The sequence below is a fragment of the Pantoea sp. S-LA4 genome (assembly GCF_054482835.1).
This window is the reverse complement of the sequence record NZ_JBTLRC010000002.1, coordinates 230,041-287,711: the sequence shown is the minus strand read 5'-3', so window position 1 is coordinate 287,711 and position 57,671 is coordinate 230,041. Positions and strand designations below refer to the sequence as shown.

At 57.2% G+C, this 57,671-nt stretch carries 42 protein-coding genes and 1 tRNA gene (2 of these 43 only partly in view); 21 read left to right on the top strand and 22 right to left on the bottom strand.

Features of this window, described 5'->3' with window-relative positions:
- From ACX3P5_RS02190 to ACX3P5_RS02180, 3 genes are all read right to left on the bottom strand, one after another.
- Positions 1-114, bottom strand: partial view of an N-6 DNA methylase gene (locus ACX3P5_RS02190; RefSeq protein WP_458968231.1) — the start only. The gene continues 1,476 nt to the left of window position 1, outside the view; only the first 114 of its 1,590 coding nucleotides appear in the window; it begins with the start codon at positions 112-114; its stop codon lies beyond the left edge, outside the window.
- Positions 115-186: 72 nt separating this feature from the next.
- Complete coding sequence (gene hsdR, locus ACX3P5_RS02185) at positions 187-3,696, bottom strand: type I restriction-modification system endonuclease (protein ID WP_458968230.1); 3,510 nt, start codon at positions 3,694-3,696, stop codon at positions 187-189.
- 375 nt (positions 3,697-4,071) lie between these two features.
- Positions 4,072-5,004 (bottom strand): COG2958 family protein, encoded by a 933-nt coding sequence (locus tag ACX3P5_RS02180; RefSeq protein WP_458968229.1) that lies wholly within the window; start codon positions 5,002-5,004, stop codon positions 4,072-4,074.
- 101 nt (positions 5,005-5,105) lie between these two features.
- Here ACX3P5_RS02180 and ACX3P5_RS02175 point away from each other — a divergent pair, with 101 nt between their 5' ends.
- From ACX3P5_RS02175 to ACX3P5_RS02160, 4 genes are all read left to right on the top strand, one after another.
- Complete coding sequence (locus tag ACX3P5_RS02175; protein ID WP_458968228.1) at positions 5,106-5,360, top strand: DUF4400 domain-containing protein; 255 nt, start codon at positions 5,106-5,108, stop codon at positions 5,358-5,360.
- Between the two features lie 178 nt (positions 5,361-5,538).
- The gene (locus ACX3P5_RS02170) at positions 5,539-6,312 is read left to right on the top strand and encodes a type IV toxin-antitoxin system AbiEi family antitoxin (protein ID WP_458968227.1); all 774 of its coding nucleotides are present in this window, start codon (positions 5,539-5,541) and stop codon (positions 6,310-6,312) included.
- Positions 6,305-7,222 carry a nucleotidyl transferase AbiEii/AbiGii toxin family protein gene (locus tag ACX3P5_RS02165; RefSeq protein ID WP_458968226.1) on the top strand — a complete coding sequence of 306 codons (918 nt, stop codon included), beginning with the start codon at positions 6,305-6,307 and terminating at the stop codon, positions 7,220-7,222. The genes ACX3P5_RS02170 and ACX3P5_RS02165 overlap by 8 nt, the downstream gene beginning before the upstream one ends.
- Positions 7,223-7,482: 260 nt before the next feature.
- Complete coding sequence (locus ACX3P5_RS02160) at positions 7,483-7,614, top strand: integrase core domain-containing protein (protein ID WP_458969166.1); 132 nt, start codon at positions 7,483-7,485, stop codon at positions 7,612-7,614.
- 256 nt (positions 7,615-7,870) lie between these two features.
- On the opposite strand, the gene ACX3P5_RS02155 is transcribed toward ACX3P5_RS02160, so the two are convergent.
- The 3 genes from ACX3P5_RS02155 to ACX3P5_RS02145 form a co-directional block, all read right to left on the bottom strand.
- A tRNA-Leu gene (locus ACX3P5_RS02155) sits at positions 7,871-7,955 on the bottom strand.
- Between the two features lie 433 nt (positions 7,956-8,388).
- On the bottom strand, positions 8,389-9,417 hold the full coding sequence (locus ACX3P5_RS02150) for a YsnF/AvaK domain-containing protein (protein WP_458968225.1): 1,029 nt from the start codon (positions 9,415-9,417) through the stop codon (positions 8,389-8,391).
- Positions 9,418-9,445: 28 nt separating this feature from the next.
- Positions 9,446-9,841 carry a DUF2382 domain-containing protein gene (locus tag ACX3P5_RS02145; RefSeq protein WP_458968224.1) on the bottom strand — a complete coding sequence of 132 codons (396 nt, stop codon included), beginning with the start codon at positions 9,839-9,841 and terminating at the stop codon, positions 9,446-9,448.
- Between the two features lie 560 nt (positions 9,842-10,401).
- Between ACX3P5_RS02145 and ACX3P5_RS02140 the strand changes: the two genes are divergently transcribed.
- The 3 genes from ACX3P5_RS02140 (at position 10,402) to ACX3P5_RS02130 (ending at position 12,405) form a co-directional block, all read left to right on the top strand.
- Positions 10,402-10,923, top strand: a complete 522-nt coding sequence (locus tag ACX3P5_RS02140; RefSeq protein WP_233985413.1) for a YjjA family protein — start codon at positions 10,402-10,404, stop codon at positions 10,921-10,923.
- Between the two features lie 156 nt (positions 10,924-11,079).
- A complete protein-coding gene (locus ACX3P5_RS02135) occupies positions 11,080-11,715 on the top strand; it encodes a hypothetical protein (RefSeq protein WP_233985414.1) in 636 nt (211 codons plus the stop codon).
- Positions 11,716-11,736: 21 nt separating this feature from the next.
- Positions 11,737-12,405 (top strand): MarC family NAAT transporter, encoded by a 669-nt coding sequence (locus tag ACX3P5_RS02130; RefSeq protein ID WP_233985415.1) that lies wholly within the window; start codon positions 11,737-11,739, stop codon positions 12,403-12,405.
- A gap of 58 nt (positions 12,406-12,463) precedes the next feature.
- On the opposite strand, the gene ACX3P5_RS02125 is transcribed toward ACX3P5_RS02130, so the two are convergent.
- The 3 genes from ACX3P5_RS02125 to ACX3P5_RS02115 are packed head-to-tail and all read right to left on the bottom strand — an operon-like array spanning position 12,464 to position 16,266.
- Positions 12,464-13,726: a c-type cytochrome gene (locus ACX3P5_RS02125; RefSeq protein ID WP_336755911.1), complete on the bottom strand. Its 1,263-nt coding sequence runs from the start codon at positions 13,724-13,726 to the stop codon at positions 12,464-12,466.
- Positions 13,727-13,730: 4 nt separating this feature from the next.
- Positions 13,731-15,500, bottom strand: coding sequence for a GMC family oxidoreductase (locus tag ACX3P5_RS02120; RefSeq protein WP_233985417.1), 1,770 nt, complete (start codon positions 15,498-15,500; stop codon positions 13,731-13,733).
- Between the two features lie 37 nt (positions 15,501-15,537).
- Complete coding sequence (locus ACX3P5_RS02115) at positions 15,538-16,266, bottom strand: gluconate 2-dehydrogenase subunit 3 family protein (RefSeq protein WP_233985418.1); 729 nt, start codon at positions 16,264-16,266, stop codon at positions 15,538-15,540.
- 703 nt (positions 16,267-16,969) lie between these two features.
- On the opposite strand from ACX3P5_RS02115, the gene ACX3P5_RS02110 reads away from it, so the two are divergent.
- The 3 genes from ACX3P5_RS02110 to ACX3P5_RS02100 all read left to right on the top strand — a co-directional run bounded on the left by ACX3P5_RS02110 (position 16,970) and on the right by ACX3P5_RS02100 (position 21,495).
- On the top strand, positions 16,970-18,541 hold the full coding sequence (locus ACX3P5_RS02110) for an ABC transporter substrate-binding protein (RefSeq protein ID WP_458968223.1): 1,572 nt from the start codon (positions 16,970-16,972) through the stop codon (positions 18,539-18,541).
- Between the two features lie 114 nt (positions 18,542-18,655).
- Positions 18,656-20,158, top strand: coding sequence for a helicase HerA-like C-terminal domain-containing protein (locus ACX3P5_RS02105; RefSeq protein WP_458968222.1), 1,503 nt, complete (start codon positions 18,656-18,658; stop codon positions 20,156-20,158).
- Positions 20,159-20,184: 26 nt separating this feature from the next.
- A complete protein-coding gene (locus tag ACX3P5_RS02100; RefSeq protein ID WP_233985421.1) occupies positions 20,185-21,495 on the top strand; it encodes a DUF445 domain-containing protein in 1,311 nt (436 codons plus the stop codon).
- A gap of 193 nt (positions 21,496-21,688) precedes the next feature.
- Here ACX3P5_RS02100 and lptG read toward each other — a convergent pair whose 3' ends face one another.
- On the bottom strand, positions 21,689-22,765 hold the full coding sequence (lptG, locus tag ACX3P5_RS02095) for an LPS export ABC transporter permease LptG (RefSeq protein WP_336755914.1): 1,077 nt from the start codon (positions 22,763-22,765) through the stop codon (positions 21,689-21,691).
- Positions 22,765-23,865 carry an LPS export ABC transporter permease LptF gene (gene lptF, locus ACX3P5_RS02090; protein WP_336755915.1) on the bottom strand — a complete coding sequence of 367 codons (1,101 nt, stop codon included), beginning with the start codon at positions 23,863-23,865 and terminating at the stop codon, positions 22,765-22,767. The genes lptG and lptF overlap by 1 nt, the downstream gene beginning before the upstream one ends.
- 268 nt (positions 23,866-24,133) lie before the next feature.
- On the opposite strand from lptF, the gene pepA reads away from it, so the two are divergent.
- The 4 genes from pepA to ACX3P5_RS02070 all read left to right on the top strand — a co-directional run bounded on the left by pepA (position 24,134) and on the right by ACX3P5_RS02070 (position 29,618).
- Entirely contained in the window at positions 24,134-25,645 is a 1,512-nt protein-coding gene (pepA, locus tag ACX3P5_RS02085) for a leucyl aminopeptidase (RefSeq protein WP_031375817.1), read from the top strand.
- A gap of 64 nt (positions 25,646-25,709) precedes the next feature.
- Positions 25,710-26,168: a DNA polymerase III subunit chi gene (locus tag ACX3P5_RS02080; protein ID WP_031375818.1), complete on the top strand. Its 459-nt coding sequence runs from the start codon at positions 25,710-25,712 to the stop codon at positions 26,166-26,168.
- Positions 26,169-26,173: 5 nt separating this feature from the next.
- Positions 26,174-29,029: a valine--tRNA ligase gene (locus ACX3P5_RS02075; RefSeq protein WP_458968221.1), complete on the top strand. Its 2,856-nt coding sequence runs from the start codon at positions 26,174-26,176 to the stop codon at positions 29,027-29,029.
- Between the two features lie 76 nt (positions 29,030-29,105).
- Positions 29,106-29,618: a GNAT family N-acetyltransferase gene (locus tag ACX3P5_RS02070; protein ID WP_458968220.1), complete on the top strand. Its 513-nt coding sequence runs from the start codon at positions 29,106-29,108 to the stop codon at positions 29,616-29,618.
- A gap of 54 nt (positions 29,619-29,672) precedes the next feature.
- On the opposite strand, the gene miaE is transcribed toward ACX3P5_RS02070, so the two are convergent.
- Together miaE and rraB are read right to left on the bottom strand one after the other, a co-directional pair.
- Positions 29,673-30,434 carry a tRNA isopentenyl-2-thiomethyl-A-37 hydroxylase MiaE gene (miaE, locus tag ACX3P5_RS02065; RefSeq protein WP_458968219.1) on the bottom strand — a complete coding sequence of 254 codons (762 nt, stop codon included), beginning with the start codon at positions 30,432-30,434 and terminating at the stop codon, positions 29,673-29,675.
- A 57-nt stretch (positions 30,435-30,491) separates the two neighbouring features.
- Positions 30,492-30,911 carry a ribonuclease E inhibitor RraB gene (gene rraB / locus ACX3P5_RS02060; protein ID WP_069728807.1) on the bottom strand — a complete coding sequence of 140 codons (420 nt, stop codon included), beginning with the start codon at positions 30,909-30,911 and terminating at the stop codon, positions 30,492-30,494.
- A gap of 160 nt (positions 30,912-31,071) precedes the next feature.
- On the opposite strand from rraB, the gene argF reads away from it, so the two are divergent.
- From argF to ridA, 4 genes are all read left to right on the top strand, one after another.
- Complete coding sequence (gene argF, locus ACX3P5_RS02055) at positions 31,072-32,079, top strand: ornithine carbamoyltransferase (protein ID WP_458968218.1); 1,008 nt, start codon at positions 31,072-31,074, stop codon at positions 32,077-32,079.
- A 300-nt stretch (positions 32,080-32,379) separates the two neighbouring features.
- Positions 32,380-33,315 (top strand): aspartate carbamoyltransferase, encoded by a 936-nt coding sequence (gene pyrB, locus ACX3P5_RS02050; RefSeq protein ID WP_233985431.1) that lies wholly within the window; start codon positions 32,380-32,382, stop codon positions 33,313-33,315.
- 12 nt (positions 33,316-33,327) lie between these two features.
- Positions 33,328-33,792, top strand: coding sequence for an aspartate carbamoyltransferase regulatory subunit (pyrI, locus tag ACX3P5_RS02045; protein WP_031375827.1), 465 nt, complete (start codon positions 33,328-33,330; stop codon positions 33,790-33,792).
- Positions 33,793-33,864: 72 nt separating this feature from the next.
- Positions 33,865-34,251, top strand: coding sequence for a 2-iminobutanoate/2-iminopropanoate deaminase (gene ridA / locus ACX3P5_RS02040; protein WP_458968217.1), 387 nt, complete (start codon positions 33,865-33,867; stop codon positions 34,249-34,251).
- A 56-nt stretch (positions 34,252-34,307) separates the two neighbouring features.
- Here the strand turns inward: ridA and lplT are convergent, their stop codons facing one another.
- From lplT to ACX3P5_RS02000, 8 genes are all read right to left on the bottom strand, one after another.
- Positions 34,308-35,498, bottom strand: coding sequence for a lysophospholipid transporter LplT (lplT, locus tag ACX3P5_RS02035; RefSeq protein ID WP_458968216.1), 1,191 nt, complete (start codon positions 35,496-35,498; stop codon positions 34,308-34,310).
- Positions 35,495-37,645 (bottom strand): bifunctional acyl-ACP--phospholipid O-acyltransferase/long-chain-fatty-acid--ACP ligase, encoded by a 2,151-nt coding sequence (gene aas, locus ACX3P5_RS02030; protein ID WP_458968215.1) that lies wholly within the window; start codon positions 37,643-37,645, stop codon positions 35,495-35,497. The genes lplT and aas overlap by 4 nt, the downstream gene beginning before the upstream one ends.
- 81 nt (positions 37,646-37,726) lie before the next feature.
- On the bottom strand, positions 37,727-39,115 hold the full coding sequence (locus tag ACX3P5_RS02025; RefSeq protein WP_233985435.1) for an efflux transporter outer membrane subunit: 1,389 nt from the start codon (positions 39,113-39,115) through the stop codon (positions 37,727-37,729).
- Positions 39,116-39,118: 3 nt separating this feature from the next.
- Positions 39,119-42,220 (bottom strand): multidrug efflux RND transporter permease subunit, encoded by a 3,102-nt coding sequence (locus tag ACX3P5_RS02020; protein WP_336755924.1) that lies wholly within the window; start codon positions 42,218-42,220, stop codon positions 39,119-39,121.
- Positions 42,217-45,405 (bottom strand): efflux RND transporter permease subunit, encoded by a 3,189-nt coding sequence (locus tag ACX3P5_RS02015; protein WP_458968214.1) that lies wholly within the window; start codon positions 45,403-45,405, stop codon positions 42,217-42,219. Before ACX3P5_RS02015 ends, ACX3P5_RS02020 begins: the two co-directional genes overlap by 4 nt.
- Positions 45,402-46,637 (bottom strand): efflux RND transporter periplasmic adaptor subunit, encoded by a 1,236-nt coding sequence (locus tag ACX3P5_RS02010; RefSeq protein ID WP_458968213.1) that lies wholly within the window; start codon positions 46,635-46,637, stop codon positions 45,402-45,404. The genes ACX3P5_RS02015 and ACX3P5_RS02010 overlap by 4 nt, the downstream gene beginning before the upstream one ends.
- 477 nt (positions 46,638-47,114) lie before the next feature.
- Positions 47,115-48,842 (bottom strand): penicillin-binding transpeptidase domain-containing protein, encoded by a 1,728-nt coding sequence (locus ACX3P5_RS02005; RefSeq protein WP_233985439.1) that lies wholly within the window; start codon positions 48,840-48,842, stop codon positions 47,115-47,117.
- A gap of 279 nt (positions 48,843-49,121) precedes the next feature.
- The gene (locus ACX3P5_RS02000; protein ID WP_293000249.1) at positions 49,122-51,395 is read right to left on the bottom strand and encodes a molybdopterin guanine dinucleotide-containing S/N-oxide reductase; all 2,274 of its coding nucleotides are present in this window, start codon (positions 51,393-51,395) and stop codon (positions 49,122-49,124) included.
- 192 nt (positions 51,396-51,587) lie between these two features.
- On the opposite strand from ACX3P5_RS02000, the gene galR reads away from it, so the two are divergent.
- A complete protein-coding gene (gene galR / locus ACX3P5_RS01995; RefSeq protein WP_094122292.1) occupies positions 51,588-52,592 on the top strand; it encodes an HTH-type transcriptional regulator GalR in 1,005 nt (334 codons plus the stop codon).
- Between the two features lie 30 nt (positions 52,593-52,622).
- On the opposite strand, the gene ACX3P5_RS01990 is transcribed toward galR, so the two are convergent.
- Entirely contained in the window at positions 52,623-55,022 is a 2,400-nt protein-coding gene (locus ACX3P5_RS01990) for a beta-N-acetylhexosaminidase (protein ID WP_458968212.1), read from the bottom strand.
- A 250-nt stretch (positions 55,023-55,272) separates the two neighbouring features.
- Here ACX3P5_RS01990 and nrdD point away from each other — a divergent pair, with 250 nt between their 5' ends.
- Complete coding sequence (gene nrdD, locus ACX3P5_RS01985) at positions 55,273-57,408, top strand: anaerobic ribonucleoside-triphosphate reductase (protein ID WP_458968211.1); 2,136 nt, start codon at positions 55,273-55,275, stop codon at positions 57,406-57,408.
- A protein-coding gene (gene nrdG / locus ACX3P5_RS01980) for an anaerobic ribonucleoside-triphosphate reductase-activating protein (RefSeq protein ID WP_233985444.1) crosses the window boundary here: on the top strand, positions 57,405-57,671 show its 5' portion. Its footprint extends 201 nt past the window's final position; 267 of the gene's 468 nt are visible here — the first part of the coding sequence; it begins with the start codon at positions 57,405-57,407; its stop codon lies off the right edge, out of view. The genes nrdD and nrdG overlap by 4 nt, the downstream gene beginning before the upstream one ends.

The window sequence follows — 57,671 nt, the reverse complement described above, 5'->3', positions numbered from 1 at the left end:
TTTCAAAAACAGCAGCGAGGCGAGTTCGTTAACGTAGTTTTGATAGGAGACGCCGCCATCGCGCAGGTTGTCGCACAGCTTCCACAGCTTCGCGACCAGATCGTTATTGTTCATAGAGTATTCCGTAAATAAACAGCGGCCCTATTCAGGGCCGCAGAAGAAGACATTGCCGGGGATGATAACGCGTTAAGCTGGCTCGTCCCAGATGTAATCGCTGAACTTATCGAGCAGATTGTCGAGATCATCATCGAAGGTTTTTTGCAGCATTGTCTTGCCGCCACGACGATGAAAATTGCCCGTTTTGAAGACGTCGTCGTCAAGCACCACCTTCTCTTTCAGTGCAGTAGCCAAACGATCGAGCCAGGTCAGTTGCTCACTGTTCCAGTCGTTTTCGCCTTTGATGCGCTCAAGCGCATGATCGACACGCTCATCGAACGGCTTCAGCGCATCACCTACCGCCGCACGGCGTATGTGACCAATTAATCGGGCGGCGATATCCTGATTGCGCGTCTCTTTCCACGCTTTGCGCAGGGTAGATTCCTCGAAGTGCTGGCGATCAAACCATTCCTGCAGTTCGACCAGCCCTTTGCGGGTGAGGTCTCGTGGACGATTGATCACCGCCTGTAAGGCTGGCTGCGCATTCGGAGAACGTTGCACCAGCGAATCAAAGGCTTCGAGAAAATCCTGCGGCGTATCGTAATCGCCATAGAGCGATTTTACGCTCACCACTTCATCGTCAATATCGAGGAAGATTGGCGCATCATTCAGGTTGTTGATGTCGGCTTTCAGCTTCTCCAGACGGGAAATAAAGCCTGGCAGTTTGTTGAAGACTTCGGCACTCCAGTGCGCTCCTTTATCCCGCAGGCATGAGGCAAAGCCATTAAAGTTAACGCCTGCCGCGTCCTGGCATAGCTCATCCAGACGACGCACCTGCTTATCTACTGTTTCGCTGCGGTCACGGTTAAACGTGGCAAGGCCGATAATACGCTGGAGCTTGGCCACCAGCTGTTCATGGCTGTGCTCAGCAAAGCTGCGGCCATCCGCCTCAATGGTTTTGTAGGTCTCGGAATCGGTGATTTCATTGACCAGCGTTTGCAGTTCGACCTGAGGACGGACAACCACCGGGCGCATGGTATCGACACTTTCCAGCGAGCTATAGATATCGACACAGTCGAAAATCTTAAAGCTGGTTTTCGCCACCGCCGGACACAGACGCGTCGCACGGCCTTTCATCTGCTCGTACAAAATGCGGCTGCGTACCTTACGCAGGAAAACGATATTACAGATCGATGGAATATCGACGCCGGTGGTCAGCAGATCGACGGTCACGACAATATTGGGCAGCCGCTCTTTGTTAAAGCGGGTGATCATGGTCTGCACTTTACGCGCGTCTTTATCAGCATCGCCGGTAATCTTGATAATTGCGTCGTGTTCCAGCTGCGGATACTTTTTCTTAAATGCGGTACGCAGCTCTTCCACCACCATATCGGCATGCGCATTGGTGACGCAGAACACCAGTGTTTTTTGTAGACCTGTGGGGTCGAGGTAGTTAGTGAGTTCGTTACAGACGGCGCGGTTAAACGCAGGAATAATCAGGTTGCGGTTAAAGTCGGCGACCTCAAAATCCTGTTCGTCTTCCAGGGTATCGTTAATCACTTCACCCTGCGAGCTGATGCGTTCTACCTGCTCACCCTGAGCAAGATAAACACCATCCTGTGCGTTGCGGGTCGTGATCTGAATCGGCGGATCCTGGTCGATCAGATAACCATCGATTACCGCAGTACGGTAGGTGTAGCGATAGACCGGATCACCGAAGATCTGCACCGTATGCAGAGCGGGCGTAGCGGTCAGCGCAACCTTGACTGCATCAAAATGGTCGAGGATACGGCGATAGGCAGAAACATAATCAAGCTGGCTGCGGAATTGTAACTCACCTTCGGTCTGCTCTTTATCGAGAATGTAGCCACGGTGTGCTTCGTCCACGACGATACAATCGTAACGGCCAACCGGCATCGGTTCATCCGATTGCAGGGTGCGTTTAACCAGCGACTGAACAGTGGCAACGTGAATTTTAGTGCTGTCTTCGGGGAATTTATCCGTCAGCCCTTTAATATCAAAGATGCTGTTAAAGGTGTCGCCGTTAATACGCGTATCGTCAAATGCACCAAGCGCCTGCTCACCGAGAGAACGGCGATCAACCAGGAAGAGAATGCGCTTAAAACGCTGAGACTGGATAAGGCGGAACATCAGGGCGATTGCGGTACGGGTTTTACCGGTACCGGTGGCCATCGCCAGCAGGATCTCTTGCTGTCCATTGACGATAGCATTTTCGACTGCCCGCACGGCATCTTCCTGATAGTAACGCAGGCCCAGCTCGCTCATCCCCGGATTATCAATAAACCACTGATTTTGTCTCTGCGGATCGCTGCCGAGCATGTCCAGCAGTTCTTCTGGACGATGCCACTCCGGCAATGCTTTGGACATATTAGTAGTATGACGGACGTCACGATACCAGATGCCGCTTTTGGTCTTCATTGCCGCGCGGTATTCGCGCCCGTTGGTGGAGTAGCAGAAGGGAATTTTAAAGCGCTGTTCGCCGCTGGTATCCTGCCAGCTGATTTCATACACCGGTACCGCTTCGTTCACGTCGTCGGGAGCGTACTCCTCCAGCAACGTATCGCGTAAGAATGCATTATCGAAGTATTTACTGTAGCGATAGGACTCATTGAGTCTGGCGGGAACGTCGATATTTTTACGCTTCGCTTCAATTACCGCGATAGGCTTGAGACCGACGAATAAAACATAGTCCGCAAAGCCCTGCTTACCCGTTTCATCTTTACCGGTGGGCCATTCAGCAATGGCTTTATTGACACCCGGCTCCGGGCGCGCGCCTTCAGAAAAGCGCAAAGCTTTGCTATCGGCCTGCCAGCCTGCTTTACGCAATTGTGCATCAATCAGGAAGCGGCTCTCTTCTTCACTGAGGTCAAGCGTACGCTTGATGGCCTGATCGGTGATCTCTTTTTGGTATGCCTTACGTTCCTGTTCGGTCTGTTTCGCCAGCTCCGCATTTTTCTCGGCTAACTGGGCTTCCAGCGCCGCAAGCCGTGCTCGCGTTTGTGCTTCGGTTTCCTGCTGCTTACCTTCCAGGATAGCGATATAGCCGTTAAGGCTAATCAGCTTCTGCTGCTGTAATTCCAGTTCTGACTGACTCTGCGCTTTTTCCCGTGCCTGCTGTTCAAGCTGCTGTTTCAGCGTCAGCACTTCCTGGTGATAAAGATTTTCGCCACGTTCCGGTAAAGCAAAAACAGGCACCGGAAAGTCATAATTTTTGGTGACCAGACGGTAGTACCAGACACCCAAACGGAAGCCGAGCCGCAGGCACATCTGGGCGTCATCAAGATCGTTATGGTATTCATGCACCGCCTGGTTACCAATACGGCGCAATTTGTGGAATACAGAAAGAATAGTGTCATCAACAAAGGCGATTTTGCCTAGCTCACGCAGAAGATCGTGCTGATTATCGCAAGGAGGAATGCCCAGAAGCAGACCAAGATGTTTGGCAGTCGCTTCGCCAAACATACGCATTTTTACCAGCGTGGTATTGGGATCATCTGGGTAATTGTTTTCCGCCGCGCAGGCGATAGCATAGGTGAAGTCGTTGATGCCTTTCAGGAACTCAAAATTGGATTTAGTCATCAGCAGTATCAATCCATCACTGTGCAGGCCTGTCCATACATTAGACCTGTAACTCTGTATCTTAACTTTTCATATTGTTTTGAACAATGACTAACATCACTGCAACACGCTAATTCTTACCGATTAGTCTAATGAAATCAGAATGCACGTTTTCCATTTAGCCATATTCAGCAAATCCAAGGCATGAAAGGGATTATCTACCAGATTTTAGCGCTGTATAGCGATTGTAGCTTTTTTTTTAAGAGCAGGTGGCGTCAGGTTTGCCATATTCTGCAAACCAGATGCAAAGCATGGACCTGTAGCAAATCAGAGTTATGCTCGAATCTCTCAATTGTATTTTTGATTTTTATACAGGTAATAACATCCTGAGCTGTGCTACCGGTTCCACAGCGCTTTATGTATTTTTCCTGTCTGGTGATAATCAGACACCAGATCAATAAACTCTTTAAAATCCTTGTTCTCTACAACCAGACGGTTGACAGATTGCCAGTCAATACTGGTTCGCTCCCGCGCCGGAATAAGAGTCTGACTATTACCGGGATCCTGCGGATTAAGCAGGATCACGCCAATGCCATGCAGTGCACATAGCATCTGAAGCTCTTTTTCAACACTACGTTGCTTATCTTCGTTTATTTCGGTCGCAACCAGATAGCCGAAATGAGCCCAGCTTGAATTGCTCACTGCCTGGAAGAAACACTCCCTGACATTGCTTCGGTTAAGCTGGCGTTTTACTTCAAATGACCACAAACGCGTCAAACGCCCTTCGCTATAGCGTACGCAGTTTTGCACAACGCTATCCCACCCCTTATCAAGGGGCTGTAAGGCAACGATGTCAGGGTAAAGCCAATGGTTTGCTCCAGGTCCTTTATTATTGCCTGAACGTTTCTCATCGATACGACGGCAAAGTAGTTCTTCTTCTTCAGAAAGGTATTCAATCAGAAGCGGATAAAGTGCATGCTCGGAAAAGCTTACTGTCTCAGCAGAGGGAGTCGGAGCGATATCAAAAGATGATTCTTGTTGCACACCATTATCAATTTCCTTACCCCAATAAAATAGCCTGGGTCGCGGCTTGTCACGAGTCATAACCTGAGGACACATCGCTTTAGCCTGAACAGTTCTGGTCCCACCTATTTCAGCTGCTATTTGACTTAAGAAATCTTCATCACTGGCAAAACGAGGATTTTGACGTTTACTGGCAAGCTCTGCGCTGTATCGATCGATGATCTTCTGGGCAAGCTGACGGGCTGTGAATTGTTCATCAGGATTGGCCTGAAGAACATTAATAATCATCTGCGGGCGACTCGTCATGGCTCCTGCCTTGATATAAGAATAAGAACACGGATTTTAAGATGTCACAGTGTAAAACTCCCTGATGCTCAAACCAAGACCTCAATACGTGGTCTTGTGGCTTGTTGCCCTTTCAACGGGGGAGCAGGTCAATTGTCGGGCTTATTGACGGACTGATATGTCGCGACTTACGGCTATTTGAGGCAGCTCCTGAGTCCAGGATTGTTTATCACTGCGCCAGACGTATGATTTCATGCAGCTTAATAGCAAGGGGATTGGTGTGGCTGGCGGTGCCGTTTTTTTGTACCAGAGAGTGTGTTTATATCAGCGGCGGCAGCGATTGGACTGATAGTATCCATTACAGACGGATCTTTTAAAAAAATACGTGTGATGCAATCATTCCCAGCCTGACTGAAACAAACAGTCCGGGATTTACCAGTGCGCTATCTACAACTATCGTTGGCAACATTTTTGCTGCGACAGACATTGTACATTGACTTTCCACTCGCCAGATAGTTTACTTTTTTTTATTATAGTTACACCCTGAGTGAATCTATGCCATCAAAAATAAACTGGCTATTGCAAAACACCTCTCCGGGAAGCGTGGTTTTGCAATCCTGGCTAACCCGGAACAACATATCGCCTTCTCTGGCCTTTAAATACGCGCAAAGCGGCTGGCTGAAAAAACTGCGGGCTGGCGTTTATGCGCGCGCAGGACGTGAACCGGACTGGAGTGATGCGCTATGGAGTCTGCAAAGCCAGCTTGAGGCGCCAGTGCATCTGGCCGGACTGAGCAGCCTCTCCTGGCAGGGCCGTTCCCATTACCTGCAACTTAAGCAGAGTCAATGCTGGCTTAGCGCTGAAACCAAAACGATATTACCCAAATGGTTTAAAGAATTTCCCGGCGTTGAATGGCTAATAGTATCAGCCCTGAAGCTTCCTCAACTGGATGAGAAGTTCCGAACCGAGCTTGACGTTAAAGGAAAAAAATTAACCGCCAGCGTACCAGAGCTGGCAGCCTATGAGCTGTTAAGCGCAGTTCCTCAGGAAATCTCATTTGAGCATGCTGCCGAGCTTTTTCAGGGACTGGTCAATCTCAATCCACGTAAAGTGGAGAAGCTACTTACGCTCAGCCAGTCCGTACAAACTAAGCGCCTTTATCTGTTTTTCGCCAGTTTCTATGAGCATGCATGGTTCAAACGTGTGGATACCAGCAAAATCGAACTGGGATCGGGCAACCGACAGGTCGTTGTTAATGGCAAGCTGGACACGCAATACCAGATTACTGTGCCTGAAAATTTTACCAGGAAGGGAATAAGGCATGGATAAAACCTCCCCCTACTACCGCCAGGTCGCCCTGCTGGTGCGAGCATTGCCCTATGTCGCTAACGAGACCTGTTTTGCACTGAAAGGGGGAACCGCGATCAACTTATTTATTCGCGATTTTCCCAGATTGTCCGTTGATATCGATCTGGCTTATATCCCACTGGAAAACAGAGAGGTCGCCTTACCCAGCGTGCGGGAAGCGCTAACCCGCATCGCCACTGAACTGGAAACACAAGCCGGAATCAGTGCAGTGCTGCAAACCCATAATCCCGATGAGATGCGTATCTTAGTCACTACGGACGACGCGCAAATCAAAATCGAAGTTTCACCTGTTGCCCGGGGGACATTGTATCTACCGCAAGAACACGATGTCGTAGAAGCCGTGGAGGAAGAGTTTGGTTTTGCCGCGATCCCGGTAGTCTCACTGCCTGATTTATATGGCGGAAAGCTATGTGCTGCGTTAGATCGCCAGCATCCCAGAGACTTCTACGACGTTAAAATGCTCTTAGATACACAAGGAATTGACCGTGCAATATTCAATGGCTTTATCGCTTATTTACTTAGCCATAATCGTCCATTGTCTGAAGTGCTTAGCCCACGCTGGAAGGATATTACTGAACCCTTTCAAAATGAATTCAGCGGTATGACCCTTGAGGAGGTCTCACTGGAAGCGCTGAGAGAGGTCCCGGAAAGAATGCTAAGCGCGCTGAAAGCGCATTTCACTCAACAGGATTTCGACTTCCTGATGTCATTTAAACGCGGGGAGCCTGACTGGAATTTAGCACCAGAACCCCACATTCAGAATTTGCCAGCCGTTCAATGGAAGCTGCGAAATATAGGACGGATGAAGGAGGAAAAACGCGCGCAGTCGCTGGATAAACTGGAAAAGGTCATGACAGAATGGCTAAGCTAGTTTACTTTTTTTATTATAGTCACACCAATAGTGAAACTATATGATTTTTTATAAACCAGCAAAGCCCTGCCAGGATAAATTCCCCTCCTGACCTGCTCCCCGTTGATTAATACACCCCGATGTTAGTAATGTCTTCATAAGCCACGATAAGAACCGATCAGGCCCCGGAATTTACCCGCCGCACACTCGATCAATGGGCTTTTGAGCGTGGCGTAGAGCTGCGACTTATCCAGCCGGGTAAGCCAACGCAGAATGGATTTATTGAGAGTTTCAATGGACGCTTTCGGGATGAATGTCTGAATGAGCACTGTTTCAGCGATGTTCTTCATGGCCGGAAATTATTAATGGCTGGCGGCAGGACTATAACGAGTCCAGACCTTATTCATCGCTGAATTACCAGACTCCAGCTGAATTTGCAGCAGGCTGGAGAAATGGAAAATCAGAAGGTAAACAAACCGACATTACTAACTGATCGTTGTATCTAATACTGGGGGCAGGTCAATCAGCCCGCAAACGCCCCCACATCAGTCAGTTGTTACAGATAGAATCAGGTTCGCTTGCGGCGAGTGATTAAACGAGGAGAATCCGGCACTTACCAAACCCCAGAAACAAAAAAAGCCACCCTTAGGTGACTTGATTGCATTCTAATGGTGCCGAAGGCCGGACTCGAACCGGCACATCTTTCGATGGTTGATTTTGAATCAACTGCGTCTACCGATTTCGCCACTTCGGCACTGAAGAGGATGCGGAAAACGTTGGGGATTATACCGTTACGGCCACCATGCGCAACACTATTCATCCGGGATGTGCATTAAGCGGCGAAAAAAACAGCGTAGCGTGACATGGCCCGCGCGGCCAGACGTCACTCGCTAGATGGTCCGCTCGCTGACTACTCGCTGAACAACACTACCCCGCTGCTGCAACCATGAATCATGCTGAAACCGATCCCGTCGGATCCCTCTTGCTCACACACCGGTGTAATCTTTCTCCATAAGAAAAGCCCACAACAGCCACGCTTCCCGCGCGCCCTTCCCCCGGCCCCCGCTCTCAATCCCCGATCAACAACCCAAAACAAAAGAGCCAACCTCACAGTTGACCCCTTCTGCATGCTCAGCATTGGGCATCAGCGATGCCCGTTAGCACTCATTGTTGACAGGATGAGCACCTCAATGCGAATGGTCGTAATCACGCTGTTTCAGCTTGTTCTCAACCTTGTCTTTCGCTTCGCTGGCTTTCTCGCTCACCTTCTCAGTCAGGCCCGCTTTATGATCACGCTCGGTGGCTACGCCGGGTGATTGCGTGCCCACACCTGCTGCGGTAGCGGGTTTAACCCCTGCTGCACCGGTTGGTGACAGTTCGTTATCCAGTCCAGCCCGCGCATGGTCAATATCCACTTCCTGACGACGTACTGTGTCATTAATGGTCTCGGTACGTTCACTGCCGTCAGTACGCACCACCACTTCTTCTTTCACATGGGTCGTTTTGTTAATTACCGGCTGCTCGTGGGTTTCAGCCACTTCGACGGTTTTCTCGGACCAGTCCACTTCACCTGCCAGTGCCGGTTCATTCACCGAACGACGGAAGATGTCAGCGTGCTGCTCATGCAGCGAGATATCTTCAGAGACCTGATCCGTCACGGTATAGCGGCGAACCCGGGTCGAACCTTCACTCACCAGACGCTTACCGACTTCAATCTGCTCTTCGGCCAGGCGCAGAATATCTTCTTCGCTCTCATCACCGGTCAGTGAGGTGCGTCGTGGCTCAACCTGTCGATCCTCAACCTGTCGATCGTTGGTCTCTCCCGCAAACTGCTTACCGGCGGTCGGATTAATACCTGCTGCAGGCGCGCCGTTCTCAACGGTGCTTTGCATCCGCGACGGCACATCCACCGAATCATGCGAGTGCAGAATGGTCATGGCACGCGCCAGCTTCTCTTCTTCGGTACGCAGCGTCAGTACCACGCCGCCTTTATCCATCGCTCTGGTGTAAACATCCGCCTGCTCTTTATCGACGGTGTGGCCAAACAGGCGCTGCCAGATGCTCGGGTGCTTAATTGACTGGCCTTCCTGCTGCAAACGTTCTCCACTGATAAGACTGATGTCCCGATCAGAAAAGCCTGCTTTCACGAGATTTCTTTTCGCGGCCTCTGCCTGAATCGCAGAATCGAACAGTGTTACGATTTTTTCTTGTGCCATGATAGATTCCTCTCTTGTTAGCTGTTTATTACCGATCGTCGTCTCTCTCTATTTTCACCTGCTGCTCACGTCGGGTAACCACATCCTGAAAAGGAACGCTCTCCTGCACTTTTCGGATGTGAATCTCCTCTTTAAGCACCAGTCTTCTGACTACTTCAATCTCTTCTTCTACTACCGGGATAATCAGTACACCGTTCTCTTCCCTGATTTCGGGCATCGTCTCGACGCGTTGTGCTTTCGCTACATGCTCAACCTCAACCTTCTCCCGGTTAAGCAGTGTACTGATCACCTCGTCATGCTCGGTTGTGGAACGGGTTACGCGGACATGTCCATCGACAACGGTTTGCTTTGTCAGCGCTATCTGCTCTTCAGCGAGCTTCAGCGTTACCTCAGCATCTTTATCGTGTTCTGGCTGCCCCGCCATATATTCGCTCCCGTTAAATCAATACTTTTAAATAATCGCCACAACTGCCTGACACAGTCATTAAGCATGAACACTCTCACGAATTTCGCAAGGCGGAATAAAAAATTCATTGCGTAAAAATAGCGGAAAAATGAGTCATGACAGCGTTATTAAAATGCTAAAATGTCAGGTCATGGCATTAAGACGCAGAGAAAAATAAACACTAAAACAATTACTTAAAGCCAAATATCCTTAGCCAACAATCATAACTGCGCAAAAGCACCCACCTTAAAAATAAACATTTAAGCCCAGCGGGAAAATTTACCTTAACCAGGAATTATCCTGCGAAAGATAACAATGATATAAATGAATATTTAAAAATATTACAACCGATAAAATCATATTATCCTTCTGCGCCAGGCGAAGAGGTAAATAATCTACAAATTATCGAAAACGCTATTTAACCTGCGATTACAGAATATTCCCAAAGGCCTTGTTAATGGATAAATTCAGGAACTTTCTGCTCGCCAGTGGCTCTTAGCAAGGCTGAAGAGGCCATACAATTACAGACAGAGGTTGAGATGAAACAAGCACAACGCAGCGCGTGGGGATGGGGATTAGCGGCACTGTTGGTGGCGGGCAGTGCGTCAGCCGCCAGCTGGCAGGATCAACTGAGCAGTGCGGCATCGCAGCTCAGCCAGCAGAACAGCGGAACGAACTCCGGCACCACTACCGGGACCAGCCAGCAGAATGGCGGTCTGTCGCTCTCTTCCCTGACCGGGTTGCTGAACGGTGGCGACAAAGCGGTCAGCGCTAACAGCATGACCAACGCGGCGGGCGTGATGCAGTATTGCGTCGAGCACAACGTGGTGAAAAACAACGTGCAGTCGGTGAAAGATCAGGTGCTGAGCAAGCTCGGCCTGAACACCACCACAGCGCAGGAACAGAAAACTGACTACACCCAGGGCGTCGCGGGCCTGCTGAATACCGGCAACGGCCAGCAGCTCAACCTGCAGAGCCTGAGCAGCTCGCCGATGGGCGAGAAGCTGAAAACCAAAGCCTGTGACGTGGTGTTAAAACAGGGCAAAAACTTTATCTCCTGATAAAGCCGTCGCGCCGCTGACTCCCCTCTTGCATCGACAAAGCGGGGAGCATTGGCCGGTCCTGTCCTCGCTACATTTCACGCTGTGAACCCCGACACTCCCTTATCCGCACGTTGAGCGCTATAGTGTTGTTTTGATTTCTACAGGACAGCACGCATGAAAGGCATCAACATCGCACTTTACTTCGACCCCGATCGGATTCAGGCCTGCGTTCACGACCAGGACGACAGCTACTTCACCAAAAAATTCGAGTACGACGATGGCGTGATTGAAGAGATCTATCAGTGGCTGGATCAGTATGAGCCAAACCGAACTCACATCTGTCTGATTGAAAACGAAACCGCCGAACTGCTGGCTGACGAACTGGTCGACAGCGGCTTCCGCGTCCACCAGATCACCATGCACCAGCTGCTGAGCTGGTTCGCCTCCGAGCCACCGGCCACGCCAGACGGCACCCCGATGCGCGCCATGCTGCGCTTCCTGGAAGATGAACATCCGCGTGAATATGAATCACGCACGCCGCAAACCGAAGCGCTGATGGAGATGTTTGACGAGCTGGATGCGCTGGAGATGATCGATGATGCGGATGATGAAGATTCACTGCCTGCCGACCTGCTGCGCGCGATGAAGAAACACAAAATCACCGCCAGCGCCGCCGCCCAGCGTCTGCTGCCGGACATCAACGAACGTATCCGTGAGCATCTGATGCAGTATCCGGAACTGATGACGCCCGAAATTCTGCAGGACTTCTTCCCGGAATTAATCGAAGCGCTGGAACGTCCGAAACACTAATCACTCACGGATGATTTTAACATGCTGGAGTTAATCAAAGCGGTCAGTCTGGGGCTGGTGGTGCTGTTGCCGCTCGCCAATCCGCTCACTACCGTGGCGCTGTTTCTTGGCCTCGCGGGTGACATGAACTTTGAGGAGCGCAACCGCCAGGCCAGACAGGCCTCCATCTACGTCTTCGCCATCATGCTGGTGGCGTGGTATGCCGGTAATGCGGTGCTGGATACCTTCGGCATCTCGATCCCTGGCCTGCGCATTGCCGGCGGGTTAATCGTGGCGTTTATCGGTTTTCGGATGCTGTTTCCGGCTAAGCCTGCCGGCCATTCTGTCGAAGCAAAGCAGAAACTGGATGAGCTGGAGGAAACCAAAGAGTCGGTGAATATCGCCTTTGTGCCACTGGCGATGCCAAGCACAGCCGGGCCGGGCACCATTGCGATGATCATCTCTTCCGCCTCGACGGTAAGAAGCGGCATCGATTTTCCGGTCTGGGTGGTGAATACCGCGCCGGTGCTGACCTTTCTGCTGGTGAGCCTGATTTTATGGATTTCGCTGCGCAGTTCGGGGGCGATCATGAGAATCGTGGGTAAAAGCGGCATTGAGGCGATTTCGCGCCTGATGGGATTTTTACTGGTCTGTATGGGCGTGCAGTTCGTGATCAACGGCGTGCTGGAAGTGGTGCGCACTTTCCACTAAGCATCAATACGCTAAACATAAATAAAGGGTGCCCGTGACCGGGCACCCTTTTCATCTGTTACTTCAGCGTTTTCCGCACTTCAGCAACCTGATCTTTACTCACTTCCGGTGCCTTGTTGCTCCAGCCCTGACGGATAAAGGTCGCCAGCTTCGCCACCTCTTCATCACTCAGACGCTGACCAAAGCCTGGCATCGCCAGTTTCGACGGCGCTTTCTCTGTCGATGGCTGCTGCGCACCGGCCAGGATAGTGTGGATTAATCCGGTTGGATCTTTGGCATTCACGATCGTCGCCTGATCCAGCTCCGGGAAGATCCCCGGTGCGCCTTTGCCGGTAACAAAGTGGCAGGCGCCACAGTTATCCAGATAGAGCCGCTCGCCTTCGCTCAGGTTCTTCGCCGCGGTCAGCTTCGCTTCGGTCGCCTGCTGCGCCTGGACGTTGTAGGCCTGCAACGGCGGGTTACCGCCGAGGAATTTCAGGTAGGCGGCAATCGCTTTCAGGTCAGCGTCGGTCATGTGCGAACTGCTGTGCTCAATCACCGAGGTCATCTCGCCGCCCACCGCCGCTTTATCGTTGCGGCCGGTCTGCAGGTAATCCACGATTTCCTGCTCGCTCCAGCGCGGCAGTCCGCGCAGTGACGGCACATCCCAGTTATTCAGGCTACCGCCCGCCAGGAATTTGTCATCACCGCTATCCAGCGCTTTCTCGTTCATGCCCAGACCGCGCGGCGTATGGCAGCTGCCGCAGTGGCCCAGGCTTTCGACGATGTAAGCACCACGATTGATCTCGGCAGAGGCGCCGCCAATCGGCTGGAACGGTTTGTCCGAGGTGAACGCCCAGTTCCAGAAGCGCATGCCCCAGCGCTGGCTGAACGGGAAGCTCAGTTTGGTTTCCGGCGGCTGTTCCGCGCTCGGCTGTACGCCTTTCATAAAGTAGACGTACAGCGCGTGCATATCGGCATCGCTGATTTTGGCGTAATCCGGGTATGGCATTGCCGGATAGAGCCGCGATCCGTCCGGTAATACCCCTTTACGCACCGCATCAGAGAACTGCTGTTCGCTGTAGTTGCCGATGCCGTGGGTTTTATCCGGCGTGATGTTAGTGGAGAAGATAGTGCCGAGATTCGACTCAATCGCCAGCCCGCCCGAATAGTCCGGTTTGCCTGGTAATGAGTGGCACGCCATGCAATCGCCCAGCCGGGAGAGATATTCACCCTGCTTGATCAGTTGCGCCTCATCTTCAGCGTGCGCTGGCAGGGCAAAACCGCTGGCCAACAGCACTGCGTTGGCGAATAAAAAGGATGTCAGTTTCAGCTTATTCATGCGCTTATGCCTGTACCAGTGGGCCGGGATTTTTCAGATACTGATCTTTGATCGCCTGTGCCGCCATCAGCGTAATAGCGCCGATGGTGTCGGTCGGGTTCGCCTGGAAGTTCTGCGGGAAGGCGTTGCCGCCCGGCACAAAGACGTTATGCACGTCCCAGCTCTGCAGATACTTGTTCAGCGCCGAGGTTTTCGGGTTATCGCCCATCACCGCGCCGCCCACGTTGTGGGTAGAGACATACTTGGTCAGGTCAAAGTCCGCGCCCATCGGCAGGAAGCTCATGCTCATGCTGTCCGGGTTCAGCTCTTTAGCGATGTTGCCGACGATGCCTTTCAGGTGCTGCTGCAGCTTGAGCTCATTCTCTTTCCAGTTAAAGGTCATGCGCAGCAGCGGCAGGCCACGGTGATCGTTGTAGTTCGGATCGAGATCCAGATAGATATCGCGGTAAGACTGGCAGGTGGTGGTGATGCTGATCTTCATTGAATGACCGTACCACTCTTCCAGTCCCTCTTTGTAACCCAGGCCCCAGGTTGGCGTGCCTTTTGGCAGCGCGGTGCTGATTGGCGTACCGGTCGCCTGGGAGCTGTGGATCTTCGCGCCGCCGAGGAAGCCGAGCGATGGGCCGTCGAAGTTGCCTGGCGAGATATCGTTAAACATCTGGCCGGTGGCGCCCGCGGTGGCGTACGGGTTGAAGTTTTTATCTTTGAAGAACAGGGTTGCGCCGCCGTTCGACAGGAAGGCGTAGTTACGTCCTACCACACCCTCTTCGGTGATCGGGTTATACGGCTTGCCGATGCCGGAGAGCAGCATCAGACGCACGTTGTAGAGCTGGAAGCTGCTCAGCACCACAATTTTGGCGGGCTGGAAGCACTCGTTGCCCTGTGCATCGATGTAGATCACCCCTTTCGCGGTTTTCTTATCATCGTTCAGCACCACTTTGATCACTTCCGCGTTCACTTCGTAAGAGAAGTTCGGCATCCGCTTCAGCGAATCCATGACCGCGGTTTGTGGCGAGGCTTTGGAGTAGTTAAGGCACGGATATTTACTGCAGTAGCCGCAGTAGTTGCACGGCGCGATCTGGTTGCCGTACGGGTTTTTCCACGCGCGTGACACGCAGGCGGACGGGTTCGGGAACGGATGGTAACCGAGCTTTTTCGCCACTTCCTTGAACATCACGTTGTTCAGCGTGTCATCCAGCGCCGGCAGCGGATAAGGCTCCGAACGCGGTCCTTCAAACGGATCGCCGCCTTCAAGAATCTGGCCGCGCAGGTTGCCGGTGTTACCCGACTGGCCGCAAATCAGTTCGAATTTGTAATAGTAAGGCTCGATCTCTTCCCAGCTGAACGGGAAATCCATCACCCGCATATCATCCTGCAGAATGCCTGGCTTGTACGCCTCATCGACATAGGTCTTGAGTTTGATATCGGTAGGCGTTGGACGGATCAGTACCGCCGTCCAGTGCAGACCAGAACCGCCGACGCCGGTGCCGGGTGCAAACGCGCCCCATTTACGGGTTGGCAGCGCCGTCTGGCTGCTGTTGTAGCGAACGGTAACCGCCACTTCTGCCGGGGTGGCGAACACTTTGTTGCGCACCGCGTAGGCGTATTCATCCGCCGGTTTAGGGTAGGCGAACTCGTCGTAATCACGATCGCCGCCGCGCTCCAGCGCGCGCACTTCAAGTCCTGCCAGTGCCAGTTCGATGCTCATCAGCGAGCCGGCCCAGCCGAGGCCGCAGACGACGACGTCGACTTCTTTTTTAGTAACCTGTGCCATGATAATCCTGTTTCAAAACCCTGATTCGGAATGCGTCTTACGCGCGCTCGCCTTTAACACTGACCGGACCCAGCGGATACGGAACGTTGTGCTGTTTCACCCATTCGGTGAAGCTGGCACGCGCGCCCGGGAAGCCGATGGCGATCCAGGCTTTCATGCCTTTATTGCCGCCATACATCGGGTCCGCGAGGTAACCGTGCTTGGTATCTGAAAGCAGCTGGCTGAAGAACTGAGACGCCTTGAGGTTGGGTTCGCCCAGCGCCGCAAAGTCGATGTCGTTTTTATTGACCTGGGTCAGCACCGCATCTTTCTCTTCCAGCGTCAGCGCATGAAACGCTTTCTGGTGAGTGTTCTGCGACCACTGATTAATCAGCCGGATAGCAGTCTGATACATCTGTTGTGGACGGAACGGGATCTGGTAGCCCATGGTGGCGGGCGCCTGGATATTGAACGGACCCTGCAGGTAGATTTCGCTGCCAAACTCTTCGCTGTGCAGCTGCTGATCGATAAAGATCGGCACGTTGGTTTCCAGCGCGCCTGGCGCTTTACCTTTGCCGCCCGCCGGAATCAAACGATCGGTGGCCGCAAGGATAAACTGCCATTCATCGGCAGAGAAAAAGATGGGTTTATAGTCAGCTAATTCCGGGGCGGCCATCTCTGCAGCCTGGGCGGCAGTGATGCCTTTAAAGACCAGCTCACTTAATGGCAACGCCAGTAATGAGCCCAGCAAAAATTTACGCCTGGTGGTGGGTTTTTGTAACAGCATATCCGCACGACTCTCATCTGCTAAATACCCGACTGACAGGCTACGCAATCGTCAGGCTGGCAGCGCGAGCGGCTGGCAGATTGCCAGTCACTTCAGAGAATCAACGCGCACAGCACAGACGTCTGCAGAACCTACAGGGTGGGTATAATAATTTTTATGTGAATAACGGAACATATCGGTTAATAACCTGGCAATCTTAGGGATATAGATGTGTCTGAATGTAAAAATTGAATTTAAGATGTGTTTTAGTGAAAATTTATCATGGTGTTGCGTTGAGGTTACAGGCTGGTAAAAGTTTTAGAGCGAGGAAATTTATTCTAAAACCGCACAATCGTCGGGTAAAGGGCGGTTTTTACCGCGTATCGGCACACTATTATTTTCGGTCAGTCATCATCACGCAGAATAACCGATAAAAAAATATCATACTTCCATACAAGAGAATTATTCTTATTGGCAACATTATATTTACTTTGAGTGTCAGACAATCAGATAGCGCGCAAAATGTGATCGGTGGCGTGGAACCGGCGTTATTTAAATAATGCGCAAAATTCCGTCAGAATAATTACGGACTGTCACTATCTTTATTTGTTCATTTGCCTGAATCACGCTGGTAATAATTGTGCAAAGCTCAGAACAAACCGGCATTTTGAGTTTTCTCCACGCCAGATAGAGTAGGTTAATCAACTACTCAGGATAACTCTTTATGCGTAAAACGCTTCTTTCACTGCTTACCGCCGTGGCGCTGGCTCACCCGGTGTTCGCCGCCACGCCCGCCGATACGCTGGTGATTGCGGTGCCACTCGATGGCATCATCAGTTTTGATCCGGCGGAAAGTTTCGAAACCATCAGTAGCAGCAGCCTGCGTAACATTTATCAAACACTGCTGGAGCCGAATCATCAGGACCCGCAGCAGTTATCGCCACTGGCGGCCAGCCGCTGGCAGCCGGGAAAAACTCCACACAGCCTGGTATTTGATCTCAATCCGCAGGCCCGTTTCGCCAGCGGCAATCCGCTGACGGCCCAGGATGTAGTGTTTTCGTTAACCCGCGCGGTGAAACTCAATAAGGCACCCTCGTTCATCCTGGGTGAATTTGGCTGGACGCCCGACAACATCGACCAGCAGTTTACGGTGATTAACGACCACCAGCTTGAGCTGCGCTGGCCGGCACAAATCGGCAGCGATCTGGCACTGCGACTGCTCACCGCGCCCGTCGCCTCGCTGGTCGACAGCAAGCTGGCGCAACAGCATGCCGCAAACAACGACTACGGCAATGGCTGGCTGAAAACGCATTCCGCCGGTAGTGCCGCCTATGCCATCAAACAGTTTGTGCCGCTGCAGGCGCTGGTGCTGGAAGCCAATCCCAACAGCACGCAGCCGTCGCACCTGAAACGGGTGCTGCTGAAAGGGGTCGCCGAGCCAGGCACCCGTCGTCTGCTGATCCAGCAGGGTGATGTGGATGTCGCCTATCAGCTCGGGCCGGATCAGATCGCCGCCGTGAAAGGCACGAAAGATGTCCGGGTCGATGCCTTCCCTTCCAGCCTGATCTACTACCTCGGCTTTAACACCCAAAGCCCGCAGCAACCGGCGCTGGCTAACCCGGCACTGTGGCAGGCGGCGCGCTGGCTGGTCGATTATGACAGCCTGGCGAATCAGCTGTTAAAAGGGCAATACCGCATTCATCAGAGTTTCCTGCCGGACGGTTTTGATGGCGCGCTGAACAGCACGCCGTTCCATTACGATCTGAAAAAGGCGCAGTCGATTCTGCAACAGGCTGGCATCAAGCCTGGCACCCACATTGCCCTGACGGTGGTCAATCAGCCTCCTTACATCGATGTGGCGCAGGCGCTGCAGGCCAGCTTCGCCAAAGCGGAGGTGAATCTGGATATTCAGCCGGTGGCGGAATCGGAGCTGTGGAGCAAAATGCGCAGCCGCGATTTCCAGGCGATCTTCTCCTACTGGGGCGCGGACTATGTCGATCCCAACACCAACGCCAGCGCCTTTGCCTATAACGTGCCGGGCGGCGGCAAAACGCTGGCGTGGCGGGTCGGCTGGAGCATCCCTGAACTCAGCGCCGCCACCCGTGCCGCAGCCGGTGAAAGCGATGCGGTTAAACGTCGCAGCCGTTACCAGCAATTACAGACCCAGGTGCAGCAGTCATCACCCTTTGTCGTGATGCTGCAGGGCGCAACTCAGGTGGCGGTGCGTAGCAATATCCGCAACGTGCAGCAGGGGATCGGCGTCAGCCTGCTCAATTTCGAAGACGTGCAGAAGTAACCTGGCCCGTTGCTCTGCGGAGCAACGGCCTGCTTTTTGGTGAAAAGTTCTCCGCTTTACCCCGCCCCGCTTGCTATTCTTCAGGCATAACCCCTTGCCTGAGAGTGGAAAATCATGACTTCCCCGCTACTGATTGCCCGCACCACCGACGTTCAGCTTGAACTGTTACCGCAAATGGCCAATCGCCACGGATTGATTACCGGCGCGACCGGCACCGGTAAAACCGTCACCCTGCAAAAGCTGGCCGAATCGTTCTCGTCGATTGGCGTACCGGTGTTTATGGCCGATGTGAAAGGCGATCTGACCGGTGTGGCGATGGCGGGCCAGAGCAGCGAAAAACTCCAGCAGCGGCTGGCCAGCATTGGCGTCACCGACTGGCAGCCGCAAGGCAATCCGGTGATGCTATGGGATATCTTCGGTGAAAAAGGCCATCCGGTGCGGGCGACCGTCTCCGATCTCGGTCCGCTGCTGCTGGCGCGCTTGCTGAACCTTAATGAAGTCCAGAGCGGCGTACTGCAGATCATTTTCCGCATCGCCGACGATCAGGGCTTACTGCTGCTCGATTTCAAAGATCTGCGCGCCATGACGCAGTACATCGGCGACAACGCCAAAAATTTTCAGACCCACTACGGCAACATTAACAGCGCCTCGGTCGGGGCGATTCAGCGCGGCTTGCTGACGCTGGAGCAGCAGGGTGCCGAGCATTTCTTCGGTGAACCGATGCTGGATATCGCCGACTGGATGCGGGTCGACGATCAGGGCAAAGGCTTTATCAATATTCTCTCGGCGGAGAAGCTCTATCAGCTGCCGAAACTCTACGCCACCAGCCTGCTGTGGCTGCTCTCTGAGCTGTATGAACACCTGCCGGAAGCGGGCGATCCCGATAAGCCGAAGCTGGTGTTCTTCTTCGATGAGGCGCATCTGCTGTTTAACGACGCGCCGCCGGTGCTGCTGGAAAAGATCGAACAGGTGATGCGGCTGATTCGATCCAAAGGCGTTGGCGTCTGGTTCGTCACCCAGAACCCGGCAGACATTCCGGATCGGGTGCTGGGACAGCTCGGCAATCGGGTACAGCACGCCCTGCGCGCCTTTACGCCAAAGGATCAGAAAGCGGTCAAAACGGCCGCTGAAAGTCTGCGCGCTAACCCGGCCTTCAGCAGTGTGGAGGCGATTCAGGCGCTGGGCACCGGCGAAGCGCTGATCTCTTTTCTCGATGCCAAAGGCAGCCCGTCGGTGGTCCAGCGGGCGATGGTGATTGCGCCCGGCTCACGCATGGGACCGGTAACGGCCGATGAACGTAACGGGCTGATCAACCACTCGCCGCTGTATGGCAAATATGACAGCGAGGTCGATCGCGAATCAGCCTTTGAACGGCTGCAGCAGGGCTTTCAGGCCAGCGGCGAACAGACCAATGCGCCACCCGCCAAAGGCAACAGCGTGGCCGTTGATGAGGGCATTCTCGGCGGACTGAAAGAGATTCTGTTTGGCCATACCGGGCCACGCGGCGGTAAGCACGATGGCGTAGTGCAGACCATGGCGAAAAGCGCCACCCGCCAGATAACTAACCAGATCATCCGCGGCGTGCTCGGCAGCCTGCTGGGTGGCCGCCGCCGCTGAACAACGCGCTCTGCTAAGATCGGGATATGGATAAACAACACGAACTGAAACGGACCAAACGTCTGGCGCTGCTGCTGCTGTTACTGGCCGCCGCCACCTTCATCATCACCCTGTTTCTGCCGCCCGGCTTCTGGGTCAGCGGCGTGAAAGCGATAGCGGAAGCGGCGATGGTCGGCGCGCTGGCTGACTGGTTTGCGGTAGTGGCGCTGTTTCGCCGGGTGCCGGTGCCTTTTATCTCGCGTCATACCGCGATTATTCCGCGCAACAAAGACCGTATCGGTGAGAATCTCGGCCGCTTCGTGCAGGAGAAGTTTCTCGATACCGATTCTCTGCTGAGCCTGATACGCCGTCACGATCCGTCGCACCTGCTGGCGCAGTGGCTGAATGCGCCCGGCAATGCCGATCGCATCGGGCGGCATCTGCTGCAGGTGATGCGCGGCTTCCTCGATCTGACCGACGACACGCGTATTCAGAACTTCATGCGCCGCGCGGTGCATCGCGCCATCGATAAGGTCGATCTGACGCAGACCAGCGCGCTGATCCTGGAGAGCCTGACCAAAAATAATCGTCATCAGGCGCTGCTGGACGCGGCGATCGAGCAGCTGCTGGCGCTGCTGCATAAGCCCTCAACCCGCGAGTTCATTGCGCAGCAACTGGTGCGCTGGCTGAAGCGTGAGCATCCGATCAAAGCCAAAATGTTGCCAACCGAGTGGCTGGGCGAGCACAGCGCTGAACTGGTGGCGAACGCGGTCGATTCGCTGCTGGATGATGTGGCGCTGGATCAGGGGCACGAGCTGCGTCTCGGCTTTAACCGGGCGGTGGAGCGCCTGATCGTTAAACTGCAAACCGACCCTGAGATGGCGGAGCGCGCCGAGGTGATCAAGAGCTGGCTGAAAGAGGATGCCACGCTTAATCGCTACATCGGCGAGCTGTGGAACGATATGCGTAACTGGCTGAAAGCGGACCTCAGCAGCGACGATTCGCGGGTGCAGGAGAAAGTGCGCGGCGCGGCGCTGTGGCTGGGCGAAACCCTGGCTGCCGATCCGGCGCTGCGTGACTCGATGAACCAGCACCTCGAACAGGCGGCGCGCAGCGTAGCGCCGGAGTTTGCTGGCTTCCTGACGCGCCATATCAGCGACACCGTGAAGAGCTGGGATGCGCGCGAGATGTCGCAGCAGATCGAGCTGAATATCGGCAAAGACCTGCAGTTTATTCGCATCAACGGCACGCTGGTGGGCGGTACCATTGGTCTGATTCTCTATCTGCTGTCGCAGTTGCCAGCCGCTCTGCCCGCATTGTCTGGCTGGATAACAGGCTGGATAAATAGCGTGGCCTGAAGCCGCTTTTCGCCGCTGAAACAGCGGTTTCCGGAGAGCTCATTCGTAAAGCGATGGAAGCCTGCGCCTGCAGCCAATCATCACCGGCCACGGATGCGCTTTTGCCTCTTTGCGAAAGGCGTATGCTCCCTGAGCCGGCAGGTTAAAAACAAAAAAGGCCGCTTGCGCGGCCTTTTTCAGTTGCGGTGCTCGCTTAGCGCCGCTTGATCAGCATAAACAAGCTGATGGCGAAGAACGCGAAGCTCGGCAATATCGCCCCCAGAATCGGCGGCAAGCCGTAAACCAGGCTGAGCGGGCCGAAAATCTGGTCCAGCACGTAGAACAGGAAGCCGAAGCTGATGCCGGTGACTACCCGCACCCCCATCGACACGCTGCGCAGCGGGCCAAAGATAAACGACAGCGCCATCAGCATCATCACCGCCACCGACAGCGGCTGGAAGATCTTGCCCCACATATTCAGCAGATAACGCCCGGACTCCTGGCCGCTCTGCTTGAGATATTTGCTGTAGTTATACAGGCCGCGAATCGACAGCGCGTCCGGATCGAGTGCCACCACGCCGAGTTTGTCCGGCGTCAGGTTGGTTTTCCATTCGCCACTGAGGCTTTGCGAGCCGGTAATCTGGTTAGGATCGGTCAGGTTTGACTCATCCACCTGCGACAGAATCCAGCGCTTTTTCGCCGCATCCCAGATAGCGGTCGCAGCGAAGCGTACGCTCTGCAGCCGACGCTGATCGTTGAAGCTGTAGATGCTGACACCATCAATTTCATTGTCGCCTTTGATACGCTCAATGAAGATGAAGTTGTTGCCATCTTTCGCCCACAGGCCATTTTGCGTCGACACCAGCGCGCCGCCATACAGCTGCTGCGCCCGGTAGTTACGCGCCATCTGCTCGCCCGAAGGCGCGACAAATTCGCCAATCGCCATGGTCAGCAGCACCAGCGGAATCGCGGTTTTCATCACCGACAGCGCCACCTGCATACGGGTGAAACCGGCGGCCTGCATCACCACCAGCTCACTGCGCTGCGCCAGCGTCCCCAGCCCCAGCAGTGCGCCGAGCAGCGCCGCCATCGGGAAGAAGATTTCAATGTCTTTCGGCACGCTGAGCAGGGTGTAATAACCGGCGGAGAGCGCGCTGTAGCTGCCCTGGCCGGTTTTACGCAGCTGATCGACGAACTTGATGATGCCGGAGAGCGATACCAGCATGAACAGCGTCAGCATGATGGTATTGAAGATGGTTTTGCCGATATAGCGGTCAAGTACGCGAAACATCAGACCGATCCTCCGCGTGTGAAGCGGGCACGGACCCGACGCATCGGCACCGTATCCCACAGGTTAAGCAGTACCGCCAGCAGCAGATAGCCGATATTCACCACCCACATCCAGACGGCTGGATCGAGCCGCCCTTTCGCCCCGCTCGACTTCAGCGAGCTTTGCAGCAGGAAGAAGATCAGATAGAGCAGCATCGCAGGCAGCATCGACAGCACCCGGCCCTGACGTGGATTGACCACGCTGAGCGGCACCACCATCAGCGCCATCACCAGCACCGAAAACACCAGCGTCAACCGCCAGTGCAGCTCGGCGCGGAAGGTTGGCGAATCGTTGCCGAACAGGCCGGTAAAGCTCGACTGCTCCGCATCATTCGGGTCCAGCGTCGCCTCTTTGTAGCCGACGCGCGCCTGATAGTTGGTGAAGTCAGTGATGCGGAAGTCGCGCAGCAAGGCGGTGCCCTCAAAGCGGGTGCCTTTATCCAGCGTCACCACCTGCGAACCGTCTTTATGCTGTTCCATATGACCGCTGTCAGCCAGCACCACCGACGGCCGCGCGTTGCCTTTTGGCCGTAACTGCGCCAGGAACACGTTGCCGAACTGGTTGCCTTTGACATCCTCGATGAACAGTACCGCGTTGCCATCGCTGGAGGTCTGGAACTGCCCGGCCGCCAGCGCCGCCGTACCTGGATTGGCTTTGGCGTTCTGGGTCACTTCATCCTGATAACGGGATGACCAGGGACCGAGCCAGATGACATTCACCGCCGCCACCAGCGAGGTAAACAGCATCAGGACCATCGCCGCCTTGACCAGCACGGCTTTACTCAGGCCGCAGGCGTGCATCACGGTAATTTCACTTTCCGTGTAGAGTCGTCCCAGCGTCATCAGGATCGCCAGAAACAGACTCAGGGGCAGTATAAGTTGTGCCATTTCAGGCACACCCAGTCCTAACAGAGTCAGAACGAGGTTTGTCGGCACTTCGCCATCCACCGCGGCTCCTAAAATCCTGACTAACTTCTGGCAAAAGAAGATTAATAGCAGGATGAAGAGGATAGCCAGCTGGCTTTTGAGCGTTTCCCGAACCAGATATCTAATGATGATCACGCTTAGTACGCCTGTGAAAACTTGTCTTTTTGCAGGAAAATCGCTAGTTTCAACGCTTATTTGCCATTTTTCTTCATCAATGGCCGTCATCGTAGCTAAAATTGTATGACAAACGCGCATGGGTGGTGGAAAAACAACATCTTGTCACCCTGATTCATTATGACCTCCAGCGGCAGATTGTCATGCTGCCACGATGAATAAATGGGTCATGAGCGCGCTACATTCTAGCGGCAGCAGCGGCCGTTGTCTTTAAGATTCAGGAGAGTGCATGGAGTTCAGTGTAAAAAGCGGAAGCCCGGAAAAACAGCGCAGTGCCTGCATTGTCGTTGGCGTTTTCGAACCGCGCCGTCTGTCACCGATTGCCGAACAGCTGGATAAAATCAGCGACGGCTATATCAGCGCCCTGCTGCGCCGTGGCGAGCTGGAAGGAAAAGTAGGCCAGACACTGCTGCTGCATCACGTGCCCAACATCCTCTCTGAGCGGATTCTGCTGATTGGCTGCGGCAAAGAGCGCGAGCTCGACGAGCGTCAGTATAAGCAGGTCATCCAGAAAACCATCAATACGCTGAACGATACCGGCTCAATGGAAGCGGTCTGCTTCCTGACCGAGCTGCACGTCAAAGGCCGCAACACCTACTGGAAAGTGCGTCAGGCGGTCGAAACCTCGAAAGAGGCGCTGTATAACTTCGATCAACTGAAGAGCAACAAGGCGGAACCCCGTCGTCCGCTGCGCAAGCTGGTATTTAACGTACCGACCCGCCGTGAACTGACCAGCGGTGAGCGCGCGATCCAGCACGGTCTGGCGGTCGCAGCCGGGATGAAAGCGGCGAAAGATCTCGGCAATATGCCGCCAAACATCTGTAACGCCGCCTATCTTGCCTCGCAGGCGCGCCAGCTGGCGGATGCCTTCAGCAAAAATGTCACCACCCGCGTCATCGGCGAACAGCAGATGAAAGAGCTGGGGATGAACGCCTATCTGGCGGTCGGTGCCGGTTCGCAGAACGAATCGCTGATGTCGGTGATTGAGTACAAAGGCAATCCAGATGCCGACGCACGCCCTATCGTGCTGGTCGGTAAAGGCCTGACCTTCGACTCCGGCGGTATCTCGATTAAGCCGTCCGACAGCATGGACGAGATGAAATATGATATGTGCGGCGCGGCCTCGGTCTATGGCGTGATGCGCATGGTGGCCGAGCTTAACCTGCCGCTCAACGTGGTCGGCGTGCTGGCCGGTTGTGAAAACATGCCGGATGGCCGGGCGATGCGTCCGGGCGACGTGCTGACCACCATGTCTGGTCAGACGGTGGAAGTGCTGAATACCGATGCCGAAGGCCGTCTGGTCCTGTGCGATGCGCTGACCTATGTCGAACGTTTCGATCCGGAAGTGGTGATTGACGTCGCGACCCTGACCGGTGCCTGCGTGATTGCGCTGGGCCACCACGTCAGCGGTCTGCTGTCGAACCATAATCCGCTGGCGCATGAGCTGATCAGCGCCTCTGAGCAGTCGGGTGACCGCGCCTGGCGTCTGCCGATGGCGGATGAGTATCAGGAGCAGCTGGAGTCCAATTTTGCCGACATGGCTAACATTGGCGGCCGGCCTGGCGGTGCGATTACCGCCGCCTGCTTCCTGGCGCGCTTTGCCCGCAAATATAACTGGGCGCACCTCGACATCGCCGGTACCGCATGGCGTTCAGGCAAAGCCAAAGGCGCCACCGGTCGTCCGGTGCCGATGCTGTCGCAGTTTCTGTTGAATCGGGCAGGATTGAACGGCGACGATTGATCGCCTCAATGCTGACTACAAGGGCGGATGAGATTCCGCCCTTGATCTTCTGACGAGCAAACTGATGAAAAACGCAACCTTCTACGTGCTGGAAACCGATGCACCGAGCGACGGCCTGAGCGCCATTGAAGCGCTGGTGTGCAATCTGGCGGAAACACGCTGGCGGGCCGGAAAGCGGGTGTTGATCGCCTGTGAAGATGAGCAGCAGGCAATTCGTCTCGACGAAGCACTGTGGCAACGACCGGCAAACGCCTTCGTGCCGCATAACCTTGCCGGTGAAGGCCCGCGCTACGGCGCGCCGGTTGAACTGGCCTGGCCGCAGCGTCGCGGCAGTTCGCCGCGCGACCTGTTAATTAGCCTGCTGCCACAGTTCGCAGATTTTGCTACTGCTTTCCATGAAGTGATAGACTTCGTTCCTTACGAAGAATCTCTCAAACAGCTGGCGCGCGACCGCTATAAAGCGTACCGCAGCGTTGGTTTCCAATTGAATACGGCAACGCCGCCACAGCCGCAAACGACATAGCAGAAATGGAAAAGACATATAACCCGCAAGATATCGAGCAGCCGCTTTACGAGCATTGGGAAAAGCAGGGCTACTTCAAACCGAATGGCGATACCAGCCAGGAAAGCTTTTGCATCATGATCCCGCCGCCGAACGTCACCGGTAGCTTGCACATGGGTCACGCTTTCCAGCAAACCATCATGGATACCATGATTCGTTACCAGCGTATGCAGGGGAAAAATACCCTGTGGCAGGCCGGTACCGACCATGCGGGCATCGCCACGCAGATGGTGGTTGAACGCAAGATTGCGGCTGAAGAGGGCAAAACGCGCCAGGATTATGGCCGTGATGCGTTCATCGACAAAATCTGGCAGTGGAAAGCGGAATCCGGCGGCACCATCACCCGTCAGATGCGCCGTCTCGGCAACTCCGTTGACTGGGAGCGCGAGCGCTTCACCATGGACGAAGGGCTGTCCAATGCGGTGAAAGAGGTGTTCGTCCGCCTCTATAAAGAGAACCTGATTTACCGTGGCAAGCGCCTGGTCAACTGGGACCCTAAACTGCGCACCGCCATCTCTGACCTGGAAGTGGAAAACCGCGAGAGCAAAGGCTCGATGTGGCACATCCGCTATCCGCTGGCCAACGGCGCGAAAACCGCTGACGGTAAAGATTACCTGGTGGTCGCCACCACCCGTCCGGAAACCCTGCTGGGTGATACCGGCGTGGCGGTGAACCCGGAAGATCCGCGCTACAAAGATCTGATTGGCAAATTTGTTATGCTGCCGCTGGTGAACCGTCTGATCCCGATTGTTGGCGATGAACATGCTGACATGGAAAAAGGCACCGGCTGCGTCAAAATCACGCCAGCACATGACTTTAACGACTACGAAGTCGGTCGTCGTCATAAGCTGCCGATGATCAACATTCTGACCTTTGACGGTGATATCCGCGAGCGCGCCCAGGTGTATGACACCAACGGCGAAGTCAGCGATGCCTGTTCCGATGAGATCCCGGCGGCGTTCCAGAAGATGGAGCGTTTTGCGGCGCGTAAAGCGATTGTCGCAGCCGTTGATCAGCTCGGCCTGCTCGAAGAGATCAAACCGCACGACCTGACCGTCCCTTACGGCGACCGTGGCGGCGTGGTCATTGAGCCGATGCTGACTGACCAGTGGTACGTGCGCACCGCCCCGCTGGCGAAAGTCGCGGTGGAAGCGGTTGAAAACGGCGACATTCAGTTTGTGCCGAAGCAGTACGAAAACATGTACTTCTCCTGGATGCGTGATATCCAGGACTGGTGTATCTCCCGTCAGCTGTGGTGGGGTCACCGCATTCCGGCGTGGTATGACAACAACGGTCACGTCTACGTCGGCCGCACCGAAGACGAAGTGCGCGCTGAAAACAACCTGGCCGCCGATGTGGCGCTGCGTCAGGATGATGACGTGCTGGACACCTGGTTCTCCTCAGGCCTGTGGACCTTCTCGACCCTGGGCTGGCCGGAAAACACCGAAGCGCTGCGCACCTTCCATCCGACCAGCGTGCTGGTGAGCGGCTTCGACATCATCTTCTTCTGGATTGCCCGCATGATCATGCTGACCATGCACTTCATCAAAGATGAAGATGGCAAACCGCAGGTGCCGTTTAAAACCGTCTACATGACCGGTCTGATTCGTGATGAAGAAGGCCAGAAAATGTCAAAATCCAAGGGCAACGTGATTGACCCGCTGGATATGGTTGACGGTATTTCGCTGGAAGCGCTGCTGGAAAAACGCACCGGTAACATGATGCAGCCGCAGCTGGCTGAGAAGATCCGTAAACGCACCGAGAAGCAGTTCCCGAACGGCATTGAGCCGTCAGGCACCGATGCGCTGCGTTTCACTCTCGCCGCCCTCGCCTCAACCGGTCGCGACATCAACTGGGACATGAAGCGCCTGGAAGGTTATCGCAACTTCTGTAACAAGCTGTGGAACGCCAGCCGCTTTGTGCTGATGAACACCGAAGATCAGGATTGCGGCCAGAACGGCGGCGAAATGACGCTGTCGCTGGCGGATCGCTGGATTCTGACCGAGTTCAACAGCACGGTGAAAGCCTACCGTGAGGCGCTGGATAGCTACCGTTTCGATATCGCGGCTAACCTGCTGTATGACTTCACCTGGAACCAGTTCTGTGACTGGTATCTGGAGCTGACCAAGCCGGTGATGAACAGCGGCAGTGAATCTGAACTGCGCGGCACCCGTCATACGCTGGTTAACGTGCTGGAAGGCTTGCTGCGTCTGGCGCACCCGATTATTCCGTTTATCACCGAAACCATCTGGCAGCGCGTGAAGGGGCTGAAAAACATCAGCGACGACACCATCATGCTGCAGCCTTTCCCGCACTACGATGCGGCGAAAGAAGATGCCGAAGCCAAAGCGGATATCGAGTGGATGAAACAGGCGATCGTCGCGGTGCGTAATATTCGTGCTGAGATGAACATTGCGCTGAGCAAACCGCTGGACGTGCTGCTGCGTGACTGCTCACCGGCCGCACTGCGTCGGGTGGAAGCGAACCGTAACTTCCTGTCGCGCCTGGCGCGTCTGGAAAGCCTGACCATTCTGCCAGCGGGCGAGAAAGGCCCGGTCTCGGTGACCAAGATCGTTGAAGGCGCAGAGTTGCTGATCCCGATGGCGGATCTGGTGGATAAAACCGCTGAGCTGGAGCGTCTGGCGAAAGAGCTGGTTAAGCTGGATGTGGAAATCGAGAAGATCGAGACCAAGCTGGCGAACGAAGGCTTTGTCTCCCGCGCTCCGGAAGCGGTCGTGGCGAAAGAGCGTGAACGCGTGGCCGAACTGCAACAATCAAAAGCAAAACTGATTGAACAGCAGGCGGTGATTGCGGCATTGTAAGCGTCGTAGCTGACAGCTTATTCATAAAGCCGGGCTTGCCCGGCTTTTTTATTGACCTCGTACAAATCCGGAAGAGATGATGACGACATCCACCACCACGCGCTTTGATTTTAAAGTGCGGCCGATTACTGCCGCCGACAATCCGCATATTGCCCAGGTAATCCGCGACGTTTCAGCGGAGTTCGGCCTGACGGCGGATAAGGGATACACCGTATCCGATCCGCAACTTGACCACCTGTTTGAGTTGTACAGCGCCGAACAGAGCGCCTACTGGATTATTGAGGCTGACGGCAAGGTGGTCGGCGGCGGCGGCGTAGCGCCACTGGCCTGCAGCGCGCCCGATATCTGCGAACTGCAGAAGATGTATTTCCTGCCTGCGGTACGCGGTCAGGGACTGGCGCGCGAGCTGGCGCTGCGGGCGCTGGATCATGCCCGTCAGCACGGTTTTCGTCGCTGCTACCTCGAAACCACGGCCAGCCTGACCAGAGCAATTAAGCTGTATGAATCGCTGGGCTTTGAGCATATCGACAGCGCCATGGGCTGTACCGGTCACGTTGACTGTGAAGTGCGAATGCTGAAAAACCTGTAACCGCTGCGGGCCACTGCACCGTCAGCCCAGTCTCTTTAGCTGTAACGCTGCGGTTCAGAAAGCCGGTACGCCACTGTGAAAACGTAATTCGCCGTCCGGCTCGCTGATCAATCGCGCTTCGGTTTCGCCAATCGCCCGTACCCGTGGCGCGATATCTTTCGCTGAGATCTGCGCCGCCAGGGTTAAATAGTCCTGATAGTGGCGCGCTTCTGAGCGCAGCAGTGAGATATAAAACTTCTCTAGCTCGCCATCCAGCCACGGCGCCAGCGCCGCAAACCGCTCGCAGGATCGCGCTTCAATGTAAGCACCGCAAATCAGCTTATCCACCAGCGTCTCCGGCTCATGGGTTGTCACTTCACGCAGCAGGGACTTCGCATAGCGGCTGGAGGTTATCTTCTGATAGACCAATCCGCGCGACTGCATAATTTCCCATACCTGATAGAAGTGATGCAGCTCTTCTTTAATCAGCAGCACCATCTTTTCCACCAGCTCATCCGCCCACGGCAGTTCATTGCGGACGATGATGCGTTTGGTGAGATTTTTATGGGCATTGATAAAGTCGCTGTCGCCATCTTCGCGGAAGATAAAATCTTCGTACGGTTTCAGCCAGCCGAGGATCGCCTCACCGCTGGGTTTGTCAGCCACATATTTACGGATCAGCCAGACCGCGGTCTGCGCGGCTTTCAGTTCGCACACCAGATGGTCGGTTAACAGCAGGGTCAGATTTTCCGGTTTACGCGCCTCATCAATCCAGGCTTGTGGCGTGCGGCAGTGCAGAAACTGATAAATGGGTTCAAGTAAGGGTGCGTAGTTCATGGTGTTAAAACAGGGCTGGAAAAGAAGAGAGGCGGAGAATTCCCCGCCCTGCGCGACTTAGTGGCGAATGCCATTATCATCTTCATCGTCGATGGCGTCTTCGTCATCTTCATCTTCGGCGTCCGGGTCTTCGAAGTAGGTGCCCCAGCCGTCGTAGTCGACATTGTATTTACCGATCAGGTTCACCAGTTGCTCAACCTGCACATCAATCAGCTCTGGCTTCAGCGCCGATTCACTGATGATGTCAACGCACATCACGGTCGTCCCATCTTCCAGCTCCAGCTCTTCCGGCTCGGTCACTTCATAACCCAGCTTGAAGGCGTCAACTGCGGCCTTTTCCAGTGAATCGAAGTTGTTGCACGAGAGATGATGCTCGATGGTATAAAGCGCATCGGGATCGCTGCCATCCTCCAGCAGCTCTTCAATGATCAGGCGCGTCTCTTCACGCTGCTCTTCCAATAATGCTTCATATGCCATAACGATGTCCTCTCTGAGTTCGGCAATAAACAATTATTTTCCCACACTGCCTGTCGCGCCACTACACAAAACGAAAAGTTTATTCTCGCCGGGGTTGAAAATGCATATTCATACGGTTAGATTGAATTTTAATTCATTTTTATGGTTACCGGAGTGTTGTATGAGTCAGCTGTATCAGCGCCATTTCCTCAGGCTACTGGATTTTACCCCGGCCGAAATTAATCACCTGCTTACCCTTGCTGCGGAATTAAAACGCGCGAAAAAAAGTGGCAGTGAAGTCCCGACCCTGAAAGGCAAAAACATCGCGCTCATCTTCGAAAAAGACTCGACCCGTACCCGATGCTCTTTCGAAGTTGCCGCTTACGATCAGGGTGCTAACGTCACTTATCTCGGTCCGAGCGGCAGCCAGATCGGGCATAAAGAGTCGATGCGCGACACCGCGCGGGTACTGGGCCGGATGTATGACGGTATCCAGTATCGCGGTTACGGCCAGGAGCTGGTGGAAACCCTGGCGGAGCACGCTGGCGTGCCGGTGTGGAATGGACTGACCACGGAGTTTCATCCGACACAGTTGCTGGCCGATCTGCTGACCATGCAGGAGCATCTGCCAGGCAAAACGCTCAGCCAGATGACGCTGGTTTACGTCGGCGATGCCCGCAATAACATGGGCAACACCATGCTGGAAGCGGCGGCGCTGGTCGGGCTGGATCTGCGTCTGGTGGCACCGCAGAGCTGCTGGCCAGAGGCGCAGCTGGTGGAGCAGTGTCGCGACGTGGCACAGCAGACCGGCGGCAAAATTACTCTCACCGATAACATTGCTGACGGCGTCAAAGGTGCAGACTTTATCTACACCGACGTCTGGGTGTCGATGGGCGAAGCCAAAGCGGTGTGGGAAGAGCGTATCGCCCTGCTGCGTGACTATCAGGTTAACCGGGCGATGCTCGATCTGACCGGCAATCCGCAGGTGAAATTCCTGCACTGTCTGCCCGCTTTCCATGACGATCAGACCACGCTGGGCCGGCAGATGGCGGAACAGTACGATCTGCCGAACGGCATGGAAGTGAGCAATGAGGTATTTGAGTCCCCGCACAGCATCGTGTTCGATCAGGCGGAAAACCGGATGCACACCATCAAAGCGGTGATGGTGGCGACGCTGGGTCAACGCTGATGCAGATTCCCGGCGTCTGCCTGTACCAGCCAGGCACGGCAGCCCAATCGCCCTGCTTCAGGGCCAGCGCAAACGGTTTCCTCGCGCACGATTTTCCCTTGCTGCCCGGCAGCGAATGGGTATAATGCGCCACAATTTGCCGGAGGAAATATGCTACAGCGCAGCGGACAATTTGACGCTCAATCACGCCTGACCGCAGGCGGCGCCGCTGTTTCTTTCGGTCATCGACCCGATCTTAAAAAAGCCCCTTAATCAGGGGCTTTTTTTTGTCCGCAATCCGGCCGCGCAGAGGAGAAAGCTATGGCTAACCCGCTATATCGCAAGCACATTATTTCGATCAACGACCTCAGCCGTGACGAGCTGGAACTGGTGCTGCATACCGCTGCACAGCTCAAAGCGCACCCGCAGCCGGAGCTGCTGAAGCATAACGTGATCGCCAGCTGCTTTTTTGAAGCCTCGACCCGCACCCGGTTGTCGTTTGAGACGGCGATTCATCGTCTCGGCGCATCGGTTGTGGGTTTTGCCGACGGCAGCAATACCTCGCTGGGCAAGAAAGGCGAAACCCTGGCCGACACCATCTCCGTGATCAGCACCTATGTTGATGCGATTGTGATGCGTCATCCGCAGGAGGGCGCGGCGCGGCTGGCAACGGAGTTCTCTGGCGGCATCCCGATTCTCAACGCCGGTGACGGAGCCAACCAGCATCCGACCCAGACGCTGCTCGATCTCTTCACCATTCAGGAGACCCAGAGTCGCCTGAACCAGCTCAATGTGGCGATGGTCGGCGACCTGAAATATGGCCGCACCGTGCACTCCCTGACACAGGCGCTGGCGAAGTTTGATGGCAACCGCTTCTTCTTTATCGCCCCCGATGCGCTGGCGATGCCGGCTTACATCACCGATATGCTGGATGAGAAAAACATCGCCTGGTCACGGCATGACAGCTTTGAAGAGGTGATGCCGCAGCTCGATATCCTCTACATGACGCGGGTACAGAAAGAGCGGCTCGATCCGTCGGAGTATGCCAACGTCAAAGCGCAGTTCATTCTGCGGGCCGCCGATCTGGCGACGGCGCGTGACAACATGAAGGTGCTGCATCCGCTGCCGCGCATCGACGAAATCACCACCGATGTCGATAAAACCCCCTACGCCTGGTACTTCCAGCAGGCCGGAAACGGCATCTACGCGCGTCAGGCTCTGCTGGCGCTGGTATTAAACAGCGAACCCGCCCTGTAAGGAGATCCTCAGATGACACACGACAACAAATTGCAGGTCGAAGCGATCAAGCGCGGCACGGTAATCGACCATATCCCGGCCCAGGTCGGATTCAAACTGCTCTCCCTGTTCCGTCTGACCGAGACCGATCAGCGCATCACCATCGGCCTGAATCTGCCGTCAGGCGAGATGGGCCGCAAAGATCTGATCAAGATTGAAAACACCTTTCTGACCGACGACCAGGTCAACCAACTGGCGGTCTATGCGCCCCATGCTACGGTCAACCGCATCGACGATTACGAAGTGGTGGCGAAGATCGCCCCGACGCTGCCGGAGCACGTTGAGCGGGTGCTGACCTGCCCGAACAGCAACTGCATCAGCCGCAGCGAACCGGTCTTCTCCAGTTTTGCGGTAAAGCAGCGCGCCGATGATGTTCATCTGAAGTGCAAATATTGTGAAAAAGAGTTCGCGCGCCATGTGGTGTTGGGTCACTGGTAATCGTTCCGGCCGACCCTATAATGGTCAGCACCGGCGGGCTCACCGCCCTACTGCCTTATTCAAGGAGCAATAATGTCTCGTGAAATCAGTACTGAAAAAGCCCCTGCCGCCATCGGCCCCTATGTTCAGGGCGTCGATCTCGGCAGCATGATCATCACCTCCGGTCAGATCCCGGTTGATCCGGCCACCGGCATGGTCGCCGATGACGTGACCGCCCAGGCGCGTCAGTCGCTGGAAAACGTGAAGGCGATTGTGGAAGCGGCTGGCCTGAAGGTCGGCGATATCGTGAAAACCACGGTATTCGTTAAGGATCTGAACGATTTCGCCACGGTGAATGCAGCCTATGAGGCATTCTTCACCGAGCATCAGGCGGCATTCCCGGCCCGTTCCTGTGTTGAAGTGGCGCGCCTGCCAAAAGATGTGAAGATTGAAATTGAGGCGATTGCCATTCGTCGCTGAGTTACGACGGATGCGTAGCCGCCTCGCTGCCTGACGCTGGCAGCAGGCGGCCAGCCTTAGCGTTTAGCCGGTCGCCACAGCCACAGCAGGGCGATGGCCAGCGCAAACAGCACGCCAAACCCGATGCCGGTAGCGACCGCTGGCGCACCGGCTTTAATCGCCAGCGTATAGAACCCCAGCATCAGCAGCATCGCGCTGTTCTCACCGAGATTCTGCACCGCAATCGCATTGCCCGAGCCGACGCTCTCTTTACCGCGCGCCTGCAACAGCGCATTCAGCGGCACCACAAAGAAGCCCCCCAGCGCGCCAATTACCATCAGCAGCAAATAGGCATTCAGCAGCGAATGCTGCAGTGAGAAGACCACCACCATTACGCCAATCAGCACCCCGGCCGGCATACAGCGACGCACCGTTTCCAGCGTCACCAGCTTCGCCGCTGCCGCCGCACCCAGCACGATACCCATCGCCACCATCGCATTGAGGGTGGTTGGCGTGGTGTTGTCATGAATGCCCAGCGCCACCGGCACCCAGAGTACCAGCAGGAAACGCAGCGTCACGCCCGCGCCCCAGAACAGGCTGGTGCCGAGCAGCGAGAAACGCGTTTCGGCATCATGCCAGAGCACCGCCGCCGCCCGGAAGAAACTGCGCAGCATGGCGGCGATCTGCCAGCTTTGCCCCGGACGCGCCGCCTGCAGTTTCGGGATAAACAGGTTCGCGATAACCGCGACGCCGTAGGTGACCGCGCAGATGCCGAGCGCCGCCAGCAGATGCCAGTCCGCCAGCATCCCGCCCGCTACTGAGCCGAGCAGGATCGCGGCGATGGTCGACCCTTCCATCAGCCCGTTGGCTTTCACCAGCTTTTCGCCGTGGGTGATTTCACCGAGGATGCCATATTTGGCCGGTGAGTAGGCCGCAGCACCTATTCCCACCAGGGTATAGCCGAGGAACGGGTTGAAGCCGAAACAGATCGCCAGTGCGCCCAGCAGCTTCAGGCTGTTGGCGATCATCATCACCCGCCCTTTCGCCATGCTGTCGGCCATCTGCCCGACAAACGGCGCCAGCAGAATGTAGGTGGCGACAAACAGCATCTGCAACACCGGCTGGCTCCAGTCGGGATAGAACTGGCTTTTCAGCACCGCCAGCGTAGCAAACAGTAGCGCGTTATCGCCGAAGGCCGAAAAGAACTGGGCGATAATCACGGCAATCATGCCGCGTGACATCAGCGGCGCATCCCGTTCGATGTTCATGCCTGCTCCTCTTCAGCCAGCTTTTTCAGCATCACATAATCCGGTTTACCGCTGCCGAGCTGCGGCAGCTGTTTCATCACCCGGATATCGCGCGGCAGCGCCAGCTCCGGCGCGCCCAGCTCACGGGCGGCTTTCTGCAGGCCGTCACGCGCCAGTTCGCCGTCGGTGGTGAACAGCACCAGCGCTTCGCCGCGCTGACCATCCGGCCGCAGTGAGGCGGCATGCTGTTTGTCCGGCGACGCTTTCAGGGCGATCTGCTCGACGATCTCCAGCGACACCATCTCACCGGCAATCTTCGCGAAGCGTTTGGCGCGCCCCTGAATCTGGCAGAAACCGCCGTCATCAAAGCTGACGATATCACCCGTGTCATACCAGCCCGCTTCCTGATTGCCTTCGCCATCATCGGCGACCGGCACTTCCAGCACGCCGGGATTCTCGACCCGCAGATAGCCTTTCATCACGTTCGGGCCGCGCAGCTGCAGCCGTCCGCCCTGCTCAATGCCCGGCACTGACATCAGTCGCGAATCCATCCCCGGCAGAATGCGTCCCACGGTGTGCGCCTTCGCCGCCATCGGCACGTTAATCGCCACCACCGGCGCGCATTCGGTTACGCCGTAGCCTTCGAGGATGCGAATACCATATTTTTCCATGTAGATCTGGCGGGTGTTTTCCTGCAGCTTCTCAGCCCCGGCCACCACATAGCGCAGGCGGGCAAAATCATAGGGCGCGGCAAAGCGCGCGTAGTTACCGAGGAAGGTTGAGGTGCCAAACAGCACGGTGCAGTTTCGGTCGTAGACCAGCTCCGGCACGATGCGGTAGTGCAGCGGGCTGGGATAGAGGAACACCTGCGCGCCGGTCATCAGCGGCGTAAACAGGCCAACGGTCAGACCAAAGGCGTGGAACAGCGGCAGCGCCGACATAAAGCGGTCACGCGGGGTGAAGTCAGCGATGGTGCGGATCTGTTCGACATTCGCCAGCAGGCTTTTATGCGAATGCACCACCCCTTTGGGATGGCCTTCCGAGCCCGAGGTGAACAGCACCATTGCCGCATCTTCCGGCTGCTGCGGCAGCTGGGCGCGATGCGGCATCAGCAGATGGGCGACGATCCACAGTTTGTCCTTACTGGTAACGGTATCTTTCAGATCTTCCAGATAGATCCACTGCACATCATCGAGCCCCTGCGGCAGATGCCATAGGTTGCCTTTGTCGAGGAACTGCCGCGACGTGAAGACCGTTTTGATCTGCGCCGCGGTCAGTGCCGCCCGCATACCGTTGACGCCCGCGGTGTAGTTCAGCATCGCCGGAACCCGTCCGCGCAGTGATGCGCCGAGAATTGCCGCCGCCGTGACGGTAGTGTTGGGCAGCAGCAGACCGACCACTTCGCGCGGCTGGCTGTAACGTTCGAGGATGCGGCCCACGCCGAGCGATTTTTTCAGCAGGCCGTTGTAGCTGTCGGGCTTGAAATTGACATCTTCAATGCAGCGCTTAAAGGCACCGTAGCGTGAACGGGCCGCGAGAAAAGCATCAAACAAAGTTTCACGCGGGCGCACCGCCATGCGGGCTTCCATCATCACATGATGCAGATGTTCGCCCGCCAGCAGTCGGCGATCGCGGGCGCGTTTCGCTTCCGGCATCGGGATGCGGGTCGCGGGCAGAATGCTGAGAGTGATGCGCGGAAACAGACGGCGTTTGAATACGCCCGCCAGCCGGCCAAACGGCGTGAACTCCGCCCCTTCTATCCGCATTGGCACCACGTTCGCGCCAGATCGCGCCGCGACGAAACCGGCGCCGCTGTAGATTTTCATCAGCGATCCGGTGACGGTGATCCGTCCCTCCGGGAAGATCACCACCGGACGGCCGCTGTCGATCAGCCGCACCAGCTGTTTCAGCGCCATCGGCTTGGTGGGATCGAGCGGCACATAGTCGATAAAGGGTTTAACCAGCCGCATAAACCAGCTTTCGCTGATGGTCGAATAGACCGCGTAGACCGGCTTAATCGGCAAAAATAGCGCCAGCAATATGCCGTCGAGAAACGACATATGGTTCGGCGTGATCAGTACCTTCTGCTTATGCAGTTCGGCGACGTCGCCGCGCAGTTCGACCCGCCATAACAGGCGGAATACCAGACGCAATAGTGTGAATACCATGCCCGCTCCTTAGCATCGTGAAAAATAGCCCCTCACGATGCAGGATTTGACGCAGTTCGACAACAGAATTATCCACTACGCTCAGGGTGCCTGCCAGCCGCCGCCCAGCGCGGCAATCAGCGCCACGCTGCTGACCCACTGGGTGCTTTGCAGCGTCAGTAAACTCTGTTGTTCGCTCAGGCTGCTGTTTTCGGTGGTTGCTACATCGAGGTAGTCGATCATCCCGGCCTGATACTGATTGCGCGTCACCCGCGCCGAGGTCTGCGCCGCCACGGCTGCGCGCTGCTGGGCCGCTATCTCGCCCTGCAGGGTATTGAGTTCCACCAGCTGATCTTCCACCTCCTGCAACGCGGCTAATACCGTCTGACGATAGCTGGCAACGCTGGCATCCCAGCTGGCGCGTGCCTGATCGACCTGCGCTGAGGTGGCACCAAAGTCGAGCAGCGTGCCGCTCAACTCCGGCCCCAGCGACCAGACGCGGTTCGGCAATGCGAACAGCGAATGCAGCGCCGATGAACTGACGCCGCCGCTGGCGCTCAGAGTGAGATCGGGATAGTAACCGGCCACCGCCACGCCCACCGCAGCGTTTGCCGCTGCCATGTTACGTTCGGCATAGGCGATATCGGGACGGCGCTGCAACAGCTGCCCCGGCAGGCTGGCAGGTATGGCGGGCAGCGTGGCATTCAGCGGCGCGGCGGGCAGGCTGAAGTCGGCGGGCGCTTTGCCGACCAGCAGCGCGATGGCGTGCTCCATCTGGGCGCGCTGCCACTGGTAATCCTGCGCCGAGGCGCTGGCACTCTCCAGCTGCATCTGCGCCTGCGCCTGGGTGGCGAGTGACGCGGTGCCAGCCTGATACTGGTTAGTGATCACCTTCAGGTAGCGCTGATAGGCCGCCACGCTCTGCTGATAGAGCGCAATTTTCTGGTCCATAAAGCGCAGCTGGAAATAGTCCTGCGCCAGTTCAGACTGCGCGCTCAGGGTGATATTAGCCAGTTCTGCGGCGCTGGCCGCTGCGCTGGCGCGGTTCTCTTCCAGCGTCCGCCGCAGTTTGCCCCACAGATCCAGCTCCCAGCTGGCGCTGAGTTCCGCCTGATGGCTGCTGCTGGTGGTGCGGCTGCTGCCGGTGGTGGCGTGGCTGCCGCTGCGCGTCACGCTGCTGTCATAGCCCAGTGACGGAAACAGCGCGGCGCGTGACTCACTCGCCAGCGCCTGCGCCTGACGGTACTGCGCCGCATAATTCGCGACGTTCTGGTTCGAGATGCTCACCTGGCTAAGCAACCCGCTCAGGGTGGCGTCGTGATAGACCGCCCACCATTCGCCTTTGTTCTGCTGATCCAGTGGCGTCGCGGGCTGCCAGCCTTTGGCCTCTTTATAGTGAACCGGCATCGCCATCGCGGGGCGCTGGTAGTCGGGACCAACAGTACAGCCGCTCAGCAGCAGCATCAGAACAAGCGGGATAACGGGTTTCATCAATCAGGATTCCGCATGGCGCAGTCGACGCCATTGACGTTGAGTGGCACGGCTCAGACGATCGAGCCACAGATAAATAACCGGGGTGGTGAACAGGGTCAGCAGCTGGCTGAGCGCCAGACCACCGGCGATGGCGATACCGAGCGGACTGCGCAGATCGGCATCGCCGCCGCTGCCCAGCGCCAATGGAAGCGCACCAAAAAAGGCCGCCAGCGTGGTCATCATGATCGGCCGGAAGCGCATCAGGCAGGCCTGGGTAATCGCCTGTTGCGGCGTCATGCCCTGCTCTCTTTCGGCGCTGATGGCGAAGTCGATCATCATGATGGCGTTCTTTTTCACAATGCCGATCAGCAGGATGATGCCAATCAGCGCGATCACCGTCAGCTGGGTGTTGGTCAGCAGCAGCAGTAGCAGCGCACCGACGCCCGCCGACGGCAGCGTCGACAGAATGGTCAGCGGATGGATATAGCTCTCATACAGTACGCCGAGCACGATATAGACCGCCGCCAGCGCCGCCAGAATCAGCCACGGCATCGTGGCAGTGAGCTGAGAAAAGGCCGCCGCCGTCCCGGCAAAACCGGCCTGGATGGTGGCGGGCAGGCCCAGCTTCGCCATCGCCTGCTTGATCAGGACCTGCGCCTGCTCCAGCGAGACGCCATCATTGAGGTTAAACGCCACGGTGCTGGTGGCGGACTGGCCCTGATGGGTGACGGCCAGCGGCGCGTTGCCGCCGCTGAAGCGGGTAAAGGCCGACAGCGGAACCCGATCGCCGCTGTCGTTAATCACATACAGCTGTTGCAGCATCGACGGATTGGCGGTGTCGCTATCCTGTAGCGACATCACTACGTGATACTGATTCAGGGTGTGATAAAGCGTGGCGATCTGCCGCTGGCTGAAGGCGTTATTCAGCAAGGTATCCAGCATCTGCACGTTGACCCCAAGCCGGGTAGCGCGGTCACGATCGATGGTCAGCTCAACTTCCTGGCCACCGGTCTGTGAATCGGAGTCGACGCTGTTGAGCTGCGGGATCGCTGCCAGCGCCGCCTGTACTTTCGGCGTCCAGCTGCGCAGCAGATCGAGATCGTCAGCCTGTAAGCTGTACTGGTAGGTGGCATTGGCGCTGCGTCCGCCTATGTGCAAATCCTGCGCCGCCATCAGGAACATCTGCGCGCCGGGGATCTGGCTGGTTTTGCGGCTCAGCCGGTTGGCCACTTCGGTAGCGGTGGCGTCACGCTGATCGAAATCTTTCAGCCGGACAAAGAAGTTGGCGCTGTTGCGTGCGCCGAACATCCCACTGCCCATCGACGACATCACGCTCTCTACCGCCGGATCGGACTCGATGATTTTGGTGAACATCAGCATCTTCGGCTTCATCGCCTGGAATGAGATGTTCTGGTCAGCGCGTAACGCCCCCATCAGCAGCCCGGTATCCTGATTCGGGAAGAAGCCCTTCTGCACCACCGAATAGAGAAACAGGTTGAGCAGCACCGTCAGCAGCAGGCTGAGCAGCGTGAGTTTCTGATGGCGCATCACCCACTCCAGCCCGCGCGAATAGGCCGCCAGCAGCCGATTCAGCAGGTTCTCAATCGCCTGGTAGAGCGGGTGCGGCCGCTGGCTGACCGGCGGTTTCGGTTTCAGCAGCCGCGCACAGAGCATCGGCGTCAGGCTGAGAGAGACAAACAGCGAAATCAGCAGCGAGACGGTGAGCGTCACCGCGAATTCGCGGAACAGCCGCCCGACGATGCTGCCCATCAGCAGGATCGGAATGAACACCGCGATCAGCGACACGGTCATCGACAGCACGGTGAAACTGACCTCCTGCGCCCCGCGCAGCGCCGCCCGCAGCGGACTCAGCCCGCGCTCAATGTGGCGGGTAATGTTCTCCAGCACCACAATCGCATCATCAACCACAAAGCCGGTGGCGATAATCAGCGCCATCAGCGACAGGTTATCCAGGCTGTAGCCGAGCAGATACATCACCGCGCAGGTGCCGATCAGCGACACCGGCAGTGCCAGCGCCGGAATGATCACCGCCTGCAGATTACGCAGGAAGACAAACACCACCGCGATCACCAGCAGTACCGCGATCAGCAGCGTCTCTTCGGTGTCATACAGCGAGGCGCGCACGCCAGGCGAGCGGTCTACCACGATCTGTAACCGGGTATCCGCTGGCAGATCTTTTTCCAGCTGCGGTAGCTGCGCTTTAATGGCGTCGATGGTGTCGAGCATATTGGCGCCCGCCTGGCGCTTGATGCCGATCATCACCGAAGGCGTGGCATTGAGAAAACCGGCCTGATAGCGATCTTCCACCGAGTCATAGACCGTGGCGACATCATGCAGCCGCACCGCTTTGCCCTGCTGATAGCTGACGATCAGATCGCGGTAGCTGGCCGCCTTCTCCAGCTGGCCGTTGCTGTCGACCAGCCATGACTGCCCGCTGCCCTGTAAGATCCCTTTGGGAAGATTGGTGGTGCTGTTGGCCACCGCGCTGCGCACCGTATCCAGCGAGATGCCGTAATGGGTCAGCTTCAGCGGTTGCAGATCGATCCGTACCGCCGGTAAGGCGCTGCCCATCAGTGAGACTTCGCCGACGCCGTTGACCTGTCCCATCGCCTGTTCGATTTTGCTCTCGGCCAGATCGTAGAGCTCGCCGGGCGTGCGGGTGGCGGAAGTCAGCGCCAGCATCACGATCGGCGCGTCTGACGGGTTGGCTTTACGGTAGGTGGGCAGCGACGCCATCGCGCTCGGCAGCAGGCTGCGCGCCGCGTTGATCGCCGCCTGCACGTCACGCGCCGCGCCGTTGATATCGCGGTCCAGCTCAAACTGCAGAATGATGCTGCTGGAGCCCTGCGAGCTGCTGGAGGTCATCTCAGTGATACCGGCAATCTGCCCGAGTGAACGCTCCAGCGGCGTGGCGACGGTCGCCGCCATGGTTTCCGGGCTGGCGCCTGCCAGGCTGGCGCTGACCATGATGGTCGGGAAATCAACCTGCGGCAGCGGCGCGACCGGCAGCAGCCGATAGCCGAGTATACCGAGCAGCAGAATCGCCAGCGTCAGCAGCAGCGTCGCCACCGGACGAAAGATAAACAGCCGGGTCAGATTCATTGTGCGCTCCGCGCCTGCTGCTGACGGCGTTTCACCCAGCGATTACCGCGCTGCGCCAGCCCATCAAACCACAGGTAGATCACCGGCGTGGAGAACAGCGTCAGCACCTGACTGACAATCAGCCCGCCTACAATCACCAGCCCCAGCGGCTGACGCAACTCTGCGCCGGAGCCGGACGCCAGCATCAGCGGCAGCGCACCGAGCAGCGCCGCCATAGTGGTCATCAGAATCGGCCGGAAGCGCAGCAGACAGGCCTGGTGGATCGCCTCACGCGGGCTGAGGTGCTGCTGATGCTCCGCCTCCAGCGCGAAGTCGATCATCATAATGGCGTTCTTCTTGACGATGCCGATCAGCAGGATGACGCCGATCAGCGCAATCAGGCTGAACTCGGTGCCCGCCAGCAGCAGCGTCAGCAGCGCCCCGACTGCCGCCGACGGCAGCGTCGAGAGGATAGTGACCGGGTGAATAAAACTTTCATACAGAATGCCGAGCACCACATACATGGTGATCAGCGCCGCCAGAATCAGCCACAGGGTGTTGCTGGTGGCGCTCTGGAACGCTGAGGTTTCACCCTGATAGCGCAGGGTAATGCTCTGCGGCAGAGCAAGCTGCTGCTGCACCGCCGCGATCGCCTGCTGTCCCTGCTCCAGCGAATAGCCGGGATTGAGGTTGAAGGAGATCATCACTGCCGGAAACTGGTTCAGCCGCATGTGCATCAGTGAACCGGTGCGCAGGTGGATGGTGGCAATCGAGGTCAGTTTTACCATCCCGCTGCTGGCCGTGCTGCTGCTGGTTGAGGTGCTGGTCGTTGCGGTTGTCGTGCTGCTGGAGGTGGAGGTGCTGCTCTCCGTGCTGTCAGAGGGTTGCAGCCAGAGATCATCAAACGACGCCGGTCCCTGCTGCCAGGCAGGTGCCACTTCCAGCACCACCCGATACTGATTCGACTGGGTGAAGATGGTCGACACCAGCCGCTGACCGAAAGCGTTGTAGAGCGCGGTATCCACATCCGCCGCCGTGATGCCGTAGCGGGCGGCCTTGTCGCGGTTCAGCTCCACGTAGGCGACGCGCCCCTGATCCTGCAGGTTGCTCACCACGCCGTTGAACTCCGGCCGCTGCTGCAGGGCCGCTACCAGCGCAGGCGACCATTTTACCAGGTTCTCGCTGTCGGCGTCGTCAAGGGTGAACTGATACTGGCTCGGTGAGACCTGGTCGTTAACGGTCAGATCCTGCGCCGGTTGCAGATAGAGCTGAATGCCGGTTACGCCAGCGGTGGCCTGCTGCAGTTGCTTAATCACTTCGTCCGCCCTGACGTCACGCGAGGCAAACGGCTTGAGGTTGATCTGCAGGCGGCCACTGTTGAGGCTGCTGTTGGTACCGTCAATGCCGATGGTCGAGGAGACGCTCTCTACCGCCGGATTTTTCATGATCAGCGCCGACAGCGCCTGCTGCCGGGTCGCCATGGTGCTGAAGGAAACATCCTGCGACGCGACGGTGACACCCTGAATCAGGCCGGTATCCTGAGTCGGGAAGAAGCCCTTCGGCACCACCAGATAGAGCAGCGCGGTCAGGGCTACCGTCGCCAGCGCCACCAGCAGCGTCAGTTTCTGGTGGTTCAGCACCACCGTCAGCAGCCGGTCATAGCCGCCAATCAGGCGATCGAACAGCGCGCCGCCTTTGCGGGCAAAGGTGGATTGCCGTTCTGGCGGAATGTGACGCAGCAGATAAGCGCACAGCATCGGCGTCAGGGTCAGCGACACCACCATCGATACCAGAATCGCTACCGCCAGGGTGATAGCAAACTCACGGAACAGCCGCCCCACCACGTCGCCCATGAACAGCAGCGGGATCAGCACCGCAATCAGTGAAAAAGTCAGCGAGATGATGGTAAAACCAATCTGCTGTGATCCTTTCAGCGCCGCTTCCAGCGGGGTTTCGCCCTGCTCCAGCCGCCGGGAGATGTTCTCGACCACCACAATCGCGTCGTCGATGACAAAACCGGTGGCGATGGTCAGCGCCATCAGCGACAGGTTATTGAGGCTGAAGCCCGCCAGATACATCACGCCAAAGGTGCCAATCAGCGACAGCGGCACCGCCACGCTGGGGATCAGCGTCGCCGCCACGTTACGCAGGAACAGGAAGGTCACCATCACCACCAGCGCAATCGACAGCATCAGTTCAAACTGCACGTCACTGATCGAGGCGCGAATAGTCTGGGTGCGATCGGAGAGGATGGTCATCTTCACGCCATCCGGCAGCGCCGCCTGCAGCACCGGCAGCTGCGCTTTGATGTTGTCCACTACCTGAATCACGTTGGCGCCGGGCTGGCGCTGCACGTTGATCACAATCGCCGGCTGGTTGTTGGCCCACGCCGACTGGAAACTGTTTTCCGGGCCCTGCTCAATGTGGGCGATATCCCTGAGTCGCAGCGCCGCGCCCTTCTCATAGCTGAGGATCAGGTTGCCGTACTCCGCGGCGGTGCGCAGCTGATCGTTGGCATCGATGGTCACCGAATGATATTTGCCGTCAAAGCCGCCTTTAGAGCCGTTGACGTTGCTGTTGCCAATCAGCGTATTGACCGCTTCCAGCGTCAGATTATGGGCAGCAAGCGCCTTAGGGTTGATCTGTACCCGAATCGCCGGCTGATGTCCGCCCGCCAGCGTCACCATCCCGACGCCGGAAATCTGCGACAGCTTGAGCGCCACCCGGGTATTCACCAGATCCTGCACCTGGGTCAGCGGCAGCGTATCGGAAGTGGCCGCCAGCGTAATCACCGCGCTGTCCGCCGGATTGACCTTTTTATAGGTCGGCGGATTGGGCAGATCGTCAGGCAGCAGGCTGTCTGCGGCGTTGATCGCGGCCTGCACCTCCTGCTCGGCGACGTCCAGCGACAGTTCGAGGCTGAATTTCAGCGTAATCACCGACGAGCCGCTGGCGCTGGCGGAGGTCATCTGACTCAGCCCGGCCATCTGGCCCAGCTGCCGCTCCAGCGGCGCGGTCACTGACGACGCCATCACATCCGGGCTGGCGCCGGGATAGAGCGTGGTGACCTGAATGGTCGGATAATCAACCTGCGGCAGCGCCGAGGTTGAGAGAAATTTATAGGCAAAAATGCCGGCAATCAGCACGCCGACCATCAGCAGGATGGTGGCGACCGGACGCAGAATAAACAGCCGTGACGGATTCATTTGGCCTCAGCGCTTGCCGGTGCGGGCGTCTCATCCGCCAGCGCGACCTTGCTGCCGTTGGTTAGCCGATCGATGCCTTCGGTGACCAGCCGATCGCCCGGCGCGACGCCGCTGAGGACCGCCTGATGATCGTCGTCAACCACCGGACCGGTGGTGACCGGTTTACGCGTGACGCTGTTGTCCTGATTGATAACAAAGACAAAGCTGCCGTCACTGCTTAACTGCAACGCCTGGGCCGGGATCACCGTCACCCCTTTCAGCACCCGGGTTTGCAGCCGCAGGTTGACGAACTGGTTGGCAAACAGCGACTCATCCTGGTTGGCGAAAATCGCTTTCAGTTCGACGCTGCCGGTGGCGGTATCGATCTGGTTGCTGATGTATTTCACCTCGCCGCTGCCAAGAACCTGCTGGTTATCCTGATCAAACAGGGTGGCGGGCAGGCTCTGGCCCTGATGCAGGGCGCTCACCAGCGTCGGGATTTCGCTCTGCGGCACGCTGAAGGTGACCGCGGCGGGCTGCATCTGGGTGATGGTTACCAGGCCAGTGCTGCTGGAGGCCTGCACCATGTTGCCGGGATCGACCTGACGCAGGCCAACCCGACCGCTGATCGGCGCGGTAATGCGCGCATATTCGATGCTCAGCCTGGCGCTGGCGATCTGCGCCTGATCGGCGGCCACTGCGCCGCGATACTGCCCTACCGTGGCGATCTGGCTATCCAGATCCTGACGCGACAGCGAATCCTGCGCCGCCAGCTTGCGGTAGCGTGCCAGCGTCAGTTCGGCGCTTTTCAGCAGCGCCTGGTTCTGGTTGAGTTCGCCCTGAACCTGATTCAGCGTCGCCTGGTAGCTGCGCGGATCGATCTGCGCCAGCAGCTGACCGGCGCTGACCTGCTGGCCTTCAGTGAAGAAGACCTGCTGCAGTTGACCATCGACCCGGCTGGTGACCGTTACGCTGGCGTTGGGGATCACCGTGCCCAGCGCATTCAGCCAGACCGGCACATCGGCGCGGGTCGCCACGCCGCTGTGTACCAGCGTCGCGCCGCCGCCCATCCTGCCGGGCGCACCGCGACCACCCGGTGGCATCATCGCCCCGCCTGGTGGCATCGCTCCGCCCGGTGCTTTACCCATCGGCAACAGACGCCAGGCCACGCCAGCGATAATCGCCGCCACAATCAATAAAAGCAGCCATTTCAGCCAGCCGGAACGCCCAGAGCGTAAGTGGTGAGTCATCATCGAACTCTTCAGATAAACAGAAAAAGACCATCCCGGAGGGTGCGGAATATGAAGTGAGTTACCGGCAGTGGCTGATGGCGCGGCGGCAAATCTGCCAGCATGAAAACCGCCCGCCGGGGCCTCACGGCGGGCATTATCGGTGAAATGTTACGCGCCTTTCTATCGGCAAAGGGTAAGGGTTTCGTTAAGAACAATGATGATGTTGACGGCACGCGCTGGCGGGAAAAATGCGGGCGGTGCGCCCTGCCCGGTACAGGCAAAAAAAAACCCACGCATCTGCGTGGGTTGGTGCAATAACAGGGTAATCACTGCCGAAGCGGTGTTGTTTTCACACCCATCAATACCTCTGGGACCTCTATCCTCGCACTGTTTCGTGCCGCAGCAACAGAAGGAAAACGCAACCGAATTCGGGGAAGTGCAACGAGGTGTGAATAATTCTCACAGCTTCCTTACACTCTGATTTCATTCGGATTTATCTTACTTATTAGCGGCAACCGCGCTGTAAATCGCATCCGGCGCAATGTTCATGTGCTTCAGCACCGGTCCCATGATGTTGCCAAATACCGGCGCGGCCACCGAGCCACCGAAGTGATCGCCGGCGGTCGGATGGTTAATCATCACCACCAGCGCCACTTCCGGATGACTGGCGGGCGCGATGCCGGCCGTATAGTTGACGTAGCCGCCATCATATTTGCCGCTGTTACCCATCTTTTCGGCGGTACCGGTTTTGGTCGCCAGACGATAGCCCGGCACCGCGGCTTTCAACCCGGTCCCGCCCGGCAACACGTCACTCTCCAGCATGTGTACCACCTCTTTCACCGTTTCCGGATTCGCCACCTGCCGTCCCATCACCGGTGGCGTGACCCGGGTAATCGACAGCGGACGGTAGATGCCGTAAGAGCCGAGCGTGGCGTATTCGCGGGCAATCTGCAGCGGCGTGACGCGCAGACCATAGCCAAAGGAGAAGGTGGCGCGCTCGATATCGGCCCAGCGGGTGCGGTGCAGCGGGAAATAACCGACGCTTTCGCCGGTCAGCCCCAGGCCGGTGGGTTTGCCCAGGCCGAACGCATGATAGGTGTTTACCAGCGCTTCGGCGGGCATCGCCAGCGCGAGGTGTGATACTCCGATGTCGCTCGATTTTTGCAGAATGCCGGTCATCGTCAGGCGCGGCCAGTGTCCCACGTCGCGGATCAGGTGACCGTTAACGCTGTAAGGCGTGGTGTCGATCACCGAGTCCGGACGCACCAGGTGGCGCTCCAGCGCTTCCATCACCACTAACGGCTTAACAGTCGAGCCCGGTTCGTAGCTGTCATTGATGGCAGAGTTACGCATCTGCGCGGGGGTGGCCCCTTCATAGTTGTTGGGGTTGAACGACGGATAGGAAGCCATCGCCAGAATTTCGCCGGTATCAATCTTCACCAGCACCGCCGCGCCCGAGTCCGCCTTGTTCAGCAGCACGCCATCGCGCAGTTTGCTGTAGAGCGTGTATTGATCGAATTTGTCGATGCTGAGCTGCACCGTCGGCGGCTGCGTCGGCGGCTGATAGTTAATCATCGCGATGATGTTGCCCGCAGCGTCCTGGCGATAAACCTCTTTGCCCGGCTCGCCCTGCAACACCTTGTCAAAGCCCTTCTCCAGCCCGTTAAGGCCGACGTTATCCGCGCCGACGATACCAATCAGCGGCGCAGAGGCCTCACTCATCGGGTAGAAACGGCTGTCGTCGTAGACCTCACTGATGCCTTTCAGCTTCAGCTCTTTAATATCTTTGGCGATACCCAGTTCGATTTTACGTCCCAGATAGAGAAAGCGACGTTTCGGATTGGCGGTGATCTGCGCAGCGAGTTGCTCCGGACGGGTATTCAGCGCGGCGGCGAGATAGGCCCATTTAGCACTGGTAAAGTCGGGGTTGCTCTCCAGCACCCGGAGCGGATCGGCGATCACATCGCGCGACGGTACGCTGAGCGCCAGCGCTTCGCCGTTACGATCCAGCAAGGTGCCGCGGCTGGTGGGCAGCGTGACGGTACGCAGCGAACGCTGATCGGCTTCGTGTTCCAGCATCGGCTGGTTAAGAAACTGCAGATCCGCAACGCGCGCCAGCAGCACCACCATGCAGGCCAGCACACCAAGGCAGATAAGACGGAAGCGAAAAGGGTTAAACGGGGCTTTGATCTGGTCTTTTCCCAGTAGTTTTTTAATCCGGGGCATGGCAATCCGCTGCGCTAAAGAGATAAAAGAGGGCTTAATTGAGCAGTTATAAAGAAAGCGCTGACCGGTTAACAGGAAAACTGTGTATCAGTTCGTTATCGGCCGCTGAATGGCGGGCAAAAAAAACCTGCGCATCTGCGCAGGTTGGTGTAATCAAGAAAATCTATTGATGTTCACCCATCAATACCTCTGGGACCCTGACTGTAGCAAGCGGGCTTAATCGGCTGCTATCGCGCAAACGCAACAGTTACCGGCAAAGTGTAACCAGCCATGATATCCTTACGCTATTTTGCAATCCTGATGTTTTTTGATTTCCACCAGGCAACTCATGGCGTTAGGTCCCTGAGTCAGTGACGAAGTGCCAATATCCAGCGTCAGCACGTTGGGGTTGCCCGCGCGATCCCAGGGCTGCCACGCCTGACCAAAGCCGGGATCAAACCAGGCGCCGGTGGCGATAATCACCACGCCCTGCGTCAGTCCATCGGTCAGGCGCACGCCCGCCAGTATCACGCCGCGTGCGTTACTGACCTCAATCTCGTCACCGTCCACGATACCGCGCGCTGCCGCATCCAGCGGATGCATATAGAGCGTCTCATGACCGGCGGTTTTATTGCCCTGCACCGTTTCGGTAGCATCGAGCTGGCTGTGCAGCCGGTCCGAGGGCTGGATCGAGATCATGTGCAGCGGATAGTCGCGGCCGATCGGCGCACCCAGCCACTCCTGCGGTTCGCGCCACTCCGGATGACCGGCAAAATCATCAAGCTGGTAGTCGGCAATCGTCTGGCTGAACAGCTCGATTTTGCCGCTGGCGGTGTTGATCGGGTTGGCCTGCGGATCGGCGCGGAACGCATCCATAAAGACGTAAGGTTTGCCGCCCTGCGGGATCTCCACAAAGCCGCGCTGCCAGAACGCCTCAAACTCCGGGAAGTCGATGCCTTTGCGCTGGTGCGCCACGGCACACTGCTGGTAGAGATGCGCAATCCACTGCATCTCGTTGCGCCCTTCGGTGAAGGTGTCGCGGTAGCCAAGCCGCTCCGCCAGATCGGCAAAGATATCGAAATCATTGCGCGCCTGATGCTGCGGTTTGATCGCCTGATGCATCGCCAGTACAAAGCGATCGCGTGACGATCCGCCAATGTCGTTGCGCTCCAGCGTAGTGGTGGCGGGCAGCACGATATCGGCCATCTGCGCCGCCGGCGTCCAGACAATATCCTGCACCACCACGGTGTCAGGCCGCTGCCAGCCCGCCACCAGCCGGTTGAGCTGCTGATGATGATGGAACGGATTGCCGCCCGCCCAGTGCACCATATGAATGTCAGGATAGTGCAGCGTCTCGCCCTGGAAGCTGTAGGGCTGACCAGGATTGAGCAGCATATCGCTGATACGCGCCACCGGAATCGACAGGCCCGATGGATTAGGACCGGTACTCATCATCGGTGCCGGTCCCTCCTGGCGCGGATTGCCGACGCTGTTCATCGACCCGTGACCAAAAGAGAAGCCCGCGCCCGGCAGACCGGGCTGACCCAGCATCGATGACAGCGCGATCATCATCCAGTAAGGCTGCTCGCCGCGATGGGCGCGCTGAACCGAATAGGAACAGGTGATAAAGCTGCGTTTGCCGATCAGCTGCTGCGCCAGTTGCACGATGCGGTCAGCCGGGATGCCGGTGATGCGGCTGGCCCAGCCGGCGGTTTTCGCCACGCCGTCGGTTTCGCCCAGCAGATAAGCGCGCAGCTGCGGCCAGCCGGTGCAGTGGCTGGCGAGAAAGGCCTCGTCCACCGCGCCGCGCTGGGTGATCTCATAGCCCAGCGCCAGCATCAGCGCCACGTCAGTATTCGGGCGAATCGGTATCCACTCGGCGTTAACGAACGCCGGGCAGTCGTCGCGCATCGGGCTGATATTGATCACCGGCGTGCCTTTAGCTGCCAGCTGCTCCAGCGCCGGTTTCAGGCTGTGCTGCCCGGCACCACCCGAGGCGACCTGGGCGTTCTTCAGCGCCAGTCCGCCAAAGGCGACAAAAATTTCCGCGTGTTCCACCACTTCCGGCCAGTCGGTAACGCGACCGGTCAGTGGCATATAGGTGCCAATCACATAGGGCAGGAAAAATTGCGCTGCGCCCCAGCTGTAGTTGCCCTGCTGATCGACGCCGCCGCCGCCCTGAAAATAGAAGCGGCGAATCAGGGTGCGGGCGTGGTTCACTCGTCCGGCGGATGACCAGCCGTACGAGCCGTTGAAAATGCCCGAGGCACCGTAACGTTCGCGGATGCGGCGGTTCTCTTCCGCCACCAGATCGAGCGCGGTTTCCCAGTCAACGGCAACAAAATCTTCCCGGCCGCGCAGCGTGCGATCGCTGTTCTCTCGGGACTTCAGCCACGAGCGACGCACCATCGGCTGGCGAATGCGTTTATCGGAGTAGACCAGTTCAGGAATGGTGTTGATCATCGGCGAGGGATCGGCATCGGCAAAAAAGGGTTCGCACCCGATCAGGCGATCGTTTTCAGTGACGGCGGTGAAGGCGCCCCAGTGCGCCAGATGTGGCACTTTGGTTTTCATCGTTGTTTTTCACGGCAGAGAGTGAGGAATAATCAGCATACCATGCCGTGCGGTCCTGACAGAAGACGTGGCGGAGAGCCTGATTTTGCCGCCTTTTGCGACGTCGCTGACATTCTGCTGGCTTGATGTGGCGGCCCTTTTCCGTAACACTGATGCGATGTGTAAACGTTTTCCCCGGAAGCAGGTAAACGCATGGCTACCATAAAGGATGTTGCCCGACTGGCTGGCGTTTCTGTCGCCACAGTCTCCCGTGTAATCAATAATTCTCCCAAGGCCAGCGACAGCTCACGCCAGGCGGTTGGCCAGGCGATGGAGCAACTTCAGTATCACCCAAACGCCAATGCGCGCGCACTGGCGCAACAATCGACCGAAACGCTCGGGCTGATTGTCGGTGACGTGTCTGACCCGTTTTTTGGCGCGATGGTCAAAGCGGTCGATGAAGTGGCAGGTAAAACCGGCAACTTTTTGCTGATTGGTAACGGTTACCACAATGAGCAAAAAGAGCGGCAGGCGATCGAGCAGCTGATGCGTCACCGCTGCGCGGCGCTGGTGGTGCACGCCAAGAAAATCCCGGATGCTGAACTGGAGCAGTTAATGAAGCAGGTGCCGGGCATGGTGCTGCTTAACCGGCTGATTAAAGGCTTCGAAAAGCGCTGTATCGCACTCGACGATCGCTACGGCGCATGGCTGGCGACCCGTCACCTGATCCAGCAGGGTCATCAGAATATCGCCTTCATCTGTTCAACCCACACCATCTCCGATGCCGAAGATCGGTTGCAGGGCTACTACGATGCGCTGAAAGAGCACGGTCTGCCGTGCAGCGATCGGCTGGTCACCTGGGGCGAACCGGATGAAGTGGGCGGCGAAACGGCGATGACTGAACTGCTGGGACGCGGCAAAAACTTCACCGCGGTCGCCTGTTACAACGATTCGATGGCCGCCGGTGCGCTGGCGGTGCTCAGCGATAACGGTGTTCGCGTACCGGAAGAGATGTCGCTGATTGGCTTCGACGACGTGCTGGTCTCCCGTTACGTGCGCCCGCGTCTCACCACCGTGCGTTATCCGATTATCACCATGGCGCAACAGGCCGCTGAGCTGGCGCTGGCGCTGGCTAACGACCAGCCGCTGCCGGAAGTGACCCATATGTTCAGTCCGACGCTGGTGCGTCGCCATTCGGTCAGCGGTCCGGCATCCTGAAAATGTGCGGCCGGGTCTGGCCGCATGGGGCTATTTAAAGGCGCGCAGTAGCGTCTCCAGCGGCCTGACCAGCGCAATTACCGTCTCATCCTGCACCTCAGCCGCCGCGTCCAGCGTGGCGTGCATCTGTGCCACTTCGCTGGCCCCAAACGCCTGATTACGGGCATAAGCATTAACCAGTTCGATCCCCATCCGGCTCAGTGCATCCACCTGTTGCGCGCTGTGTACCAGCGGCTGCAGCAGATAGCTGGCCCTGAGCACCGGCATCACCTGCGCGCTGTTAGCCTGCCAGCGCTGCAGCTGATGGCGAAGGGCCGCTGCCGCGTCCGGGTCACTGCGATTGGCGATCAGCGCAGCGACCTGTTGCGCCAGCTGACGCACCGGCTCACTTTCGGCAGGCAGCACATCGGCCAGCCGGTTTAACGGTTCATGATAATCATAATGACCGGCCTGAAACTTCAGATGCTGACGGGTGTAATACTGCGCCGGTTCCAGCACCTCGGCCAGCACCTGCAGCGGAGTGATATCGCTGCGGTTCGCCAGTCGCATCATCTGACGCTCCGCCTGGGCATGTTGCTGCGTGCCAACAGAGATGCTGCTCCAGCGATCCATTACCGCCAGCCGCTGATACATCTCCTCGCTATCGGTGACGTTCTGAGCGGACCATAATCGCTCGGCGACCACAAAGGCGCGCGGCCAGAGTTTGGTATCAATAATCTGGCTGTTGATGTTTTCAGCCCACAGCGCCGCCTCACCGCCCAGCAGATTTTGCTGCATCTGCTGCGGTGTCGGCAGCACCGGCACCATCCCGGCCGGCACCTGCGGCAACGATTTGCCGGTGACCGGATAGCGCACGTTTCCCACCAGGAAATAGCCGCTGAGCATCTGCGGTTGCAACGTCACCACCGGCTGCAATGGCCCCATCCAGCTGTCGACGTGAAAACGCACCTGTTGCGTTGATAACCAGTCGATCTGGCTGACCATCCGCCGGGCTTTGCCCGCAAAGTCGATAAAGCCGCGCCAGCCCTGTTGCCCCTCGATCAGCGTAAAACTGCCCTGCACCGGACTGCCTTTCAGGCGCGGCAGAGTAAACGCCCAGCTTTGCGCCTGTTCGCCCGGCTGCAGCTGATCCTCACCGTTCAGCGCCTGCGGAAAAACCTCGTTGCGGTAGTGATAACTGGCGGGCTGCGGCTGATCGAGATAGAAGCCGGTCGAGAGGATGCCGCGCATGTTCTCTTTGGCGACCTCGCTCAATGCATCCTGGCCCTGCCACGACTGGATCAGAATGCTGCGCGGCAGATCGGGATGGGCGATCTCATCCCAGCCCATCATCTGACGCTGATGCTTCTCCAGAATCTTCTCCAGCCGCTGATTAAAATAAGCCTGTAGCGCATGGGCATCTTTCAGGCCGCGATCGCGCATAAATTGCTGAATGTGCGGCGATTGATTCCACTGGGTCGGATCGACCTCATCGCCGCCGATATGCAGCCAGGGATCGGGGAAGATCGCCGCCAGTTCGCCCACCAGATCGTCGATCACCTGATAAACCTGCTCATTGCTGGGATCGAGTAAGGGTTTAAACACGCCCCAGCCACGCTCCATCTGATAAGGGCCCGGCGCGCTGATCAGTTCCGGCATGGCCACCGCCAGCGCCGAGGCGTGGCCTGGCAGATCCAGCTCCGGCACCACCCGCACGCCGCGATCGGTCGCGTACTGCACGATGTCGCGCATCTGCTGCTGGGTGTAATAGCGGCCGTCGCTGGCTTTCTGCTGCAGCTGCGGATAGCGGCTGGAGGCAAAACGCCAGCCCTGATCATCGGTCAGGTGCCAGTGAAAAACGTTCATCCGGGCGGCAGCGATGCCATCAATTTGCCGTTTCAGGGTCTCCATCGGCATAAAGTGGCGCGCGCTGTCGATCAGTATGCCGCGCCACGGAAACCGCGGCTGGTCATCAATGGTGACGTAAGGAAGCGTGACGCCCCGGTCGCCGTTCTGAATCAGCTGTAACAGCGTTTCCATGCCGCGCATCGCACCAAACCGACTGGGGGCGGTGAGCAGCACGCCGTTGCCATCAATCTGCAGATGATAGCGCTCGTCACTGTCGGGCTGCGGCAGCGGATCAACGGCGTCAGCGATCACAATGCGGATGGTCGGTTTTGCCACCGGCTGGCTGGCGGGCAGCAGCGGCCAGCCGGTCTGATTGCCGATGCGCTCCAGCCAGCGCGCCTCGGCACCGGCCAGATGATCGCCGGTAATCTGCAGGGTTAGCTGCGGCGTCAGGGTCAGCGATCCGCCGCTGGCGGGCTGCTCAACCCGCTGCGGCCAGGGCATCAGGGGCAGCTTTTCAGCCTGGGCGGCCGGGACCAGCGCCAGATTCATCAGGCAGCTGAGCGCCCCACAACCAGCAATCAGAGAACGGGGTAACCACATTGGCGGGCATCCTTGTAGAGTCAATGGCTTATCACGGGCAAACCCTGATTAAAGTTGTTTCGCGCTGTTAAGCAAGTTAATCCATTAAGAAATTTGAACTAAAGGCGGAAATAGTTAACATCCGACGCTTTTTTCTGCCGTTCTCGTCCTTCCTTGTTGCAGGTCAAAATCCGATCGATTAATTCACAACAATCACTACATGCTGGGACTAGAATCCTGCAAATACCCATATATAGTCTCTGGAGGGATAATGGCGACGGTAGTAATTAAGCGTGACGGATGCCGCACAGGCTTTGATGCACAACGGATTCAGCAGGCCGTGGCTGCTGCTGCACGCGCGGCAGCAGTGGATGATGCGGCCTGGTGCGAGCAGGTGGCGCAACGCGTCAGTGCGCAACTGACCGATCGCCAGGAAGTGGATATCCGCGAGATCCAGTGCGCCGTTGAAGAGACGCTGATGGCCGGTCCTTATCCCCAGCTGGCCCGGACCTATATCGAATATCGCCACGATCGCGACGTTGCGCGCGATCGCCAGAGCCAGTTACATCACGCCATTCGCGGGCTGGTCGATCAGACCAACGCCGCCCTGCTGAATGAAAATGCCAATAAAGACAGCAAAGTGATCCCGACCCAGCGCGATCTGCTAGCCGGGATCGTGGCGAAGCACTATGCGCAGCAGCAGATCCTGCCTCGTGACGTGGTGCTGGCCCATGAGCGCGGCGAGATCCACTACCACGATCTCGACTACTCGCCCTTCTTCCCGATGTTTAACTGCATGTTGATCGATCTGAAAGGGATGCTGACCAACGGCTTTAAAATGGGCAATGCTGAGATTGAACCACCTAAGTCGATCGCCACTGCGACCGCCGTGACTGCGCAGATCATCGCCCAGGTCGCCAGCCATATTTATGGCGGCACCACCATCAACCGGATTGATGAGGTGCTGGCACCTTTTGTTGAGCTGAGTTATCAGCGCCATCACGCCATCGCCGTGGAGTGGCAGATCCCGCAGGCGGAGCAGTATGCGCAGCAGCGCACCGAAAAAGAGTGCTACGACGCCTTTCAGTCGCTGGAGTATGAGGTCAATACTCTGCACACCGCCAACGGTCAGACGCCGTTTGTCACCTTTGGCTTCGGGCTGGGCACCGACTGGGCGGCCCGACTGATCCAGCAGTCGATTCTGCGCAACCGGCTGGCCGGCCTGGGCAAGAACCGTAAAACCGCGGTATTCCCGAAACTGGTGTTCAGCATTCGTGAAGGGGTCAACCGACGCGCCGGCGATGTTAACTACGACATCAAGCAGCTGGCGCTGGAATGCGCCAGTAAGCGTATGTATCCCGACATCCTCAATTACGATCAGGTGGTCAAGGTCACCGGATCGTTTAAGACCCCAATGGGCTGTCGCAGCTTCCTTGGCGTCTATGAAGAGAATGGCGAGCAGATCCACGAGGGCCGCAACAACATCGGCGTAATCAGCCTCAACCTGCCGCGTATTGCGCTGGAGGCGGCGGGTGACGACGCACGCTTCTGGGCCCTGCTGGATGAACGTCTGCTACTGGCGAAGCGGGCCCTGATGACCCGCGTGGCGCGGCTGGAGAAGACGAAAGCGCGGGTAGCGCCGATCCTCTATATGGAAGGGGCCTGCGGCGTTCGGCTGAACGCCGATGATGAGGTCGGACCGATCTTCCGCAACGGGCGGGCGTCGCTGTCGCTGGGCTATATCGGCCTGCATGAAACCCTGAATGCACTGAGCGGCGGCGAGCGTCATCCCTACGATGACGCGGCCCTGCGCGCCAAAGGCGTGGAGATTATCGCCCATCTGCGCGCCGCCACCGACCGCTGGAAAGAGGAGACCGGCTACGGCTTCAGCCTCTACAGTACCCCGAGTGAAAACCTGTGCGATCGCTTCTGCCGGCTGGATGCGGCGGAGTTTGGCGTGGTGCCCGGCGTCACCGACAAAGGCTACTACACCAACAGCTTCCATCTCGACGTTGAGAAGAAGGTGAATCCATACGACAAAATTGACTTTGAAGCGCCCTATCCGCCGCTGGCGAATGGCGGTTTCATCTGTTACGGCGAGTACCCCAACATTCAGCACAACCTCAAAGCGCTGGAAGATGTCTGGGATTACAGCTATGACCGCGTGCCTTATTACGGCACCAATACCCCGATTGATGAGTGCTACGAGTGCGGTTTCAACGGCGAATTTACCTGCACCAGCCGCGGCTTTACCTGCCCGCAGTGCGGCAATCACGATCCGGCGCGCGTCTCGGTGACCCGGCGAGTCTGTGGCTATCTCGGCAGCCCGGATGCACGACCGTTTAACGCCGGTAAGCAGCAGGAAGTGCAGCGCCGGGTGAAACATCTTGAGGGTCCGCTGGGATGATGCATATCCATCGCTATTACGATGTGGATATCGTTAACGGGCCGGGCACGCGCTGTACCCTGTTTGTCGCCGGCTGCGAGCATCAGTGTCGCGGCTGCTACAACCAGAGCACCTGGCGGCTCGACTCTGGCGTGCCGTTCACCGTGGCGATGGAAGAGCAGCTGCTGGCCGATTTGCAGGATACCCGCATCCCGCGTCAGGGACTGTCGCTGAGCGGCGGCGATCCGCTGCATCCGCATAACGTGCCGCACATTCGCCGGCTG

What these genes read in the sequence shown, in the direction of transcription:
- ACX3P5_RS02170 (WP_458968227.1), top strand. Translation starts at nt 5,539, where the DNA reads ATGCCATCAAAAATAAACTGGCTATTGCAAAACACCTCTCCGGGAAGC.
- ACX3P5_RS02180 (WP_458968229.1), bottom strand. Translation starts at nt 5,004, where the DNA reads ATGACGAGTCGCCCGCAGATGATTATTAATGTTCTTCAGGCCAATCCT.
- ridA (WP_458968217.1), top strand. Translation starts at nt 33,865, where the DNA reads ATGTCTCGTGAAATCAGTACTGAAAAAGCCCCTGCCGCCATCGGCCCC.
- ACX3P5_RS02115 (WP_233985418.1), bottom strand. Translation starts at nt 16,266, where the DNA reads ATGCTGTTACAAAAACCCACCACCAGGCGTAAATTTTTGCTGGGCTCA.
- miaE (WP_458968219.1), bottom strand. Translation starts at nt 30,434, where the DNA reads ATGAACTACGCACCCTTACTTGAACCCATTTATCAGTTTCTGCACTGC.
- ACX3P5_RS02020 (WP_336755924.1), bottom strand. Translation starts at nt 42,220, where the DNA reads ATGAATCTGACCCGGCTGTTTATCTTTCGTCCGGTGGCGACGCTGCTG.
- galR (WP_094122292.1), top strand. Translation starts at nt 51,588, where the DNA reads ATGGCTACCATAAAGGATGTTGCCCGACTGGCTGGCGTTTCTGTCGCC.
- pyrI (WP_031375827.1), top strand. Translation starts at nt 33,328, where the DNA reads ATGACACACGACAACAAATTGCAGGTCGAAGCGATCAAGCGCGGCACG.
- ACX3P5_RS02150 (WP_458968225.1), bottom strand. Translation starts at nt 9,417, where the DNA reads ATGGCACAAGAAAAAATCGTAACACTGTTCGATTCTGCGATTCAGGCA.
- argF (WP_458968218.1), top strand. Translation starts at nt 31,072, where the DNA reads ATGAGTCAGCTGTATCAGCGCCATTTCCTCAGGCTACTGGATTTTACC.
- ACX3P5_RS02100 (WP_233985421.1), top strand. Translation starts at nt 20,185, where the DNA reads ATGGATAAACAACACGAACTGAAACGGACCAAACGTCTGGCGCTGCTG.
- ACX3P5_RS02135 (WP_233985414.1), top strand. Translation starts at nt 11,080, where the DNA reads ATGAAAGGCATCAACATCGCACTTTACTTCGACCCCGATCGGATTCAG.
- pyrB (WP_233985431.1), top strand. Translation starts at nt 32,380, where the DNA reads ATGGCTAACCCGCTATATCGCAAGCACATTATTTCGATCAACGACCTC.
- ACX3P5_RS02075 (WP_458968221.1), top strand. Translation starts at nt 26,174, where the DNA reads ATGGAAAAGACATATAACCCGCAAGATATCGAGCAGCCGCTTTACGAG.
- ACX3P5_RS02025 (WP_233985435.1), bottom strand. Translation starts at nt 39,115, where the DNA reads ATGAAACCCGTTATCCCGCTTGTTCTGATGCTGCTGCTGAGCGGCTGT.
- ACX3P5_RS02080 (WP_031375818.1), top strand. Translation starts at nt 25,710, where the DNA reads ATGAAAAACGCAACCTTCTACGTGCTGGAAACCGATGCACCGAGCGAC.
- nrdD (WP_458968211.1), top strand. Translation starts at nt 55,273, where the DNA reads ATGGCGACGGTAGTAATTAAGCGTGACGGATGCCGCACAGGCTTTGAT.
- ACX3P5_RS02130 (WP_233985415.1), top strand. Translation starts at nt 11,737, where the DNA reads ATGCTGGAGTTAATCAAAGCGGTCAGTCTGGGGCTGGTGGTGCTGTTG.
- ACX3P5_RS02015 (WP_458968214.1), bottom strand. Translation starts at nt 45,405, where the DNA reads ATGAATCCGTCACGGCTGTTTATTCTGCGTCCGGTCGCCACCATCCTG.
- ACX3P5_RS02070 (WP_458968220.1), top strand. Translation starts at nt 29,106, where the DNA reads ATGATGACGACATCCACCACCACGCGCTTTGATTTTAAAGTGCGGCCG.
- lptG (WP_336755914.1), bottom strand. Translation starts at nt 22,765, where the DNA reads ATGTTTCGCGTACTTGACCGCTATATCGGCAAAACCATCTTCAATACC.
- ACX3P5_RS02005 (WP_233985439.1), bottom strand. Translation starts at nt 48,842, where the DNA reads ATGCCCCGGATTAAAAAACTACTGGGAAAAGACCAGATCAAAGCCCCG.
- lplT (WP_458968216.1), bottom strand. Translation starts at nt 35,498, where the DNA reads ATGAACATCGAACGGGATGCGCCGCTGATGTCACGCGGCATGATTGCC.
- ACX3P5_RS02110 (WP_458968223.1), top strand. Translation starts at nt 16,970, where the DNA reads ATGCGTAAAACGCTTCTTTCACTGCTTACCGCCGTGGCGCTGGCTCAC.
- ACX3P5_RS02140 (WP_233985413.1), top strand. Translation starts at nt 10,402, where the DNA reads ATGAAACAAGCACAACGCAGCGCGTGGGGATGGGGATTAGCGGCACTG.
- aas (WP_458968215.1), bottom strand. Translation starts at nt 37,645, where the DNA reads ATGGTATTCACACTATTGCGTCTGGTATTCCGCCTGTTATGGCGGGTC.
- ACX3P5_RS02105 (WP_458968222.1), top strand. Translation starts at nt 18,656, where the DNA reads ATGACTTCCCCGCTACTGATTGCCCGCACCACCGACGTTCAGCTTGAA.
- hsdR (WP_458968230.1), bottom strand. Translation starts at nt 3,696, where the DNA reads ATGACTAAATCCAATTTTGAGTTCCTGAAAGGCATCAACGACTTCACC.
- ACX3P5_RS02000 (WP_293000249.1), bottom strand. Translation starts at nt 51,395, where the DNA reads ATGAAAACCAAAGTGCCACATCTGGCGCACTGGGGCGCCTTCACCGCC.
- ACX3P5_RS02165 (WP_458968226.1), top strand. Translation starts at nt 6,305, where the DNA reads ATGGATAAAACCTCCCCCTACTACCGCCAGGTCGCCCTGCTGGTGCGA.
- ACX3P5_RS02145 (WP_458968224.1), bottom strand. Translation starts at nt 9,841, where the DNA reads ATGGCGGGGCAGCCAGAACACGATAAAGATGCTGAGGTAACGCTGAAG.
- ACX3P5_RS02010 (WP_458968213.1), bottom strand. Translation starts at nt 46,637, where the DNA reads ATGATGACTCACCACTTACGCTCTGGGCGTTCCGGCTGGCTGAAATGG.
- ACX3P5_RS02120 (WP_233985417.1), bottom strand. Translation starts at nt 15,500, where the DNA reads ATGGCACAGGTTACTAAAAAAGAAGTCGACGTCGTCGTCTGCGGCCTC.
- ACX3P5_RS01990 (WP_458968212.1), bottom strand. Translation starts at nt 55,022, where the DNA reads ATGTGGTTACCCCGTTCTCTGATTGCTGGTTGTGGGGCGCTCAGCTGC.
- pepA (WP_031375817.1), top strand. Translation starts at nt 24,134, where the DNA reads ATGGAGTTCAGTGTAAAAAGCGGAAGCCCGGAAAAACAGCGCAGTGCC.
- rraB (WP_069728807.1), bottom strand. Translation starts at nt 30,911, where the DNA reads ATGGCATATGAAGCATTATTGGAAGAGCAGCGTGAAGAGACGCGCCTG.
- ACX3P5_RS02125 (WP_336755911.1), bottom strand. Translation starts at nt 13,726, where the DNA reads ATGAATAAGCTGAAACTGACATCCTTTTTATTCGCCAACGCAGTGCTG.